Source organism: Agrobacterium sp. BT-220-3 (assembly GCF_025910175.1).
GTDB lineage: Bacteria > Pseudomonadota > Alphaproteobacteria > Rhizobiales > Rhizobiaceae > Agrobacterium > Agrobacterium oryzihabitans.
On the sequence record NZ_JAPAIX010000002.1, the window covers coordinates 689,989 to 747,217 of the forward strand.

Here is a 57,229-nt window from a genome sequence, read left to right on the forward strand (position 1 = left end):
CCTGATAGGTGCCATCAGCACGCATCTCGTTCAGCCCCTTGACGATGGCATCGGCGACCGCCTTGTTACGGAAGGCAAGCGTGGTGCGCGCTGCACCGAGCCCAGTCAGGGCCTCCTTGACCTTACCTTTGCCGACAAGGTCGCGGGCGACGCTGTCGACGAGGAAGGCATTGTCGACCTGTCCGGCCAGCAGGGCGCTGACGACATTGGTGGCTGTCGGGAAGGTGCGGATGTCCACCGCCTTACCGCCGGCGGCGGCCCGCTCCTCGCTGAACTTCTTCAACCAGTTCATCTGGTAGGAACTGACCTCAACCGCCGATACCTTACCCAGCAACTCTTCCGGCTTGGAATAGGTCGTGCCGCTATTGGGTGCAACGACGACGGAGACGGACTGGCGGCCGTAGGGAACGGTGTACATGAGCTTGGACCGCTCCTCGTTCCAGAACATGCCGGTGTTCAGCCCATCAATACGGCCGGCATTCATGGCCGGGATCATTCCCGGAAAATCCATGCGGACGAGCTCGATCGGCATGCAGATCCGCTTGCCAAGCTCGGCGGCCAGCTCGACGTTCAGCCCCCGCAGATTGCCGTCCTTGTCGACGAATTGCTGTGGTGGGTTGGTCGGGTTGATGGAGAGAAGCAGTTTGCCTTTCTCGACGAGATTGTCGTCGCTGATGGCCGGCATACATTGGGCGCTGGCGACGGCAGGTGATAGGAGAAGCGCCGCTACGGCGGTCGCCTTCAGGAATCGTGAAAACATGTTCTTACCTCTGAAGTTTTGTTGACCGGATTTCTCGTGGTCTTTTTTTATTTGGACGTCCGCCGGACCGGCTAATCGTCGGACGTCAGTATCATAGCGCGTCAGCAATATGGGCGCATATCTCAGCCAATCGAGCGGAGCTGGATGCGGGTGAAATTGCGGACGTGAAGTTCGAACGGGCCGAAGCCTTTTACCTTCTGGAATTCAGGTGTTTCAAAGGCCCATTGCCCAGCCACCTCGTACATGGCCGCGTATTTGGGGCCCTCGCCGAGGGAAATGAAGCGCCTGGCCGAAAGCCAGCCGGGACAAGCAAGGAGGTCGGGGAAATGCCGGTCAAGATACCAGGCGTTGAAGGCTTCCTCATGCTCGGGATCGATGTCAACCCGCACGATATGAATGAAAGGTTCGTCGTCCATCTCCGCCTCCTCAATCGACCCGGACATCGCCGGCACACCGGGCCGCATCCATCGCCCGGGCGATATCGGCCGCGATCCCGGGCAGCGTCGGCATCATCGGCGATCGGGGTGCATCGTTGCGGATCACGCCCAGCGACTTCAGGCCGGTTTTTATGCGCGTGTGCATGTCGATCAGCGGAGACGGCCCGTAGATCGCGCGGACGATCGGATAGAGCCGGTCGTTAACAGCTCGCATCGCCCTAAGGTCGGCCGCCACCGTCGCGGCCCACAGTTCTGCAAAGAGATGCGGCGCAAGGCTGCCAAGACCGGACAGGATGCCATCAGCACCGGCCGCCATCTGCGGCAGCATCCAATTGTAGTTCGAAGCCAGGATTGCGACGCTGGGCGCCGATTTCTTGATGGCGCGCCAGTTTTCGTCATAGGCAAACATGGTGTCGCTGCCTTCCTTGATTGCGATCACGCCGTCAATCGCGGCCAGTTCGCAAAGCGTCTCGGTCGAGTAACCGAAGCCTGATGTCACGGGGTACTGGAACAGCGACACCGGAATATCGATCGCTTCGACGATTGCCTTCACGTAGGCCACGGGTGCGCGCGGGGACGCCGATGCGCCGCCACCGAGTGGCCCCGGTGGAAACAGCACGGCGCAGTCGGCGCCGGCTTCCCGCGCCTGCCGCGCTTCCGCGATCGCCTCCGTCGTCGAAGTCGCGATCACGCCGGCGAGCAGCGGCTTGTTTCCGATATGCGCGCGGGTGCGTTCGATGACCTGGCGGCGCTCCTCGATGGTGAGAAGCCCGCCTTCGCCCGCATGGCCGTTGACCAGTGCCGCAGTGATACCGTCCGGGCCGACGCAATAGTCGAGCACCTTCGCATAGTCATCCCAGTCGATGGAGAAATCCTCCTTGTAGGGAAGCACGGTGGCGACGGTAATGCCGCCGAGATCAAGCTTTTTCATAGCGCTCCTCATGCCGCAGCCGGCTTCTTGCGCGGGAATTTGAGCGTGGCTTCCGCCTTCAGCACTTCAAGGCCGTCGGTGTTGCGCGCACTCGCCTGCCAGATGATGGTTCGGTTTTCCTCGCGCTTCTCGGCGATCCAGACATCGAAAGTGATGGTATCGCCATAGAAGACCGGTCCGGTGAACCAGAAGCGGTCCTCGATGGACACGCCGATCGTGCCAACGAGCTCGCTGGTGAGAACACTCGTGCAAAGCCCCGCCACCATGATGCCCGGCGCAAGCCGCTTGCCGAAACGGGTCGCACCGGCATAGACCTCGTCCACATGCACGGGGCCGAAATCCCCCGTTGCCGCGATATAGAGGGCGCCGTCGGCCTCGGTGATCGTCTTGGAGAGCGTGACCTTCTCTCCCACGCTGAGGTCATCGAAGGATTTTGGATCGTACATCGCATCACCCCTTGCTGGCGAAAGGCACGAGGCGCGCCGTGCCGGTCGCGACCTGTTCACCTGTGCCGGTATTGGTGCAGGCGATACGGCAGGTGGTCGCCTCGCCTTCAAGGGCGGTCACCTCGGCACTGGCCTCAACGGATTCGCCCACCATGACCGGGGCAGAAAAAGAGAGCGCAAGATCGGCGATGCGCCGCTCAGGCCCGCCTAGACGCGCAAGGCAGGTGGTGGTGAGCGCGCCGACGGCCAACTCGAAGGCAACCATGCCGGACGCACCGGCCTTGGCGGCGGCATAGGCATCCACGTAAAGCGGGCCGAGATTGCCGCTGATGCCGGTGAACATCGCCTGTTCGGCGACCGTCATCGTCTTGCGGAAGGAGAAGGTCGCGCCGACCGTAAGGGGAGTTTGCGTGCTCATGAAATGTCTTCCTTAGAGATTGAGGCCGTTCTTGATGGTGCTGCGGGCAATCAGCATTCGGTGGATTTCCGAGGTGCCGTCATAGATGCGTGTGACGCGCGCATCGCGATACATGCGCTCCAGCGGCATCTCCTTGGTGAAGCCCATGCCGCCGAAGACCTGGATCGCGCGGTCGACGACGCGGCCCTGCATTTCGGAGGCAGCGACCTTGATCATCGAGACCTTGTCGCGCGGCTCCAGACCCTGGTCGATCTCCCAGGCAGCATTGAGAACCATCATCTTGACAGCGAAGATCTCGATGGCGCTATCGGCAATGAGTTTCTGCACCATCTGGAAGTCGCCGATGGCCTGGCCGAATTGTCGGCGCTCACCCGCGTAGCGCCGCATCAGTTCCAGCGCGCGGCTGGCCATGCCGACGGCGCGGGCACCAATATGGGCAAGGCGGATTTCCAGCACGCTCTGCATGATCAGCTTGAAACCCGCACCGATCTCGCCGAGCACGGCGGAGGCCGGGATACGGCAATTGTCGAAGACAAGTTCCGCATGACCGTAACCGCGATGGCCCATCATCGGCTGGGTGCGGGCGACGCTGAACCCCGGCGTGCCCTTGTCGACGAGGAACAGCGTGATGCCGCCGCGGGCGCGTTTTTCTCTGTCCGTCAGGGCCATGACGATAACATAGTCTGCGATATCGCCATCGCTGATGAAGTGCTTGGTGCCCTTCAGCACCCATTCGTCACCGTCGCGTTCGGCCGTCGTGGTGATCGAGGCAGCATCGGAACCGGCGCCCGGCTCGGTTATGGCCATGGCGCAAATCTTCTCGCCTCGCACCGTCGGCAGCAGATACTTTTCCCTCTGCTCGTCCTTGCAGGCGAGCAACATGGGATAAACCTGTCCGAAAACTCGGCGAATGAGCGCGTCGGCGGTCTTGCCGAACTCCTCTTCGACGAGGCAGTGATCGACGCAGGAAAGGCCGCCGCCGCCGACTGATTCCGGCATGTTCATGGCATAGAGGCCCAGTTCCTGCGCCTTTGCCCTGACGCGCTTCAGCTCTTCCGGCGGAATGCGGGCGTCACGTTCCGTCGCCTCCTCCAGCGGTTGAACCTCCGCTTCAACGAACTTGCGGACAGTCTCAACCAGCAGCCGGCTGTCATCCGGCAGTGAAAAATCTATCATCTCTGTCTTCCAATCGGCCCGAAGGCGTTGTCTCAGATCATCGCCGGCCTGCCTGCGGCAGCCCGACCACACCCTTTTCGACGAGGTCCGCCTGCCTATCGGCGGACAAACCCATTTCCGTCATGATCTCACGGCTGTCGCTGCCCGGATAAAGTGGCATGCGCGCAAGCGCCGGCACTTCGCCATCGTAGCGCAGCGGATGGCTGATCAACGTTGCGGACTTGCCGTTGACGTCGATTTCGCTGAACACGCCCATATGGTTGGCCTGTGGATCAGCTCTCAGGTCCTCATAGGTCTGGACCCGCTCGAACCAGATGCCGTGGGCATCAAACCGGGCACTCAGCTCTGCAAAGCTGCGGCTCGCCAACACGCCGGCCATGACAGTCGCGTAGCGGTCGCGTTCGGCATATCGGTCGACCGCGCTGAGCGCGCGCAGGTCTTCACTGTCTAGCGCCTCCGCCAATTTCACCGCATCGTTCATCGACAGCACGATGTGGGTATCGGACAAGCGATAGAGCCCGTAGGGCGCGTCGTGATACCAGCTACCGACATTGCGTCCACGTTCGAGAAGTGCTTCCCGGTCGGGTGCCGCATAATATTTGGTCAGGGCCTCCACCTGGAGATCGATCGCCGCCGAGAAAAGACTGGATTCCACACGCGTCCCCTTACCCGTTTGCAGCCGGCGGACATAAGCGGCGAGAATGCCCATCGCCAGCAGCGATCCACCATGCTGATCAACGATGGCGGCACCGACCACGGCCGGTCCCTCCTCACCGCCGCCGGTAGCGGCGATGAGGCCGGAGCGCGCCTGCATCAGCAAATCCTGTCCGGGGCGGCCGGAGGCCGGGCCGGTCGCGCCGAGGCCCGAGGCGGAGGCATAGATGATCGCCGGATTGATCGCGCGCACGGCTTCGTAGCCGAGGCCGAGCCGGTCGAGCACGCCGGGACGGTAATTCTCCACCACGACATCGGCCTCGGCGATCAGTGAACGCACAAGGGTCAGTCCCTCCTCTGATTTGAGGTCGATGGAAATGGAGCGCTTGTTACGATTGACGGCCAGCGAGAAGGCACTGACATCCGTGACCCAGGAATTGCCGCCGGACCAATGGCGCTCGAAGGCTCCCTTGAGTGGTTCGATCTTGATGACATCCGCCCCCATATCCGCAAGGTACTGGCTGCATGCCGGCCCTTGCAGGTAGTGACAGAAGCTGATGACCTTCATGCGGATGTCGGGGGAGCCTGCCATCAGCGCGCTCCGAAAGCGCCGTTGGCGACGAGGGCGGCGATCTCGCCGTCCGCATAGCCGGCTTCTGCAAGAATGTCGCGCGTCTGCGCGCCGAGTTGCTGCGGCACAAGCCGCACATCGGGCGCCTTTCCATCGTAGCGCGCCGGGTGCATGACCATGGTCACCGGCTCACCGTAAGCACCCTCGACCGTCTTGAACGCACCCATATGGGCGAGTTGCGGATCGTTCCGGAGGTCTTCGTAATCCTGGACAGGCGCATGCCATATCTGGCCCGCCTCCAGAGGCGGGAGCCAGTCGGCGGTTTCCCTCTCCGCCAGCCGGTCCGCGACCAGCCGGGTGATTTCCTCGCGGCGTGCGAAACTATCCTCTTCGGTGAAATCGTTAAGGGCCGGGATATTAAGTGCCGACGCCAGCGCCTTCGGCGCGGCCATCGAAATCGCCAGATAACCATCCATCGTCGCATGGATGCCGTAAGGGCCAGGGCTGAACCAGGAGGCGATACCGGCCGGGCCGCGGGGAGTGGGCGAGGACGCACCGTTCAGCCAGGCCGTCAGCGGCTCGACCTGCAGGTCAATCGCTGCCTGAAACAGATTGACCTCGACCAGCCGCCCTTCGCCGGTGTTCGCTTTGGCAAAAAGCGCTGCGAGCACTGCCATGGCATAGAGGGATGCAGCATGCTGATCGATGATGACCGCACCGACCGCGGTCGGTGCACCGTCGGCGCTCCCGGTGCGCGCGGCAAGACCGGACATTGCCTGCAGGAGAAGGTCCTGACCGGGGCGGTTGCGATAAGGGCCATCGCCTCCGAAACCGGTCGCCACCGCATAGATCAGCCCGGGATTGATCGCCTTCAGGACCTCGTAACCGAGGCCGAGTTTTTCCATCGTGCCGGGACGGAAATTCTCCATCACGACATCTGCCCCCTCGACCAGCTTCTTCACGGCCGCGACGCCGTCCGGGTGCTTCAGATTGACAGCGATGCTGCGTTTGTTGCGGCCGGTCGCGAGGTGGTTGACACTGTCGCCGCCGACGAAGCGGTTGGCGACCGCCCAGTTCCGCTGGAAAGCACCCTCGATAGGCTCAACCGCAATGACATCCGCACCGAGATCGGCAAGCGTCTGGGCGGCCAGCGGTCCCGCCAGGAAATGGTTGAAACTGAGGATTTTCACGCCGTTCAACAGGGTCATTATTGCCGCTCTCGGGATATGTTTCGCATCTGCACAAATCTAATGCACACACGAAATCTGCTTTTCTTATGAGCAAGAATAGAAGTAATTTTGAAGACCGCAATATGCGTATCAATTATTTGATAAAGGTAGTTCATAACTGATAGATATGAACTGGACTGATTTCCAAGCGCAAAACCAACTCGTCTTCAGAGGCACCCCTTGAACCTTCGTCAGCTTGAAATCCTGCGTGCCGTGATACGTACCCGCTCCACAATTGCTGCGGCGCAAGATCTCGGCATGTCGCAGCCGGCCGTATCGAACGCGATCAAGAACACCGAGGCCTCGCTCGGCTTCCTGCTGTTCGAGCGCGTCAACAAGCGCCTAATTCCGACCCAGGAGGCACAGATTCTGCTCTTGGAGGCCGAACCCCTGTTCCTGATGCAGGAGAAGGTCAACCAGACTGCCGTACACCTGAAAAACGGCCGCAAGGGCCGTATGCGCATTGTCGCGACGTCGGAACTTTCGGAATCCCTCCTGCCGCAGGTGGTCGCGCATTTCCTGCAAGACCATGCCGGGGTCGAGGTTTCGCTGGAAACACAACGGCTCGACAACCTGCTGGAATATGTGGAAACCGGCATCGCCGACATCGGCTTTGCCATGGAGCCGCATCCACGCCGCACGCTGGAATATCTGCCGCTTGCCATGCTGGACATGGTTTGCGCCTGCCACACGCACAGTCCGCTCAACGCCCTCGACTTCGTCACGCCCACCGACCTGGTCGGCTATCCGCTGATCAATGCACGCACAAGCAGTCGCATCAGCAATCTCGTTGAAGAAGCCTTCCGGCGAAGCGATGCGCCTTACACCCCAAGTATCGACGTCCGGTTCATGAACGTGGCTGGTCACTTCGTGGAGGAGGGCCTCGGGGTGACGATCATGGACGAACTGACAGCCTCGTCCCGGCGCTACAGCGACTTGAAAAGCATTCGACTGCAACCGCGGCTGCAGGTAACGATGTCTGCCATCGTTTCGTCACAACGGCTTCCGCAAAGCCTGACGAAGGGAATAATCAAGCATGCCCGCGAGGAAGTGAAACGGCGACTAGGGGCATCGGACCGACCGGCTCCATGAACGCTCTGGCAACTGCGCGATCTTGTTGGGGCCTTCGCCTAGCGCGACCTGGAAGTGCTCGGACATAAGATCGATGCCGACGTTCCCAGCCGGCGGATGCCTGCGTCTACCCAACCTTCAAGGTGTCTGGCCGCACTTTGTGAACGGACGGCTTGCGGGCTCTGCTGAAGTCGAGCGAACAACAGGCTTTTGGACGCGAAGCGCGTCATTGCCGAGAGAGATACCGACGCTCAATACCCCGCCTCGTCAAATATGCAACGTATCCGGTGCGGCTTTTACGTGGAAAAACGGTATGTGGCGGAGAGGGTGGGACTCTCTACCATGTCATCTGCAAGCTATTGATTTTTAGTAGATCAAATCGTCCTTCGGGTACATGTGTGGGTATTCTCCGCCTTACCTTTTGTCAACAATTCGATTAGCGCAACCGGATCATATCGCGTCAATGTCTGCCTTGAGCGTACTGAACAGGTTCTGCAGGGCCGCGAGTGCATCGCCGTCGTCCATCAGCAACTTCCTGACAGCGCTCTCATATTGCGATCTCCCCTGGAAGCCGAGATTCGTTGCGATACGGTCCAACGCGGGCGTCTCTCGGACAGGATAGCGTGCGATCACGTCCTGGAGATTGGAAGCATCGCAGGCTTCTGTAAGGCGCGTGACCTCTGCGGCCACGACGCTAGGAACATCTATGGTGACGGTCAGTGCTTCCGCTTGAGCGATATCTGCGCGCTTCGGAAGCTTGCTCATGAGGTCTTGGCGAATCGAGGTTTCGACTACCCGTTCGCTGAGCCGCTGGATGTGGGGCCGGATCGCAGCTACAGCAGCAACTCTCGCCTGCTCTAAAGCCTGGCCGGCATCGACGCCAGTGAGCCCCTGCTGCTTTGTTGCGAGACGCTGCATCACCTCGGTGTGATAATAGATCGATTCGACGGCGTAGACCGGAACGGCATAGACACCTTTGTCTTTAAGTTCGGCTATGTTTGCTGCGGGTCGGCGATCATTATCTACGATACCGAAAGCATGGAGCCAGTGAAGGTTCTGGGCATCCCGGATGCTCGCCACCGAATGCTCGACGTCACGACAACTAGCTTTCGCAATTACCGATACCTGTGGGAACAACAAACTGTAGAGCGGCTTATCCAGGCTCTGTTCAGTGCCCTCGACGAAGAGAAGTTTGCGGCGACTGCCTAGAACATCTTGTTTCAACTGCTCATCTATTTCAGTTTCAGTTGTTACAAGATCGGCGTCCCAGTTGACTACTTGAGAGTGTTGATACGTGCAGCCCCTTACGAGCAAGGTACGGGCCTCACGATTGTCCAGCGGGAGCATAACGTCGTGAGTGGATACAACGAATGCACAGTCATCTCGTCGCGAAAAGAGGATGCTCAGAAGAGGCGAGATAATGGACCGGTGAAGATGTCTCTCGGGCTCATCAATAAACAGAATGGTCTCCGGCTTCGCTGTGAGAACATTGGCGGCGATGAGGAGGGCATTCCGCTCGCCATCGGACAACTCCGCGATGCTGTACTGTGGTCCCCCGTTCCTACTGGCCATGACCTGTTCGGCCTCTCGAACACTAATCTCGATAGGTATGTTCGATAACTTCAGGAGTTCATTGATGACTTTTATTGGAGCGTCATGCTTAGAGAGTTGACGAGCCAGTTGAAAATTGTCGGCATCTACCGCATCTGCGATGCCCCTGGCGCGCACATTCTCGGCGTCGATTAAATCATAGATGGCCACACTTGCTCGCTGGGCCGAATAGCTATCCATCCAGCGCGATTGAGGGTTGGTATCTTCACTGAAGATACTGCTCTCTGTGTTTTTCTTTTGATATGCCGACATGGTCATCGCGTTTGATTGGAACCATGTCTGTCGGTGCGCAGATATGCGCCGGGCCCTTCCATGGTGAGCTGCATAGAAACGTTGGAGGAGGCTGGACTTGCCGGTCCCATTTGCACCCAAGATGAAAACCACCTCTCCAAAAGCAACGGTGAAGTTTAGAGGCTCTCCACCGGAGAGGGGGACACTAAGCGCGAATGACATTGCAGGTCTCCAGGCCGAATCAGGCTTTCAATCTAAAGGCGATGGCCACTGATACCTCGACCCAGGCGAATTCGGAAGAAGTTGACCTAAGCGCGCCGACGATCGAGCATGGAAAAACCGCCATCAACGGGCTCGCTACCCTCCGGCGGTTTTCACAGGTGTTCTCAAATGTTGAACGTGACCGTTGAAAATGTAAAGCCGCCGTTGACGGCGAAGTGAGCCGGGGGGTCTTAAACGACCCCTGCGACGCCGAGCCGAACTATGTCCGTCCAAGCAAAAATGTTGACGAAGCCCTGCGTGGTCTGGGCGAACTGGCCAATGCGGCTCTCCAATCGCTGGAGGCGTCAGTCGCGTTCCCGTCAAAGAAGACCCACGACGACGTGCTGCGCGCGAACACCGGCTGGGCTATGGACCCGGTCTCGTGGTCGCAGCGTCAAGCGGCGTCGGCGGAACTTGAACGACAGACGGCGCACATCGCCGATGCCTTGGCCGGGGCCGGCGTGAACGTCGTCCTCGACGGCGACGTGACGTTTATCGGGGCGGTCACGGGCGTGGTCGAACAGCAGCGCGTCTACCGTGCCTGCCGGTTCCTCCCGACCGTTGCCGCTCGTGATAGGCGACCGACAGTGAACGGGCTGAAGCTCTTCATAAGCGGACACAAGCATTCTAAGTACTTCAGATACGCGGTCATGACTTGCTCGGAGCCGGTCCGGTTCAGCCCGAACCTTCAGGGCGACATGCGCGGTGCGATCCAGGAACTGAACCGGCGCATTTCGAGGTGGGCGCACAACGCCCAGAAGAAGTACGGGGTGGAAGTCCTCTATCGGGGCATTGAGTTCACACGCGCCACGGCTGCGGAGCGCGATGCTGAGGCTCATGCTCGCGGCCAGCCGTCGAACCTGTCGGAGCGATACGGTGCGGCCACGGTGCTCTACCACGTCCACGCCAACGTACTCTACTGGCCGACGCGGGTGCTGAAGGAGAAGGGCAAGACTTGGGAAGACTTCCTTCGTTTCACACATGAGGCGACCGGCGCGTGGTGGAAGGACAACGGCAAAGTCGAGGCCGTGGAGGAACTGGTGAAGTACTGTTCCAAGCCGAACGACACGCTGAAGTCGACCGCCGACGAACTGGTGTGGCTGTACCATGCAACCCAGCGGCTCAAGCTCTGCCAGCCACTCGGCGAGTTCAAGGTCTGGATGAAGGCGCTTGAAGCAGCCGGCGAGAAGGTCGTGCGCGTCCATGTCGGGCGTGGCGACGGCCGGCTGATGCGCGTGAAGAAGCGGCAGAAGGCCGACAAGGATTCGAAAGACGGCGAAGCCGAGACGGATACGGCGGCCAGCGAGGACGACGACAAATCCGACGCCGCGACCGATGTCGAGAAGAAGGCGCCGCCGTCGAACATGCTGCTCGGCATGACGCTGCCGCAGTGGAGGCATTCGCCGTGGGCGGAGCCTCTGATCATGGTGCAGCGATACGATCCTTCGAAGTCCTTCGGCGAAGCTGGCGGCGACATCGAAGCGTGGAAGCGGGCCGCGCGCGAGATGTGGGACGAGAACTTCGGCCCGGAACCGGAAGAGGCGCTCCGTGTGGCCCAGATGGCTCGCGAGGCCGTCATGTCGTCCGACGATATACGCGAAGCGGCGGAAGCCGCGGAAGCTTATATAGTCCACACATGTAGGCCAACTGTCCCGGCACCCGGAAACGCCGACGAGGAAGTGCCGCCGGAAGAGCTCGACGACGATCTCCGGGAGGTCGTTTCGCTCTTCGACGGTGCCACGGTTGTCCGTCTAGCCCCGCGACCGACAGACGAAGACGACGAAATTCCGTTCGAAGCGCCCGACGTCGTGGCGCGATGGGCGAAGATGCGAGCAGACCTCGCCGCGAGCGAAGCCTGCTGGGCTGAGCGGCGGGCGTCTGCCGCTCATGCTCCGGGCCAGTCCTCGGAGCATGGTTGCCGCATCGCGGCGTGACGGCGGTTGCCCGACGTCACCAGGACATAACGTGATTTCACGTTATGTCTCGCCGTCCTGGAGGACGACGACAAGGCCCCGGCCAGGCGCCGCGCGAGCGCCCTCGGAGAGCGGACGCTTTGAGCACCCCGAAGGGGAGCGGAAAAGCATTAGTCCGTCTCTACAGGTTTGTTTCCGGCTCCGCCGGCGGTCACGATTCTTCCACCAACACCGGAGGAACATCATGCTGAACGTCAAAAACATCATCACGTCCGTCATCGTCGCGGCGCTGCTCGCGAATGCGGCGTCCGCCAGCGAGCGGTCCGTCGTATGGAGGTCGGCGTCGTCGGGTGTGCTGACGACGGCGGCGGTAACCGCCGAACCTCCGGCAACGCCACCTGTTGAGGTGCCCGTCGTGACCTACGGCGGTAACAGATACGCGTGGAGTGTCGGCGAGTCCGTGCTGCTGCTTCCCGACGTCGCGGGCGGTTCTGGCCGGTACGAATACGCGCTGGCAACCGCGACGCCGCTTCCTGCCGGTCTCTCATTCGACAGTGCGACGGGCATCTTCTCCGGGCGGCCCCGGACTGCCGGGCAATATCAATGGTCGATCCTCATCCGCGACATGGCGACCGGGGCCAGGACAACCACCGTAGCCGTCGCCTTCTTCGTGGAGTGAGCAGGCATGGCCTATCAGTTCGTGCACATGGAGTGCTTCTCCCGCAAAGGCTCGAAGGGACGCTCCACGTCCTTCGTCTTCGGCGAAGCCCGTCGCGATCCCGCCGCCTCCCTTCATGTTGCGACGCCCGCGCCACCGCTCATCGTGTACGGCGTGAGTGTGGACGAGGTGGAACGGATGCACGACGCCGCAGCAGATGCCGCCCGCACGACGCCGAAAGGCGGCAAGGAACGGCATGTGCGGCAGGATCAGCACACACTGCTTACTGTCGTGGCTTCGCATCCCGCGACGATGGAAGCGGTTCGCGGCGACGCCGCGATGCGAGCGGAAGTCGAGCGCTGGGAGAGACTGACCGTTGCGTGGCTCCGGGAGCAGTACGGCGACCGTCTGTCCTCCGTCGTTCGCCACGAAGACGAAACCCGGTGGCATGTTCATGCCTACGTCCTACCCGACGATCCCGCGATGCGCGCGACCGCGCTCCACCCCGGCCAATCTGCGACGAGCGCCGTGATGCTGGCTGGTCCCGCCGAGGACGAGGATTCCAAGGCGCTGAACAAGCGCGGCGACCGAGAATACAAGCGGGCCATGCGCGAATGGCAGGATTCGTACCATGCCGCCGTCGCCCAGCCGTGCGGTCTCACCAGGCTCGGACCAGCCGGACGCCGCCTGTCGAGAACGGAATGGCAGCGAGAGAAGGTCCAGGCCCGCGCCCTTCGGGCGTCTCTCGATCGGGCTGCCGTCGTCAAGAGCAAAGTCGAATCCTTCGTCGCGACGAAGAAGTCCGAGACGGAATCCTTGGTCGCGACGGCGGCGTCGGAAGCCGCCGCGCTGCGCGCCGATGCCGACGCCGCGCAGGCCGATGCCGTGCGACGCCTCGCGGAGGCGAAGACGGCCACGGATGCGGCGAAGGCCGTACATGACGCCGCCGTGGCCGAGCAACAGAAGGCGCGCTCCATGATGAGCCGTGTCCGACAGGAAGCCGCGAAGGTCCGCGCGGCGTCGGCCAGACTTCAGAGATTGCCGTCGATGCTGCGGACGGCTCTCGACGGTCTTCGCCAGAGCCGTGTCGCCGACCGTATCCGCGCAACGGTCGCCGGGGAGATGGATCGGCTGCGCGACCAGGCGTCGTCTGCCGAGCGCCGCGCCGACGCCGCCGACAAGCGGGCCAGCGCCGCCGAGTCGCTTCGCTGGAAGGCCGAGGAACGCGCCCGGACTCTCGACGGCGCTCTCGCGGAGACAGCGGTGCAGCGCGACGCCGCGCGGCGCGAGGTGCAACGTCTCCGCCCGCCGGAACCAGAACCGTCTCTGGGGCCGGGGTTCGGGCCGCGACCGTCTCCGGGGCGGCGCTGAGCCTTCTCTGGCTCCGGGGTGCCCGGAGGCCGAAAATCTCCCGGAATCGCCGATTTCCAAAAATGAGGACGCGAGCGGAGGCCGTACAGCGCGTCCGGGCGAGGCCGCCGTATCCTAACCTGCCCGGAATCGGCGTCGAATCCTTCGTGCGGGCGTCGCGACGCCCGCGCAGGTTTGCCCGGAATCCGGCCGGCGCGCATGCTGTTGGGAGGTTGGAGGCGTCGGCATGAGCAAGGATTCGGCAGAGAAGAAGCGGCGGCGTCGAACGTGCGCCGACCACATGCGGCTCGAACTCGCTCGACGCCGGGAGCGCCGGGGCGATCCAGCGGGCAAGATCATGCTCCAGCTTCTGGCCCTGCTCTCCGTCGTGCTCGCCCTTGCGCCGCCGGTCCCGGCTCCGGCGTTCGACCTTCCACGGCTCCGCCCTCGACGATCGCCATGGGACCCGCCGGCCGGCTATCCCAACGGGCGCGAAGCATGGGCCAGAGAGCGTGGGCTCGATCCAGAGCCGGGGCGGGCGTCTCTCCCGACGTCGACGCCGCGCCTGCGGCCTGCGCCTCGTCCGTGGAAGCGTCTCGTGCGTGATCTCGACAGCCGCTCGGAGCAACGCCGCACGCAAGCGCGGGAACAGATGCTGCAACGCGTCCCGGAAGAGACTCGTCTCTGGCTCCGGGGACTGATCGCCTCCGACGATCGGACGGCGCTGCGGATGCTCGGCATCGGTGCCGACCGGACAACGCTGCGCGACCGGGCGATGGTTGCGGCGCGTGTGGTGCCAGCATTCGAACCAGAGGTGACGCCCGCCGTCGAGGCCGGCGCCGCGCCGGTCCCCGGCAGGAAGTGAGAGGAAAAAGGAATGGAAATGGAACTTCACGGAGACGCCGGGGCGATCCTGAGTCATCTTCTGCCTGACCAGCGGCGGCGTCTCGACGCGCTCGACGCCGCGTACACGGAACTCCTGTCGGGCGGCACCTCGGCGAAGGCAGACGTCGAGGCTCTGGCGGAGGCCGTTGTCGCCTTCTATGACGGACTAGCGAAAGCAGGCGTCGGACACGAAAACGGGGCCTGATGGCCCCGCGTGGGTAAAAAGGAGGGCCAGAGAAGGCCGTACAGTGCTTCTAGCGGGGCGTCCCGTATCTGTACTCACCCGGATTCGTTGCCGCGCCGTGGTGTCATCCGAGCGAGTTCCGCCGCTACAAACGCCGCCGCACTGGCTGCCGCCTCGTCAAGCCAGTCTTCCGCTCGCTGGATTCGACGTCCGGCGATCCGCTCGGCAGCATGCCACGCCGACGCCTCGGCGGCTTTCTTCGCGTCCGTCAGCGTCGACGCCTCGCCTTCCGCCATCGTCTTGTCCGTGTCGCCGTCGAGGACTTCCCATGCGTACGCGCAGCCGTCGCCGCGCCGAACGATGAGCAATTCGAAGCGGGCTTCGTTCTCGTCCTCGTCGGCGATCTGGCCGTCCCGGACGGCAACAAGCTCCGTCGTCATTCCGAGGGCCGACCTCTCGCTGCCCGGAAAGACGCCCTCGTCCGGCTCCCACGGAAATGTCGTCTCGTAGATGTATTGCAACTGCATGTCCGTCGCCTCCCTCATGCTGCGAGCTTGTCGAGTGCGCGGACACCCAGTCGTTGGACATCGCGAGCGAGGGTCTTCCCTGTGCCCGGAATGCGGGAGCGGCGGGCGACCTTCTCGACGCCTGTCTTGCGACTGCGGACGGTGATCACGGCCAGATAGAAGAGGACGCCGCGCGCGTCCCGGTGCGTCGTTTCCGTCACCAGCACGTCGAACGCGATGCCTCGGATTGTTGTCGTCGTGGTTTCCATGGAAATCTCCATAAATCCTTGTTTTACAAGGGTTTTATAGCAGATTCAGAGGATGGAGCCCAGGATTGCCCAGGCAGAGGACCAACAAAGATCTAACGCGACGTCTTGATGTGCCACACTCGAAGCGGAAGGGCGGTCAATGGAAATCGATGCGCAGTGGTGCGGGAGCGTAGCGACCCGGTGCGTGTCTATTTCGATTGACGGGCCGGAGCGACCATATCCTACCGCACCCCGGTGCAGGCCTTAGAAAGGCCTCTTGGCCGCATCTGAGCCCTGCACCGGACTAGGCCCCCGCCAATGAGGGTGGGGGAGGCCAAGCAAAGCGCGGCAGGGGGCTGAAGCCCCCGCGAGGTGACGGCACCGGTTCACGATGAGGGCGCGTCCTCTTTCATGTAAGGGGTGAGGTCAAGACCTTCGGGGAGTGGCAGGCTGCGCAGCACTTCAAGCTCCTGCTGTCCGAGATGCTTCAGGCCGTAGCGCTTCGAGACAGTGTCGAGTGTATGCCCCGTTTGAAGATCATGGGTTCGCTCACCTACGCGAGCCATCCGCATGATGTCCTTTGCGGTGTGGCGGGTGGAGTGAAACACCTGCACCTGCCTCTCATGAATACCGACGTCCTTGAGCATTCGGTTCATCCGCTTGCTGGCCGCGTCGGCAGGGTCGGAGACGCGCCGTTTTCCGTAGTAGAAAGCGGCAGGAAACAGCCATTCGTCGTCTTGACGGGACTGGGTATACCTGATGAAGCCCAGCGTCTCGAACGTCTCGTGGAGGGCGATTAGGCGCCGCGAGGACTTGTTCTTGGTCTTGCGCTTCTGGGTCCCGCCGCCTTCGGCTATGAGGTCCGTTCGCAGGTCGAGGACCCAGCACTCCAAGCCATCGTCGCCTCGTACGCGATAGATGTCCTTTCCCTGAAGGAAGATCAGTTCGGCTATGCGGGCGCTTGTGATGGTGCCGAGCAACGGCAGCCACTTCATGTCGGCCCGCTCTTCCCTCGCCGCGTGCGCGAACCAGCGGTTGAGTTCCGGGACCGCGAACGGGAGGCGTTCGACCGATGGTGTCGCGTCCGAGGAGATACGAATATCGACGTCGGTGAGCGGCGACCGAAAGCTGTGCTCCGCCGCGATGTCGCGGAAGAGAACCCGCAGGGGCGAGAGGTAGTTGTCCTCGATCGACTTCACGGAGAGCGTCGGCAATCGGTCCTCAGGGGCCAGCCGGTCGTTATAGTCCGCCGCATCTTGCCGGGGCTTACCCTTGAGATGCGGAATCTTCGAATAGTTCCCCGGCACCCGGACGAGCAGGTTCGCGAACCGCTGGACGTCGTAATACGTATATTTGTTGGCTGGCCTGTCCCCGGCGAACGCGATGAAATCCAGAACGCGATTGCGGTCTGTATCGATCTTCTTCGCGGCGATACCGAAGCCACTGCGGACTTCAACCCAGTCTTCGAGCACTTCGGATAGGAGTGGCCGGGGCGGACCTCCTTCGAGCGACATGTGGACGGCCTGCGACAGCGACGTCATCTGATCTTGCAGGAGGGCCAGGGCATCCTCGACGCCGCCCTGCTGCGTGCGGGGGAGACTACGCACCTTAGCCTCAAGTGCTTCCATGCCGTCCGCAACGGCGCCCAGATATTCGCCGATCGGCACGACTTTCGCCAGCGTCTGGTTCTCGCCGACAAGTCGGGCGTTCTCAACCTCGACGGCGAGCAGCCGCTCCGAGTTCGTCCTGTATTCCTCGAACTGGTCGGCCATCTCGGCGAGCTGGCCCTGTAGCTCGGCTATGAGGGCGTCGCGAAGGTCCGGTTTCGACATGGCATTCATCTCCTGTGATCTCGCGGCGATGAATAGGCGCTCGGCGTGACCGGAGAGTAAACGGGCGATCCGTCTCGCGGAGGTGGCTGAGATCATCCCCAGCGGGATTCGGATCGGGGTTCGCCCGAGTCGGGAGTGGAGATCAGCAGGAACGGCGATCTGGAAGCGGACGCCGGATTTCCGATAGGTGAGATACATGATTCGCCGGGTATTTCCGTGGGTAGAAACATCCCGAAAACGGCGAATTTCACTTTAAAATCAAGTAGTTACCAGTGGCGGAGAGGGTGGGATTCGAACCCACGATACCCTTGCAGGTATGCCGCATTTCGAGTGCGGTGCATTCGACCACTCTGCCACCTCTCCGCATGCGCGAACGCTTGCGTTGCGCGCTCCTCTTAAACATCAATGGCGAGACTGACAAGGGAAATTTCTTGTTTGTGTCACAAATTATTCGTCATGGGCGAGGCGGCGGAAAAGCTTTGGCATACGGCCGTTTTCGCGGATATTTTTGACGTGACAAGCCTCAAGCTTCAGCCGTGCGCGTCGTATTCGAACCACCTGCTTCACAGCCGTTGGCAACGCCGTAAGATTTCCACAATCCGGTTACCTTGCTCCCGATCCGGCAGAAGGTGGGCCGCCGGCTGGCGCCGCGGCCGGTGTCTGGCTGAATTGAAGGAGAGACTGGCGATCAGGCAGAGCACGGTGACGGTGACGGTGACGGCGGAAATAGCATCGTGCCGGGGGTGATCATCAGCGTGTTGCATGTGGCGGCAATGATGCACGAAATAGACAGATGCGCCGCCTCAAGCCGCATCCATCAGATGGCGGCGCCACGGTGAGAAGACGGCGAGCAGCTTTCGTCGCTACACGAACCGGAACGGCAGGCCAGAGATCAGCGCTTTGACAAATCGCTTTTTCTGAAAATGCCCGTTCAGCGATACGCGGGGCAGCAGTGTCGGCTTTTCGAGACTGTGAGGTCCGAGAACACCGGCCTGCGTGGTAACCGCAACGGGAAACCCCGCGTCAAACACCGCCTTCGCCTCACGCTCTCCGGCGGCTTTCGACCAGCCATAGGGATAGGAAAAAGACCGGGGCGGATGGCCCACATAGGTCTCCACCCGACGCGTCGATTCCTCGATCTCGTAAGCCAGACGCGCCGCATCGATCCTGCGCATGTTCACATGCGTCATGGTATGGGCACCGAGATGAGCGAGCGGATCTGCCGACAGCACCTTGAGTTCCCGCGCATCCATGACGAGTTCGTCCACGATCGCGATAGGATCGATACCGTGTTGCCTCGCGGCGCGATCGATCCTCTCCACCGCCTCGTCTTCCGCCAGGGTCTGGACGAAGGCTTCAAGGCGCGTGAATGCCTCCGCTTTTTGAGAAAGACTGGCGGATTTCACGTATTCCGGCCCGGACCCGAAATCGAACTCGAAGGACGCAGCTTTCTGCGTCAGCGCAGCAGCGGTTTCCCACCACACGCTGCGTCTCCGCTCGACAAAACCCGGCGTGATGAAAATCGTGTAGGGAACGCCGTATCTGCGGAAAATCGGGGCCGCATATTCGGCATTGTTGCGATAACCGTCGTCAAGCGTGAAGGCGCAGAACGACCGCGTGTCGGAATCATCAGCAAGCAGGCTTGGCAGATCATGCAGATGAACGGGAACGAGACCACATTCGAGTGCGGCCTCTATCGCCTCTTCCAGAAATTGCGGCGTGATGGACAAATGCGCATTCGGCGCAAATGCCGGCCCCCCCATGTCCGGGCGCACATGGTGTAGCGTGAAGATAACGCCGCGTCCGGCAAAGGATGGAAAGGCCGAACGAACCGCCGGGAGAGAGCTCACCTCCAGCCCCGCCCTTATCGCCCCGTATTTCAGGGAGCGTTTGACCGATTGCAGCAGCATTCCTGTCGATTGCCGTGAATTCAGACCGGGCAAAACCCGTTTTTTGATGACTCTCCCGACCGTGAGCGGCAGATCGATCAGGCCTGGCAGGGGATCGTTGGGCGCAAAAGCGGCCCAGCTGCGGATTTTGCGCAAAGAGGCCAGATACTCGCCGATGCCCGCCTGGCCGCGCCGGTTCAACGTGAACGCCGCAACGGCATCACGGACAAGATAGTACCACGACACGCCTTGGCGCGCGGGAGGGACCTTGCCGGTCGGCACATCATTGGCCACCTGCCACAGCAGGGCGCCAAGATCGACGCCGGCAGCCGAACAGAGGCCAAACCACGACCACGGGCGCGGATTGACATCAAGGAGTTTAAGCGACCCATCCCTGCCATCCCGCTTGAACTCCACCTCGACAAGCCCGCTGTGACCGGCCGACCTCAATATTTTCCGGGCCGCATCGATCGCTTCAACATTATCGACAACCTCGACGCAGGTACTGGTATAACCGAAATCGACGGGATATTGGCGCGTGCGCCGAGCGGTGAATTCGGCAACCGGTTCGCCGTTCCGCCACAGCGCCGCATAGGAAAACTGGCTTTCTCCCCCGCCGGGAATGAGTTCCTGCACCACGACATTGGCAGCACCGATCTCGCTGCTTGCCTCGGCAAAGGCAGCTTTCAGCGCCTGCCGGTCATCGGCGCGGATAACCTTCGCCCGCGAAATCACGGTGTCGCCGCCGCCCATATTCGGCTTCAGGATAACGGGGAATGTGACGTCGAGCGCATCGGCGTCATCGGCGGATGTCAGCGCATAGGTCCGGGGAAAACTGACACCGAGTTCCGCAGCACGTCTGTAGAGCAGCGGCTTCTCACACAACCATTGAAGGGATGCCCAATCGGGCAGAACGATCCTGTAAAGGGCGGAAAGCTCTTCGCGATGTTCCGAAACAAGCTGCACCTCGCCATCTCCCGAAGGCACCAGAAGGCAACCCTTCAGATGATGCTTCGTGGCCATTTCGCGCAGGAACGATATCGCCCCGGCATCGCGCGGACCTGACCAGCGGATCGTTTCCCGCACGAAACGCGACCAGCCCGGCAAAGGTGAATCATGTGTGAGATAGTGCACGGGCACGTTCAGGGCGCCAAGGCTGCGGGCAAGGGCAAGCGTGCCGTGAGCGCCCCCAACAATAACAACACCTGGAATGGTCAAAGTCTGATCCCCGTCCTACTCCATACCTTGATCGCAAAAATTGTTAAATAAATTGGATATTTCTAAAGTATCTAACGGACGGGTATCGGATTGCGGGATCCGAAGCGTTTTCTGCTCTTTCAGCTTATTACGAACGCTTCGGTATCTGCTTTGAATGTGACTGCAGATCCCGCCTCAGGCCTCTTTACGCACGGCGCGCGGCTCGCCATTGTCATCCACCGCAACCATGATGAAGACGGCCTCCGTGACCTTATCCCGGGAGTCCTGATAGTGCCTGCGGGTCCAAGCCTCGATCTTCAGCGTGACGGAGGTGCGGCCGACCTTTTCGATCCTGGTGTAGACGCACAAGGTATCGCCGATCTTGACCGGTTTCTTGAAGACGATTTCATGGACCGCCACGGTGACGGTGCGTCCGCCCGCCACATCATTGGCGCGCACGAAAGCGGCAAGGTCCATCTGCGACATCACCCAGCCGCCAAATATATCTCCGGCCGGATTGGCGTCCGCCGGCATGGCAAGCGTTCTGAGCGTGAGTTCCATATCTGCGGGCGGTTGCTGGTCCATCTCTCAAAATCCTTTCACAAACCTCCCGCCGCCGGACTTAAACAACCGCGCGCCCTCAGCCAATAGCCGATTTTTCGCGGCAGCCCTTCCAAAACAGCAAGGAATCACAGAGTCATCGTAAGCTTCGGTTAACCATGATGGGGCACGATTCCAAAAAACGCGAGGGCGTGCGAATGGCCTATGACTGGAGTGGAAATAACACGATACAGCAGCGCTACGACCGCATCATCCTGGCGGTCGCCGGCGTCGTCGCCATCAGCCTTGCGACCGGCACGCTTGCCCTGCGCTCGCAGGACGGGCCGGACGGCACCATAAGCCTTGCCAAACAGCAGCAGCTTGATTCGGAAAAATGGCACCTGCGGCTCTGATCCATTAATGCGAAACACTATCCGGCTTCTCCGGATTTTCCTTGGCAGGCGTATGATCCAGATGGGCCACAGCCGGCGAAAGAACTGACAGAAATGTCTCGGACCTTCCGATATAGACAATCGCCACGCCTTCAATAGCGTGCAGAACCTCGGCCAGCGTATCCTGCGTCTGTTTTTCCAGCCCTTCCAGCAGGTCGTCGATGACGATGAATTTCGGTTTTAGCAACAGGGCATTGGCGATCCTGATGCTCGCCTGCTCATCCGAATCCAGCCTCTTGTCCCAGCGGATGTTTTCATCGAGACGGGAGGCCATGTCGCCAAGCCCGCATGCGGTGAGCGCCGCGAGATAATCTTCCTCCGCAAATCGCTGGGGCGCGCGCGGATAGGCGAGAATTTCGCGCAGCGTGCCCGTTGGCAGATAGCCGTGCTGGGCGATGAAAAGCGTATCGGATTGTTCGGGCATTTCTATCCTGCCCTGCCCCCATGGCCACAGGCCCGCCATCGCAGCAAAGAGCAGCCGCCGGTTCACGCCCTGCTCGCCATTGATCATGAGACGATCACCGGGCCCGATTGCAATGTCGGCCTCGCGCAGCCGGAAACTCCGCTCCAGATCCTGCCCGCCCGCATCGCGGCAGATAATAACCGACTGCAGCCGGATCTTTTCATTGTCAGCGCTTCGTTGCAGATCGATCGCCAGCCCATGCTGTTCAACGCTGTCCATCTGGATCAGGGCGTTGCGAAACACCGAAACGCGCTGCAGCGTTGCCTTCCAGCTGGCGATCGGCCCGAAATTGTCGATATACCAGCGAAGTGCAGTATTGACCTGGTTGAAAGCCCCCACAGCCATCATCAGCCCGCCGAAGGTGAGGTTTCCGGAAAAATAGACCGGTGCGGCGATCAGAATGGGCGCGACAACCGCCAGCCAGCCGTAACCGGAAGACACCCAGGTCAGATGGGTCAGCGCCATGGCCAATCCGCGGATCACACCGAGTACGGCGTCGATATCGACGCCGATCCGCCGCCGCTCGTTTTTTTCACCGCGCGCAAGTGCGATCGCCGCCAGGTTTTCGCTGGCGCGCATCAGTGAAAAGCGCAGTTCAGCCTCTTTTGAATACCGTTCCGCGTTCAGCCCGACCAGACGGTAACCGACGAGGTTGCTGAGCAGCGATGCCGAACCCGCGTAAAGGATTGCCGCCCAAACCATATATCCGGGAATTGCGACCGGATCGCCATTGATGGTGATGGAGAAACCCGCCGAGAGTGACCAGAGGACGCCGATGAAGCTGATGAGCAGGATCGTTGCGTTTACAAGGCCGATGGAAAGCGCTGTGCTGCTTTCCGCAAGGTTGCGGACATCATCATGGAGACGCTGGTCAGGGTTGATCGCGATCGTACCGAAACCGGCAAGACGCGCGGCGCGCCCGGGCTTCAGCCACTGATCCACCATATCCTTGGCAAGGCCCTCGCGCATGTTCAGCGCCGTCATCTGGTTGAGCCAGGTCTGGATGACGTTGAGAAGCAGTAGCAGCCCGGCAATGATGGCGAAGACTTCCAGCTGGTGGAGGAAGGCGTCGAGATCGCGCCGTTCCAGCGCGTTGTAAAAGGGTGCGTTCCATTCGTTGAGCCTGATCTGCCCATAGGCAGTGAGCAATATCACCGCCAGAAGTGCGATCGACAGCATTATCAACCGGGTGCGCACCGGCGACGTCCAGAAGGCACGACCCATCATGCGCAGCTGCGCAGGAAAATCGAGGTCGAAGCCCGAAAGGTTGGCCGCGCTCTTGCGCTGATCGTCGGTCACCGTGGTTGCCATTCATTCCATTCCGAAACGTCAGTCGGCAAAGAAAGCGGGCCGCGACCCTGCGCCTTGCGATGCCAAGCAATAACACGCCGTTCGACCTTGTCTACAATCCCGTCGAAATCACTGTGGCGGCGGTTGAAAAGCCCGGGCAATTCTCTGCGCAGGCAAACATCGCGGCCTTTACCAACAATGCGATGGCCCCCGGAAATGATCCTTGCTTTCTTTTCCTGCATTGCACAAAATCCGAATAATTTCAGAGGGGCGGACAAACCGCATAAACCGGAAAAACCGGGCAAGGCAGATTAATGGCGATCAAAGCGAGCATCTATCATCTGACGCATTATAAATATGACAATCCGGTTCGCCTTGGACCACAGATCATAAGATTGAAGCCCGCCTCCCATTCCAGAACCCGCGTCATCAGCCACTCGCTCAAGGTTTCGCCCTCCAACCACTTCGTGAACCTGCAGCAGGACCCATACGGCAACTACCTCGCCCGGTTCGTTTTTCCCGAGCCGACAACGGAGTTCAAGATCGAGGTCGATCTTGTCGCCGATATGACGGTTTACAACCCGTTCGATTTCTTTGTCGAGGAAGAGGCGACCAAGTGGCCGTTCGACTATCCGCAGGAACTGCGGGACGATCTCTCGATCTACATGAAACCGGAACCGACCGGCCCTCTGCTTTCCGCCTTCATGGCCACCGTGGACCACACACCCGGACAGCCGACGGTGGATATGGTCGTTGGTCTCAATGCCCGTCTGCAACAGGAAATCGGTTACGTCATCCGCATGGAGCCGGGTGTTCAGACCCCGGAAGAAACGCTGGCCTCCGGCAAGGGTTCATGCCGCGACACCAGCTGGCTGTTCGTCCAGATATTGAGACATCTCGGCCTTGCTGCGCGTTTCGTGTCGGGATACCTCATTCAGCTCACCCCCGATCTCAAGGCACTGGACGGTCCATCCGGCACCGAAGTGGATTTCACCGATCTGCACGCCTGGGCCGAGGTTTATATGCCGGGCGCCGGCTGGATTGGCCTTGATCCCACGTCCGGGCTTCTCACAGGCGAAAGCCATATTCCCTTGGCGGCCACACCGCATTATCGCAATGCCGCGCCGATTTCCGGCGGTTATTTCGGCGAGGCGAACACGGAATTCGCTTTCGACATGCAGGTCCGGCGCGTTGCCGAAACCCCGCGCATCACCAAGCCCTTTTCAGACGAAAGCTGGGAGAGCCTCAACGCGCTCGGCGAAAAGGTCGATCAGGTTCTGAACGCCCACGACGTCAGGCTGACCATGGGCGGCGAGCCGACCTTCGTCTCCATCGACGACTTCGAATCCGAGGAGTGGAACACCGGGGCGGTGGGGCCGACGAAACGCGAAAAGGCGGACGCCTTGATCCGCCGCCTGCGTGAACGTTTCGCCCCCGGCGGTTTTCTGCATTACGGACAGGGAAAATGGTATCCGGGCGAAAGCCTGCCGCGCTGGACCTTTTCTCTCTATTGGCGAAAGGATGGAATGCCGATCTGGCAGGACTCGACGCTGATCGCCGAAGAAGGCGCGGATGCCGGCGTCGAGGCCGAGGATGCGCAGAAGCTACTCAGCGGCATCGCCACCCATCTCGGCATTGAGCCGGAGCTGGTGCTGCCGGCTTACGAGGACCCGGCCGAATGGATCATCAAGGAAGGCAGCCTTCCCGACAATGTCGATCCGTCCAATTCCAAACTGAAGGACCCTGAAGAGCGAAACCGTATCGCCCGCGTGTTCGAGCGCGGCCTGACGACGCCAACGGGTTATATTCTTCCGGTTCAGGCGTGGAACGCCAAGGCGGACGGCAAGCGCTGGGTCAGCGAGAAATGGAAGACACGGCGCGGCAAGATTTTCCTCGTTCCTGGCGACAGCCCCGTGGGTTATCGCCTGCCGCTCGGCACCCTGCCCCACGTGCCGCCATCCGCCTATCCCTATATCCACGAGGCTGATCCCTCGATCCCGCGAGGGCCGCTTCCCGACATATTCAAACCTTCCGGGCGCGCCATGCCGGAAGCCTCCTTCCAGGCCGATGAAGCCTCCAGCCAGGAGCGCATCGAACAGACACTCGGAGAAATCGGCGGCGCGGTGCGCACCGCTATGTCGGTGGAACCACGCGACGGCCGGCTCTGCGTCTTCATGCCGCCTGTCGAACGTATCGAGGACTATCTCGAACTGATCGCGGCTGCGGAAGCGGCTGCGGCCGATCTCGGATTGCCCGTTCACATCGAAGGTTATGCGCCCCCGCATGATGAGCGCATCAATGTCATTCGCGTCGCGCCCGATCCCGGCGTCATCGAGGTCAATATCCACCCCGCCTCCAGCTGGAAGGATTGCGTCGACATCACGACCGCAGTCTATGATGAAGCGCGCCAGACGCGTCTCGGCGCAGACAAGTTCATGATCGATGGCCGCCATACCGGCACCGGTGGCGGCAACCATGTAGTGGTGGGCGGCGCCAACCCCAATGACAGCCCCTTCCTGCGCCGGCCCGATCTTCTGAAAAGCCTCGTTTTGCACTGGCAGCGGCATCCGTCCCTTTCCTATCTGTTCTCCGGCCTGTTCATCGGCCCGACAAGTCAGGCGCCACGCATCGACGAAGCCCGTCACGACAGTCTCTACGAGCTGGAAATCGCGCTTTCGCAGGTTCCTGCCCCCGGCGAGGGCGTGCCGCCGCTGCCCTGGCTGGTCGACCGCCTGTTCCGCAACCTCCTGACGGATGTGACGGGCAACACCCACCGGGCCGAAATCTGCATCGACAAGCTGTTTTCGCCGGACGGGCCAACCGGCCGCCTCGGCCTTGTGGAATTCCGCGGTTTCGAAATGCCACCGAATGCCCGCATGTCGCTCGCCCAGCAATTGCTGGTGCGCGCTCTCATTGCCCGCTTCTGGCAGAACCCAACCGGTGGTAAATTCGTGCGCTGGGGCACGGCGCTCGCCGATCGCTTCATGCTGCCGCATTACATCTGGGCGGATTTTCTGGATGTACTCGCCGACCTCAGGGAAAACGGCTTCGACCTGAAGCCCGAATGGTTCACCGCCCAGCAGGAATTCCGTTTTCCCTTCTTCGGCGAGGTGGAATATGAGGGCGCGAAACTGGAATTGCGCCAGGCTCTGGAACCCTGGCATGTGATGGGCGAACAGGGCGCCATCGGGGGAACCGTGCGTTTTGTCGACTCTTCCGTCGAACGCCTGCAGGTGCGCCTCGAAACATCCAACCCGTCCCGTTACACCGTCGCCTGCAACGGACGCGCGGTTCCGCTCGTCGCAACGGAGAACCACAGCGTTGCGATTGCCGGTGTCCGCTTCAAGGCATGGCAGCCCTCCTCGGGCCTGCATCCCGTGCTGCCCGTCAATTCACCCTTGACCTTTGACATTTATGATACATGGTCGAGGCGATCGATCGGCGGATGCATCTACCATGTTGCTCATCCGGGCGGGCGCAATTACGAGACGTTTCCCGTCAACGGCAACGAGGCCGAGGCACGACGCCTTGCCCGTTTCGAACCATGGGGACATACGGCAGGGCAATATCCGCTTCATGCGGAAACCTTGTCGCCAGAATTTCCGCTGACGCTCGATCTGCGCCGGCCATACGGAGTTTAAATTGTCCAAAGCCCCGGCAACGGAACGCAAGACGGAAACGAGCGCGCCACCGCGCGGGCTTGACTACTCCACCTTGCCGGGTGTGGCCGATGAAATGCTCGACACCAACGGCAAGGTCAGGCCGGTCTGGAAGAACCTGCTCGGTGCCCTCTCGCGCATGTCTGAGCGCGAACTGCATGAACGCTTTGCCCGCACCGACCGCTATCTGCGCGATGCGGGCGTGTTCTACCGCGACTACGGCAAGGGCAGCAGCGAAAGAAACTGGCCGATCTCCCATATTCCGGTGCTGATCGATGACAGGGAATGGGCAGTTCTTTCCGAAGGGCTGAAACAGCGCGCCAATCTTCTCGAAGCCATGGTCGCCGATTTTTACGGCGAAAACCGGCTGGTGAAGGAAGGTTACGTTCCGCCGGCGCTGATCGCCTCCAATCCGGAATATCTGCGGCCGATGGTCGGCGTAAAACCGGCAAGCGGCCATTATCTGCATTTCTGCTCCTTCGAAATCGGGCGCGGACCTGATGGAAACTGGTGGGTGCTGGCCGATAGGACTCAGGCGCCTTCCGGTGCGGGCTTTGCGCTGGAAAACCGGGTGGCGACCACGCGCGCACTGTCCGACATCTATGCGGAAACCCATGTTCACCGGCTCGCCTCGTTTTTTGGCGCTTTTCGCGACACGTTGCAGTCGCACAGAAAACACCCCGATGACCGTATCGCGGTGTTGACGCCCGGACCCGCCAACGAAACCTATTTCGAACACGCCTATATAGCCCGTTATCTCGGCTTCATGCTGCTGGAGGGTGAGGATCTGACCGTGGTCAACGGCCGGGTCATGGTCAGAACCGTGGCAGGGCTGAAACCGATCGGTGTGCTCTGGCGGCGTCTCGACGCTTCCTATTCCGATCCGCTGGAACTCAACCAGCAGTCCCATATCGGCACGCCCGGCATGGTGCAGGCGCTGCGCAACGAGGCGCTCACCATCGTCAATGCGCTTGGCAGCGGTATTCTCGAAACGCGGGCCTTGCTTTCCTTCATGCCGCGTGTCTGCCGCCACCTGCTTGGCGAAGACCTGAAACTGCCGTCGATCGCGACCTGGTGGTGCGGGCAGGAATCCGAACGGCGCCACGTTGCAGGCAATATCGAAGGCATGGTCATCGGCCCTGCCTATTCCCGGCTTCCCTTCTTTGATGACAACGGCCAATCGGTGCTGGGCTCTTCCCTGCGTGAAACGGCCAAGGAATCGATCAGCGACTGGCTCGCCTCGGACGGCCACAGGCTGGTCGGCCAGGAGGTGGTGACACTCTCCACCACGCCGGCCTATGTCGACAACAAGCTCGTGCCACGCCCGATGAGCCTTCGCGTTTTTGCCGCCCGCACGCAGGATGGCTGGCAGATCATGCCCGGCGGTTTTGCGCGGATCGGCAGCAGCAACGACGTGTCCGCCATCGCCATGCAATCGGGCGGCAGTGCGGCGGATGTCTGGATCGTCAGCGACAAGCCGGTGGAACGCACCACGCTTTTGCCTGCGGAAGAGAGCTTCACCCGCAACATGCCGGGCAGCCTGCCAAGCAGGGCCGCCGACAATCTCTTCTGGCTCGGCCGCTATATCGAGCGCTCGGAAGGCGCGCTGCGCATCCTGCGTGCCTGGCACGGGCGTTATGCCGAATCGGCCGACCCGCGCCAGCCCCTGCTTGCCCATGTGACGCGCTATCTGGAAGCGCTCGACGTGGAGATGAACGATGCCGTGCCGGAAAGCCTGCTGAACAACATCAACAGCGCGGTTTATTCCGCCAGCAATATCCGCGACCGCTTTTCACCGGACGGATGGCTGGCGCTGAACGACCTTGCCAAGACCGCCCGCCGGTTCCACGCAAAGGTGTCGCCTGGCGACGACGCCACCCACGCCATGACGATCCTGTTGCGCAAGCTTGCGGGCTTTGCCGGTCTGGTGCACGAAAACATGTATCGCTTCACCGGTTGGCGTTTCCTGTCGATCGGCCGTTATCTCGAACGTGGCCTGCATATGACACGTCTTCTCGGCCATATGACCGGACCCGATGCGCCTGATGGATCCTATGACATGCTGCTGGAAATCGGCGACAGCGTCATGACCCATCGCCGCCGCTACAATGTCAGCACGGCAGGCCTGACGGTCACCGATCTTCTGGCGCTCGATCCGCTCAACCCACGGTCCATCCTGTTTCAGCTGAACGAAATCCGCACCGAGGTGGAACAGCTTCCGAACGCCTTTGTAAACGGCCAGATGTCGCCTTTTTACCGCGAGGCGATGCGGCTGCATTCCGGCCTTGCGGTCATGACGCCGGAAAACATGAATGGCGCGATCTATCGCCAGCTCGAAACGGACATGGAGCATCTGTCCGATGTTCTTGCCCAGACCTATCTCGGATAACCCGATGCTTTACGATCTCTCCCTGCATATGGGTTACACCTACGACACACCGGCCCACGGCGCGCGCCACATTATCCGCGTCCTGCCCCTGTCGATCCCGGGTCGGCAGCGGCTCGTTGCCGGTTCCCTCGATGTTTTGCCCGTGCCGGAAGAGCGCGCCACCTTCGAGGACTTCTTCCATCAATCGGCGACCTCCGTGCATCTGCGCGCGCCGCATGAAAAGCTGGATATCCGCATGCAGGCGCGCGTGATGGTGGAAGCGCCGGCGCTGACGGCCGATTTTTCACCCGAACTTTCACGGCTGCCACAGGACCTTGCCGATGTCTGGTCGCTCGATTTCCAGTCGCCGCACCACTTTATCGGCGCCAGCCCGAGAATAGGGATGGATGCGGCAATCGCAGCCTATGCGCGGGAGCTGCTGAAACCAGGAATGACCATTCGCGAAATCGCGCTCGCCATGTGCAAACGCATCCACAGGGACTTTACCTATGATGGCGAGGCAACGACCGTGGATACGACGCCATCGGAAGCCTTCAAGCTGAAACGCGGCGTGTGTCAGGATTTCTCGCATATCATGATCATGGCGCTGCGCAGCCTCGGCATTCCCGCCGGTTACGTCAGCGGCTTCCTGCGCACCATTCCCCCGCCGGGCAAGGAACGTCTGGAAGGGGCCGATGCAATGCATGCCTGGGTTCGCGTCTGGTGCGGCGAGGCGGCGGGCTATCTGGAACTCGACCCCACCAATGATATCGTCGCCGGCAGCGACCATATCGTCGTCGGCTATGGCCGGGACTATTCCGACGTCGCACCGGTGATCGGGGTATTGAAGAGCTATGGCAACCAGCAGATAAAACAGGCTGTGGACGTCATCCCCGTCCAGTAATGATGCAAGGTGTATTGTTTCGAACTTTGCTGGAATTAATTCTTAAAAATACTTCAAAAACTGCGCCAATTTGAGCGCCGCATAAAATTGAACCCATCACGTTAGCGGATTTTACATCGTTTGCGGGTTTCCTGCGCTCAGTCGTATATTCTAATCCGTGAGCCCCCATCATGACCGCCTCCGCCTATCAAAAACTGAAGCGCCGTTTCCTTACCGATACCAACGGCAATTTCGGCATCATGACGGCAATATTGCTACCGGTGTTGCTTGGCTTTGCCGGCGCTGGAATAGAGCTGGCGAACGTGATGCAGATAAAAGCAAACTTGCAAAATACGGCGGATTCTGCCGCTCTTGCGGCCGCGACCGAGGCTCGTTTGAAAGAAGGCGAACTGACCGACGAAAAAATCAAGGAAATCGCCAGGGCCTTCATCACCACCCAACTGGAAAAGGACCTGACCGAAGAAGAGAAAAAAGAACTTGAGAAGAATTCTCCGGTCAGCATCGGTACGACGGAAGATGCGCGCGGCAAGACCTTCACCATACAGACCACTATCAACTATAAGGTGAAGCTCAATCCGCTGCTCGGATTCATAGGCGCGAAGACACTCGACATCGCGGCGACCGGTACCGCAAAAAGCACCGTCAACAAGGGTGCGCCAATTTCCATGTATCTGGTGCTCGACCGCTCGGGATCAATGTCTTTCAAGACGGATACTATCAATACCGCGAAAAAATCATGCCCGAACTACACTGCCAGCAACTGGGGCAAGAGTGAATCGCAGGTCACGTCCAGCCCATGCTACGTCAACAAGGCGACATCACTAAAAACCGCCGTTGGCTTTCTCGTGACAACCTTAAACAAGGCAGATCCAACATATACCAGCGGTGGTTCAGAACTCGTTCGAACAGGTGCCTCGGTTTATACTCATGAGGCCTATGCGGCTCAGCCCATCGGCTGGGGCACGAGCGGCGTTTTGAATTATGTCGATAAACAGATCCCGGAATTTCCATCAGGTGGCACTGACGCGACGAGCGGCCTGAACGCCGCTTACAACGCTCTTAAAAAATCCAATACAGCTGAAACAACCGCGCATAAGACTAAGAAAAACGAATCCTTCGAGCGCTACATCGTTCTCATGACGGACGGCGAAATGACGGGGTACAGCGCAAATTGGGATTCCGCCATAGATCAGAAGGTGCGCAATACCTGCGAAACGGCCAAGAAAGATGGCATCAAAATTTTCAGCGTGGCCTTCATGGCGCCTGACAAGGGCAAATCGCTCCTGCAATATTGCGCATCCAACCTCGACAATTATTACGCGCCCGAAAACATGCAGCAGATCGTCACCGCCTTCGGTGAAATCGCTCGCAAAGCCGCTGGCAGCGTAGCCACGCTGACAAATTGACGAAGAGTTCAGCGAGCGCGACCTGAAGACGGCCTCGCTCGCGAGGAGCAATGCTTCCGGGTGATGCTACCCGGCTGCATGGCTGGCAAGTCGTGAGCGGCAGGTGACAGCGGCGGCGGCCCGTGGCATAGGAGGGCGCTCCCATTCACAGGCCCCGTCATGATCCGCATCGAAAATATCAGCAAGTCGAACAGTCACCGCATTCTTTACATCGAGGCCTCCGCCGCACTCAATCGCGGCGAGAAGATTGGCCTTGTCGGCCCGAACGGCGCTGGCAAGACCACGCTGTTCCGGATGATCACCGGAGAGGAACAGCCCGATGAGGGACAGGTCGTCGCCGAAAAGGGCATGACGATCGGCTACTTCAATCAGGATGTCGGCGAAATGTCCGGCCGCTCAGCCGTGGCCGAAGTCATGGAAGGCGCCGGCCCGGTCAGCGAAGTGGCGGCCGAGCTCAGGCAACTGGAAGCCGCCATGTCCGATCCCGACCGGATGGACGAGATGGACGCCATCATCGAACGTTACGGCGAAGTGCAGGCGCGGTATGAGGAGCTGGACGGATATGCGCTCGAAGGCCGTGCCCGCGAGGTTCTGGACGGTCTGAGCTTCAGCCAGGAGATGATGGACGGCGATGTCGGCAAACTTTCCGGCGGCTGGAAAATGCGCGTGGCGCTCGCCCGCATTCTTCTGATGCGACCGGACGTGATGCTGCTCGACGAACCCTCGAACCATCTCGATCTCGAAAGCCTGATCTGGCTCGAGGATTTTCTGAAGAACTACGACGGCGCGCTTTTGATGACCTCGCACGACCGCGAATTCATGAACCGCATCGTGACCAAGATCATCGAGATCGACGGCGGCAGCCTCACCACCTATTCCGGCGATTACGGCTTTTACGAACAGCAACGGGCGCAGAACGAAAAACAGCAGCAGGCGCAGTTCGAACGCCAGCAGGCCATGCTTGCCAAGGAAATCAAATTCATCGAGCGCTTCAAGGCGCGCGCCTCGCACGCCGCGCAGGTGCAGAGCCGCGTGAAGAAACTCGACAAGATCGACCGCGTCGAACCCCCACGCCGGCGTCAGACGGTCGCTTTCGAATTCGCACCTGCGCCCAGATCGGGCGAGGATGTCGTCGCGCTGAAGAAAGTGAATAAGGCCTATGGCAGCCGCACGATCTACGGCGAACTGGACTTCATGGTACGGCGCAAGGAACGCTGGTGCATCATGGGCGTCAACGGTGCCGGAAAATCGACATTGCTGAAACTGGTGACCGGCACAACGGAGCCGGATTCCGGCAATGTCACGCTCGGCGCCAGCGTCAAGCTCGGTTATTTCGCCCAGCACGCCATGGATGTTCTGGATGGTGACAGCACCATTCTCGAGTGGTTGGAGGAACGCTTTCCGAAAGCCGGGCAAGCGCCGCTGCGCGCCCTTGCCGGCTGTTTCGGCTTTTCCGGCGACGACGTGGAAAAACGCTGCCGCGTTCTCTCCGGCGGTGAAAAAGCCCGTCTCGTCATGGCCGCCATGCTGTTCGACCCACCGAATTTCCTCGTGCTGGACGAGCCGACGAACCATCTCGACCTCGACACCAAGGAAATGCTGATCAAGGCCCTGTCGCAATATGAAGGCACGATGCTGTTCGTTTCCCACGACCGTCATTTCCTGGCCGCGCTTTCAAACCGGGTGCTGGAACTGACACCGGACGGTATCCACCAATATGGCGGCGGATACACGGAATATGTGGAAAGCACCGGACAGGAAGCGCCGGGCCTGCGCAGCTAACCGGAAGCCGGACGCATAGGCCCGCTACGGCAACTTTCGTACTCGATACCGGAGAAGCAGATGCGGATCGTCGTCTATAGCGCCAAACCCTATGACAGGCAGTTCCTTGACGCGGCCGCGGGGTCCGGCATGCGGATGCAATATTGCGAAGCACGGCTGTCTCTTGAAACGGTGGCACTGGCCAAGGGGTGTGTCGCGATCTGCGCCTTCGTCAACGATGATCTGTCGCGGCTCGTACTGGAAAAACTGGTGGAGATGGGCGTGCGGCTCGTTGCGCTGCGCTGCGCCGGCTTCAATCAGGTCGATATCGCGGCTGCCGAAAAGCTGGGCCTGACCATTGCGCGCGTACCTGCCTATTCGCCCCATGCGGTCGCCGAACACACGATGGCGCTCATCCTGGCGCTCAACCGCAAGATTCACCGCGCCTATAACCGGGTGCGCGAAGGCAACTTCGCCCTGGATGGCCTGCTCGGTTTCGATCTTCACGGCAAGACGGTGGGCATCGTTGGTACCGGAAAGATCGGCGCGATTTTCGCACGCATTGCTGCCGGCTTCGGCTGCCGTATCATCGGCCATGATCCTTACCCAAATCCAGATTGCGAAGCCCTTGGCATGGTCTATGTCACCCGGGAGGAATTGTTCCGTACATCGGACGTTCTCGCGCTGATGTGCCCGCTCACGCCTGAGACCCGTCACCTGATCCGCCGGGATACGTTGCCGCTCCTGAAGAAGGGCGTCATGCTCGTCAACACCAGCCGCGGGGCTATCATCGATACACGCGCCGCGATTGCGGGCCTGAAGGACGGCACGATCGGCAGTCTCGGCATCGATGTCTACGAGGAGGAGGCAGACCTCTTTTTCGAAGATCTTTCCAACGATGTGCTGCGCGATGACGTCTTTGCGCGATTGCTGACTTTCCCGAATGTTCTGGTCACCGGCCATCAGGGGTTTTTCACGCACGAAGCGCTCAAGAACATTGCAGACACCACGATCGGCAATGTGCAGAGCTTTTTCGACACCGGCAAAGCCCTGCACGTCGTTTCCACCCGGCAGCTGGCAGGCCCTGCCTGATCTCCGCTGCGGCCGGCAAAAAGCCTTTCAATAGGGTACTGAAATCGTCCGCAATGCAATTGCCCGTCCCGGATCTCCGGTATAGGTTTCGGGCGATCTTTTGATACGTTTTCACACCGGACCGGTCGGATAACAGATGCAACTCAAGGACTGCTATAATTTCCACGATTTTCGCCGCATGGCGAAACAGCGTCTTCCCGGACCGATCTTCAACTACATTGATGGCGCTGCCGATGACGAGGTGACGTATCGACGAAACACGGCCGCTTTCGAGAATTGCGATCTCGTTCCCGACGTGTTGCGAGGCGTGGCGGATGTAGACATGTCTGTCACCGTCATGGGGCAGAAGCTGGCAATGCCGGTATATTGCTCCCCGACGGCGTTGCAGCGCCTCTTCCACCACCAGGGCGAGCGGGCGGTTGCGGCAGCGGCGGGAAAATACGGCACCATGTTCGGCGTCTCCTCGCTCGGCACCACCAGCCTCGAGGAAGCACGCCGCATCAGCGGCGGGCCGCAGGTCTATCAGTTCTATTTCCACAAGGACCGTGGCCTCAACCGCGATATGATGGCGCGCGCCAAGACTGCCGGCGTGCAGACGATGATGCTGACGGTAGACAGCATCACGGGTGGAAACCGCGAGCGGGACAAGCGCACCGGCTTTGCCATTCCCTTCAAGCTCAATCTTTCCGGCATCGCACAATTCGCCATGAAACCGGCATGGGGGATCAATTACCTCACGCATGAGCGCTTCAGCCTGCCGCAGCTTGACGGCCACATCAAAATGGATGGTGGCGCGCTTTCCATCAGCCGCTATTTCACCGAGATGCTCGATCCTTCCATGAACTGGGACGATGTGGCGCAGATGGTGCGCGAATGGGGCGGGCCCTTCTGCCTGAAGGGGATCATGTCCGTAGATGACGCAAGACGCGCGGTCGAGATCGGCTGCAGCGGCATCGTGCTCTCCAATCATGGCGGCCGCCAGCTCGATGGTTCGCGCAGCGCCTTCGATCAGCTTGCCGAGATTGTCGATGCGGTCGGTGACCGGATCGATGTCATGATGGATGGCGGCGTGCAGCGCGGAACCCATGTGCTCAAAGCACTGTCACTGGGCGCGAAAGCGGTTGGGCTCGGCCGCTATTACCTTTTTCCGCTCGCTGCCGCCGGACAGCCCGGTGTGGAGCGGGCTCTCGAACTGATGCGCATCGAAATCGAGCGCGATATGAAGCTTATGGGCTGCACCACCGTCGACCAGCTGACACGCCGGAACCTTCGTTTTCGCGACTAAGGCGACTGGAAAAACTGAACGGAGCTTTCAACCGAAATCCCGCGTCTCTATCGGCGAGCCGGAAGACAATCACAGCCGGCCACTGGCATCACATGCCATTTCAATCGTGTTTCGCCGATGCTCCAGAAGCGCAGCCCCGATACTCCAGACAAGCGCCAGACAGATCAGCCCACAGACACCACCCGCCATCAATGAACGATGGCGCTTGGTGCCGGAAACAAACAACCATCCGACAGTGGCATAGGCCGCGAGCGCCGGCACGGCGGCTATCAGAACGGAGATTGGCCCGTCGCAATCAACGGCATCGATGCCGATGGCGCGATATTCGTTCGGTGTTCCCAGTACCCCAAGGGCGGCGGCGGGAAACATCGCAGCTAAAACGGCATAGCGGAAAAATCGCGGTGTATCGGGCATGGCTTCTCCATAGCCGGATAATCAATTATGCGAACCTGCAAGAAACCCGGTGAATGGGTTCCACCGACGGCAGCGGTTTCAACACGCCACTTGCGAATTGCTGGATTGAAGATTGCCCGCTTTCGCAGGGAAATCCAGCATTTTGAACCGCCTTCATCTTGGCAGGCCACGCAAATTATGATTACAGTTGCATGATGCAACCATAATGGATTTAACGTGTCACAACAATCCTTCCCCATAAACGACATCCGCTCCACCTCGCGTCGGCTTGTCCGCGAGCTCGGTTTTATGGGCGGAAACTTCGCTGGCACCGACTTGCCGCCCTCTGCGGTGCATGCCCTGATCGAAATCGACGCATGCCCGGGCATCACGGCGCGTGATCTCGGCAAGCTGCTTCGGCTTGAGAAATCCAGCGTCAGCCGCATGCTTCGCAAACTCGTTCTGTCCGGCGACGTCCGGGAAGAGACGGACGATGAAGATAGTCGTATCAAGCGGCTGCATCTCTCCGGACAAGGGCAGGAACGGGCCGGCGCCATTCACAGCTTTGCAAACAGGCAGGTGTCGAGCGCGCTGACGCGGCTCACGCCGGCGGACGGCCATACGATCCTCGAAGGACTTCGCCTTTACGCCGATGCGCTGGGAGGCCGGAGCGACAACGCGGCTCCCACCATCGATATCGTCGAAGGCTATAGACCAGGCCTCATTGCCCGCATCACCCAGATGCACGCGCTTTATTATGCCCGGACATCGGGCTTCGGCCAACGCTTCGAATCCGTTGTGGCTGAAGGCCTCGCCTCCTTTTGCAACCGTCTGGAAAACCCGAAAAATGCAATCTGGGTCGCAATGCGGGGACAGGAGATCATCGGCTCCGTCGCAATCGATGGCGAGGATCTGGGGCCGGGTGTGGCGCATCTGCGCTGGTTCATCGTCGATGACGGCGTGCGCGGCGGCGGTGTCGGGCGCAGGCTGCTGGCAACCGCACTCGCCTTCGCGGATGAAAATGCCTTTCATGAGACCCATCTATGGACGTTCAACGGCCTTTTGGCCGCACGGCATCTTTACGAGGCCCATGGTTTCGCATGTGTCGAAGAACATCCGGGCAGCCAATGGGGAAGCGAGGTTCTGGAGCAGCGTTTTGTCAGGCAACTCAACGGCGTGCCCGCCCCGCGCGGCTGAGCTCAAACGCTGCTGAGCAAAAGGCTGGTTTCGCTATTTGAGACGCCGTCTATCATGCGGACCTCGCGCAGCACGCGATCGAAATCCGAGAGGCTTCCGGCGCGGATGTTTGCCACAAGGTCCCAATTGCCGTTGGTGGTGTGCAGCGAGGAAATCTCTGCGATGCCACGCAGCTTGCGGATGACCTGCGTGGTGGATTTGCCCATCACCTCGATCATCATGACCGCATGTACCGCCCGGTCATCATAATCCTCGCGCACCCGCACGGTGAAACCAAGCAGCGTGCCGGTTTCCGTCAAGCGGTCCAGCCTGTTTTGAACCGTTCCGCGCGCCACACCCAGCACATCCGAGAGCTTGGCCAGCGAAGCGCGGCCGTCGACCCGCAGATGGGCAATGATTTGCCGGTCGAGCTCATCAGGTATGTATTTTGCGATGCTCATTTGAATATCTGACAGAATTGACAACTGGACTGAACATATTGTTCAAAATAGTTTCAGAAACAACAAGCTTCTGCGATTTCGGTTGAACAGGCACAATGGATATCCTCGCTCCAGCAAGTGAGGAGTTGCCCAGATGCCCCTGTCCCCGTCCGCAAAAGCCCTGATCCCTTTCGTCAGTGTCGAGAACATGATGCGCCTCGTGCATCATATCGGCATCGAGCAGATGCTCGTCGAGCTTACCGATGCCATAGAGGCTGATTTTCGCCGTTGGCAGTGCTTCGACAAGACCCCGCGCGTCGCCTCCCATTCGCGAGAAGGCGTCATCGAGCTGATGCCGACGTCCGACGGCGAAATCTACGGCTTCAAATATGTAAACGGCCATCCGAAAAACATGGCCGATGGGCTTCAGACAGTCACCGCCTTTGGCCTGCTTGCATCCGTCTCCACCGGTTATCCGGTGCTTTTGACGGAGATGACCCTGCTGACGGCGCTGCGCACTGCCGCCACCTCGGCAATGGCCGCCCGGCATCTGGCACCGAAGGGCACCCGGGTCATGGCGATGATCGGCAACGGAGCGCAGGCGGAATTCCAGGCGCTGGCAATGAAGGCGGTGATCGGCATCGAGGAAGTACGCCTTTACGATATCGATCCCCGCGCCACTGAAAAGACGGCCGCGAACCTGAGTGGGAGCGGCCTGACCGTAGCCCCGTGCAAATCGGCCCAGACCGCGATCGAGGGCGCCGGCATCATCACCACCTGCACCGCAGACAAGCAATATGCGACGATCCTGACCGACAATATGGTCGGCGCTGGTGTACACATTAACGCCATCGGTGGCGATTGCCCCGGCAAGACGGAACTGCACAGGGATATTCTGCTGCGCGCCGATACCTTCGTCGAATACCCGCCGCAGACGCGCATCGAGGGCGAAATCCAGCAGATGGACCCGGATTATCCCGTAACCGAGCTTTGGAAAGTGATCCTTGGCGAAGCCGAAGGCCGGCGAGACGCGCGCCAGATCACCCTGTTCGACAGCGTCGGTTTCGCCATCGAAGATTTCTCCGCGCTACGTTACGTGCGCGGAAAACTCGAGGGCTCCAGCTTCTATCAGGAGATCGACATCATCGCCGATCCCGATGACCCACGCGACCTCTTCGGCATGCTGCAACGCGCCCGGAACTGAGGATTAAAACGATGAAAAAAAACTATTCCATTCAGGCTCCGGCCGCCGTCGTCATGGTGCGGCCGCACCATTTCACGGTTAATACCGAGACAGCAGCTGACAACCGCTTTCAGGCGACACCGGCCAGCGGCGAAGACCTCAGCGCGATTGCCTACAATGAAATCACCCGCGCGGCGCGCATGCTGGAAAGCCATGGCGTAACAGTTCATCTCTTCGAGGACGAAAGCACGCGGACGCCCGACTCGGTCTTTCCCAACAACTGGTTTTCCACCCATGCGGGCGGCCATGTCGCCATCTATCCGATGAAGGCGGAAAGCCGCAGGCTTGAGCGCCGCCAGGACGTCATCGAGATGCTGAAGAGCCGCTACCGCGTTCAGGACATCATCGACTATTCCGGCCTTGAGCCCGACGGGCTTTTTCTTGAAGGCACAGGCGCCATGGTGCTCGATCACATCGACCGTGTCGCTTACGCCGTGCGCTCCGACCGCACAGATCCGATTGCGCTCGAACGCTTCTCGACCCATTTCAACTTCGAACCGATGGTATTCGATGCCCGTGACGAGGCGGGCGTGCCGGTCTATCACACCAATGTCCTGATGTGCATCGGCACGGATTACGCGATGATCGGTCTCGACATGATCGCCGATGAGAACCGTCGCACGGAAATCGTTACCCGGCTTGAACGTTCGGGGCGGCGGGTCATCGGTCTGAGCAACGCTCAGATCCGCAGCTTCGCCGGCAATGCGCTCGAGTTGCAGGGCCGCGATGGCCGCATCCTTGCGCTCTCAACCACCGCATACGCCTCGCTGACGGCAGATCAGATAGCCGCAATCCGCGAAAGCGCGGTTCCACTGGCGCTGGATATACCAACCATTGAAAAGGCCGGCGGTTCGGTGCGCTGCACGCTTGCCGGTATTCATCTGACACCACGATGAGAAATCGGAATGCAAGCGCAGGAATCTCTGCGCTTGCATTTTTATACAGCCATGTTGCCCAGCTTTGATCAGAAGGCCAGCTGGACCTTCATCGATTTGCTTCTGTCGCCGGCGGCCTCGAAAGCCGCGACCGCCTCTTCCAACGGGAAGGTTCCGGTCAGCAGCGGCTTCAGGTCGACCCGACGCTGGTTGATGAAATCGACGGCAAGTCCGAATTCCTCGTGGAAACGGAAAGTGCCTTTCATCTCGATTTCCTTGGCGACCACCATATTCTGCGGAATGGAAACATCGCCGCCGAGACCGAGTTGAACCACGGTAGAGCGCGGTTTCAGCGCTTCGAGACCCGAACGCACAGCCCTTTCGTTTCCGGAAGCTTCGAACTGGACGTCGAAATAGCCCTTGTTTGCCGAATAGGCGGAAAGCGCGTCGGGGTCGCTGACGACATTGATGACCCGGTCGGCACCAACGGCGAGCGCCTTTTGCAGTACCGCATCCATGACGTCGGTCGCAACGATTTCCCGAGCGCCATGGGCGCGGGCAGCGATGATCGCCAGCGCGCCGATCGGCCCGCATCCGGTGACCAGAACCCGCTTGTCGGTCAATGCACCGGCGCGGCTGACACCGTGCAGCGTGACCGCGAAGGGCTCGGCCATGGCCGCTTCATGGATGGAGATGCCATCGCGCACCTTGTGGCACTGGTATGCCTCGGCGACGAGGCGCTGGCGAAACGCGCCCTGAATATGCGGCATGGGCATGGCGGAGCCATAAAAACGCATGTTCAGGCACTGGTTCTGCTGGCCCTTCAGGCAGAATTCGCAATGGTTACAGGGCCGGCTTGGCGATACGGCGACGCGGTCGCCGACGGCCAGATGAGAAACGCCCTCCCCCAGAGCCTTGATGGTGCCGGCCACCTCATGGCCGAGGATCATCGGTTCGCGCACCCGCACGGTGCCGAAACCGCCGTGATTGTAATAATGCAGGTCGGAGCCGCAGATGCCACCTGCCTCGATCGCCACATCGACCTGTCCCGGGCCGGGCTGTTCCGCCTGCCGTTCCTCGATCCGCAGGTCCTTGGCTGCGTGGATGACAACCGCTTTCATATTCGCTCCTCCCATAAAGGCGGGCTTGGCGGCAATTGCCGCCGAAGCCTATTGTCTTTGGATCTGTCTCAGATATCGACCACGAGGCCCTTGGCTTTCAGCACCGCCTCGAGCTTGCTGACCTCGATCACAGATTTGCCCTGCTTGTAGGCTTCGATGTAACCAGCCTCGGCATCTTCGCGGGCCTGCGAAAGCTTTGCGGCTTCCTGTGCTTCCTCGCGTCTCACGACAACCAGCCCATCGGCATCGCCGACGATGATATCGCCCGGATTGATGATCTCGCCGCCGACGATGACCTGATCGTTGACCGCGGCAATGGTTTCCTTGACAGTGCCCTTGATGCAGACACTGAGCGAGAAGACAGGGAAGCCGAGATCCCGCAGCTGCAGCGTGTCGCGCACGCCGGTGTCGGTCACCAGGCCGCCGATGCCTTTTGCGAGGCAGGCATTGGCGAGAACGTCGCCGAACGAACCGGCTTCTTCATATTCACCGGCGGAAACGACGATGATGTCGCCCGGCTTGGCGTAGTTGATGGCAAGCTGCAGCATGATGTTGTCGCGCGGCGCGCATTTGACCGTGAAAGCCGGGCCGCACAGCTTCATGCGATAATCGACGGGCTTCAGCCGCGAGGACAATGCGCCGCGACGTCCCTGCGCCTCATGGATCGTGGCGGGAGAGAATTTGGCAAGGGCGTCAACATCCGCTTTGGTCGGACGCTGCGCGATATCTTTAATGTGGATCATGAAAACCTCCCACGTTGAAGCTGTCGGCGAGAGCGTCTCGCCGACCGATAGTGTTGAAGAGTTGGAAATTGGCCGAGGCTGAGCCGAAGCTCAGGGGATCGGGTCGAACTTCAGTTCGGAAAGAGGCACGACCTTGTCGGTGCGCGTCATCTTGTATTCGGTGTTCGGGCCAAGCCACTTGTCCCAGATGCGGTTGATTTCGCCATCCGCATCGAGCTTGCGAAGGATTTCGTTAATCTTTGCGGTCAGCGCCGGATTGTCCTTGGCCATGCCGATGCCGATGGGCTGGAAGAGCATCGGCTCTTCGATCATCCGCATCTGCTTGCCCTTGGTCTTGGATTCGTTGACGAACTTGGTCATCGTCATGGTGTTGCCAACGATGCCGCGCGCCTTGCCCTGCTGGACGGCGAGGTAAGCGGATGCCGTATCCTGGAATGTCAGCGGCTCGGACTTGTTGAGCTTGACGGACATTTCCGAAGTGGAACCCTTGCTGGACGCGATACGCTGGCCGACGAAGTCGGACTTCTTGGTGCCGGGGTCGTCAACCGGAACAATCAGCATTTCCTTTGCCAGATAGTAGGGGTCGCTGAACTGGATCTGTTCAGCGCGGCTCTGGGTGTAAGCGAGGTTGGCAACCGAGAGATCGACGCGGCCAAGCTTGACTTCGGGAACGCGCGCTTCAACGGAAACGGGCTTGATCTCGGCCTTGACGCCGAGTTCCCTGGCGATGGCGCCGCACAGATCGACGTCGAAGCCGGCCATTTCGCGCGTCTTCGGATCCGGCGAGGCAAAGGGCGGCACGTCTGCGAATGTCGCGCAACGCAGCGTCTTGTTCGCAATGATCGTGTCGAGCTGGTCGGCCTTGGCCGGAATGACCGCGGCGGAGGTCGCCAATGCGGCGGTAAGAGTGATGGACTTCCAGTTCATTTCAGTTCTCCCTGTTATTATAAAGGATAGGTCCTAGTGTCTCAGATCGGCGAGGAACCGCTGGGCACGGGGATGTTGCGGATTTTTGAAAAATTCTTCGGGTTTCGCCGTTTCGAGGATGCGGCCGGCATCGATGAACCAGATGCGGTCGGCCACTTCACGGGCAAAGCCCATTTCATGTGTCACGCAGAGCATGGTCATGCCTTCGGCAGCAAGGCTCTTCATGACGGCGAGCACCTCTCCGACCATTTCCGGGTCGAGAGCGGAGGTCGGTTCATCGAACAGCATGACCGGCGGCTCCATGGCAAGCGCTCGCGCAATGGCAACGCGCTGCTGCTGGCCGCCGGAAAGCTGGGCGGGATAGGAGCTGGCCTTGTCGGCAAGTCCGACACGATCGAGAAGCTTCAACGCCTTTTCATGTGCGACCGCCGGGGAAACACCCTTCACCCGGATCGGCGACATCGAGACATTCTCCACCACCGAAAGGTGCGGGAAGAGGTTGAAACTCTGGAAGACGAAACCCACCCGGCTGCGCAGCGCGTTCAGTTCCCTGGCGCGCATCTGGGCATGGATGTTCTTGCCATCCAGCATGATCGAACCACTGCTGATCTCTTCCAGCCGGTTGATCGTGCGGATGAGGGTGGACTTGCCGGAACCCGATGGCCCGCAGATGACCACGACTTCGCCACGGGTGACGTTTTCGTTGACATCCTTGAGCACCTGATAATCGCCATAGCTTTTGCAGACCTGCGAAAGCGTGATGGTGTAGGCGTCCTGAGTGGCGGAAACTGACGCGGTCATAGCTGCTCCGTAACAATATTGGCGGGGGCCGGTGCCGTGTCGGCGGCGAGCTTGCCGCGCGGGCCGGCCCGCCGGCGGGCGATACGCCGCTCGAGACGATTGGCGACATGGGTCAGCGACCAGCAGATGATGTAATAAACAAGCGCCAGAATGAGGAAGACCTGGAAGGGCTGGGTCAGGAGCTGGTTGTTCACCTGGTTTGCCGCAAATGTCAGGTCCGGCACATTGATGACGTAGCCAAGGGTCGTGTCCTTGATGGTGGACACGAAGGTCGAGATCAGGCTCGGGATCATATTATAAAGCGCCTGCGGCAGGATGATATAGCGCATCGCGCTGAAATATCCGTGCCCCAGTGCACGCGCCGCATCCATCTGCCCCGCCCCCAGCGATACGATGCCGGCTCGGACGACCTCACTCATGAAGGCGCCCTGATAGACGACGAGCGTTGCCAGCATGGTGACGAAGCTCGGCACATCGGCCCCGGTCCAGAGCGGAACGAGAAAGTAGCTCCAGAGAATGAGCATCAGCAGCGGCACGCCGCGCGTGAAATAAACCACGGCAGTGACCGGCCAGCGCAGCAGCCGCCATTTGGACAGCCGCGCAAGCGCCATCAGAATGCTGACGGGAAAGGCAAGCGCGATGCTGAGCGCCGAAAGGATGAGCGTGTTGGCAAGGCCGCCGAGCGGCCCGTTGGGATATTGGCCGATCAAGAGGAGCAGCCAGTAGTCCTGGATGATTGCGATCATGTCGTGGATCATGCCCGGGCCCTCCGCAGAGGGTCGGCACGCATGGAGATATAGGCTCCGAGACCCATGATCAGCAGCGAGAAGAACAAATAAAGCACGGTGGCGACCAGATAGACCTCAAACGTCCGGAAACTCAGATTTTCGACTTCCTTGACGGCATGGGTAAGCTCGGGCGCACCAATCAGAACGCCGAGACTGCTGTTCTTGAAAAGCGAGGTGCTGTGATTGATCAGCGGTGGCAGCGCGTTGCGAACGCCCTGCGGCATGATGACGAAACGCATCGCCGAAACATAGCTGTGACCAAGCGCGCGCGCCGCTTCCATCTGGCCGGGATTGATGGAACGCACGCCCGAGCGCAGATCCTCGCTGAAATAGGCCGCCTGACAGAGGCCAAGGCCGATGATGGCGAAGATCGATTCCGCGTTGTGGCTGGACAACCAGTTCCCCAGTCCGCTTGGCAGCAGCGTGAAGATACCGAAATACCAGAGCATGAGCTGCACGAGTGTCGGAACGTTGCGGTGATAGGAAACATAGGCCGCCACAAGCGGATCGCCGAACCGGAAGGGTGACAGGCGAATGGCAAGCAGAACCACCGCCAGTGACATGGCGAGCAGCCAGGAGCCGGCATAGATGATGAACGTCATCTGGATGCCATGCAAAAGCATCGAGACGTAGTCCGCATTGCTCAGAATTGCCCAGAGGTCGAAACCGCTCACGCGACTTTACCTCCAGATCCGCCCGTCGCTGCCGGATATCCCACAGTCTGGGGCTTGGCTGTCTGCAGCCCGCCCATGACCTGCAGCGTCGGGGTAATTTCCATATGGCCGATATTCATGGAAACGGGTGCGGCGATGGCGAATGCGATCGCATCGGCGATATCGGACGCCTGCGGCAGTTCGAAACCATCGATGAAACGCTCGCGAATGCTCGGATCGTCGCCATGAACATGATTGAAGATGTCGGTTGCAACACGGCCGGGGCAGATTTCCGTCACCCGCACGCGCCTGCCGAAAGCATCGAGACGCAACTGGTTGGACAACATCGCCACGCCCGCCTTGCTGGCGTGATAGGTCGAGTTGCCTCCGAAATTATAATTGCCGGCGATGGATGAGATATTGATGACATGGCCGCGATCGCGCGCCACCATGCCAGGCACCACCATGCGGCACAGATGAAGGACGGCGCGGAGGTTGACGTCGATCAGAAGATCGATATCGCCTTCATCCGCTTCCAGAAACTTTTTCGGGCGGTCGACGCCGGCATTGTTCACGAGGACATCGAATGCGACTTCGCTGGTGAGTTTTGCAAGCGCCGGCCGATCCGTCACATCTATGGTATGGACGAAGCAGCCCGTGCGCTTCGCCAGCTGGTTGAGAGCGTCAGCGCTTCTGGCAACCGCATGAACTTCCAGCCCCTCGCGGCAAAGCCGCTCAACAACGGCTGCGCCAATTCCGGAAGATGCGCCGGTAACGAGTGCGGTCTTGTAGTCTGAGAATGGCATGTTTGTCCCCTATCGTTGACCAAACATTAGTGAAGCTTTCACCGCTTGCCTAAGACCGATTTTTTTTGGAGTAATAAGCAACTTGTATGGATGAGTGAGACAACATCGCTTTCGCCGATGCGACAGCCCAGCCTCTGGAGATAGGCGCCTCACGCGAACCCCAAGGGCTAGGAGAACCTTCTAGACAACCGGCGTCGGCAAGTCATTCCCCGCGAAATGCGCATCCAGATTGGCAAGAACCAAAGCACCCATTTGAAGCCGCGTCTCATGGGTCGCGGCACCGATATGGGGAGCCAACACGACATTGCGCATACCGATCAGTTCCTCGGGAACATGGGGTTCGTTCTCAAACACATCGAGTGCCGCGCCCTTCAGCCCCCCGGATGACAGAATATCCACCAGCGCCTTTTCATCCACGAGGGAGCCTCTGGCAATATTGATGAGAACACCGTCGGGGCCAAGAGCTTCCAGCACCTCGCGGTTGATCGCGTGTTTCGTCTCTGGCGTTGCCGCCGCCGCAACGATCAGGACATCGCAGGCACTGGCGAGCGAAACCGGTGTCGGATGATAGTCATAGGCCACGTCCTGTTTTTGCCGGCTGAAATAGGAGATTTCCGCATTGAAGGCTTCCAGCCGTGTAGCAATGGCACGGCCTATGCGGCCAAGGCCATAAATGCCGTAGCGCCGCCGCGACGCCTTGTTGCCGAGCGGCAGCTCCCCTTTTTTCCACTCTCCGGAGCGGACATGGTGATCGGCGCGCACAAGCTGCCGCAGCAGCATGATGGAGAGGCCGATAGCGAGATCCGCCACGTCTTCGGTCAGCACATCCGGCGTGTTCGTTACCCGGAAGCCGCGTGCACGGGCCTGATCGAGATCGACCTTGTCAAAACCGACACCGTTGATCGCAACGATTTCAAGGGCGGGAAGACAGGCGGCAAGCTCGGGGTCCACGCCGATATGGCCGCCGGTGACGACAGCCTTTATCGAAGCCGCCTCTGCCTGCAGAAACGTTTGCTTGTCGGATATTTCATGCCAGCGGTGGACCCGGAAGCGTTTTTGCAGCTCGGCCTCGATCTGCGGCTGAAGAGGGTAGGTTTGCAGAAGATCGGGCTTCATGCGCGCTCCTCACCCGCGGCCGACGAATGGCATGCCGCTCGCCATCACGGTCATGGTCAGCACGTTTGCTTCAAGCGGCAGCGAGGCCATGTGCAGCACAGCCTTGGCAACGATGCTCGCATCAATGGTCGGCTCGACGGCGGTGCTGCCATCGGCCTGCAGCACACCGGTTGCCATGGCGCGCGTCATTTCCGTGCTGGCATTGCCGATATCGATCTGACCGCAGGCGATGTTGAACGCCCGGCCATCGAGCGCGGCGGACTTGGTCAGTCCGGTGATCGCGTGTTTGGTCGCCGTGTAAGGCGCTGAACGCGGCCGCGGGGTGGTGGCGGAAATCGAACCGTTGTTGATGATGCGCCCGCCCTGCGGAACCTGCGCCTTCATCTGTCGAAACGCCGCCTGGGTGCAGAGAAAGGCGCCGGTGAGATTTGCCCCCACCACGGCGTTCCAGGTTTCAAATGGTACATCCTCGATATGGACCGCCGGCGCCGACATGCCGGCATTGTTGACCAGAAGGTCCAGACGGCCAAAACGCTCATTGACTTCCGTAAACAGCCGTTCCACGTCGGCGGGAACGGAAATATCGGCCGCCACGACCAGAAGGCGGTCGCTGTAGTCGTTCCATTCGGCAGAGGCGGCTTCGAGAACCTCCCGCCGCCGTCCTGTTATCGCAACGCTGTAACCATCCTCCAGCAGAGTTGCGGCAATCGCCTTGCCGACGCCTGTTCCTCCGCCCGTGACGAGCGCGATCTTTCCTTTACTCATGCCGTTTCCCCTTCCAGCTCGTCTTCGACATGCGCCTGAATGATTTCGGCAAAGGATGTTTCCGCGCGAAAGCCGAGTGAAAGTGCCAGTTGCGGATCGTAATCCTCGGCCCAGCCGTCGACGATCCGGATAATCCGTTCGTCGGGAACATGCTTGATAAGAGAAACCGCCTTTTCCCCGGCAAAGGCGCGCAGCGCCTCGATCTCGTCTGCAACCGTGGCCGAAAGCCCCGGCATGATGAGATTGCGGCGAACGCCAAGCCCCGAAAGATCGATGGTTGCCGCGCGCAGCAGGAAGGAGACGGCAGAACGCGGGCTGGCGAACCAGTGTCGCACGGTATCGGCAACGGGCAGCACCGCTTCCTGCCCGACCAGCGGTTCGCGCAGAATATTGGAGAAGAAACCGGAAGCGGCCGCATTCGGCTTACCGGGACGAATGCAGATGGTTGGCAGGCGGATGCTGACGCCATCGAAGAAACCGCGACGGCTATAGTCCGAAAGCAGCAGTTCGACGATCGCCTTCTGCGTGCCGTAACTTGTCAGCGGCGCCGTCAGGAATTCGTCGCCGATCACCTTGGGGAAAGGCGATCCGAAGACGGCCAGCGACGAGCAGAAGACCACCCGGGGCCGGTATCCATCCTTCTGGTGTTCGAGCCTGATAGCTTCGAACAGTGAACGCCCGCCATCGAGATTGATGCGATAGCCTTTCTCGAAATCGGCCTCCGCCTCGCCCGAAACCACGGCGGCGAGGTTGAAGATCACATCCGGCCGTTTTGCGACCAGCTTTTCGGCCACGCCGGCATTCGACAGATCGCTGCGCTCGATCGTCACCTTGCCGCCGAACCCCTTCGGCACTGCCGGCTCGAAAACATCCGTCAGCGTCATTTCGGTGATCTTCACACCGCCAAGCGCGCCATCCGAAGCAAGGTGCTGCGTCAATTTTCGGCCGATCATTCCGGCCGCGCCGATTATCAGGATATGCATGATTTCACCTTTGATTGACCGGCGGGGCCGGCTCGATTGAGTTTTCAGTCATCGTCACCCTGAAAAACGACCTCGCGGCGACGCATGATCGCCGGCATCGCCATCATGATCACGACGATGGCGGACAAAGCGAGCAAGGTGGCGCTGATCGGATGGGTGACGAATGTCGAGAAGCTACCCTGCGAGATCAACAGTCCAAGGCGCATATTCTGCTCCAGAAGCGGACCGAGCACGAAGCCAAGCACCAGAGGCGCCGGCTCGCAGCCGATCTTGCGCAGAAAGAAGCCGACAATGCCGAACACCGCACAGAACAGAACATCGACGACGCTGTAGGACAGGCCATAGGCGCCGATTGCGCAGAACATCAGAATGGCCGGGCACAAGAAGCGGTAGGGAATACCGAGAAGGCGAACCCAGATGCCGATCAACGGCAGGTTCAGCACCAGGAGCAGCAGATTGCCGACCCACATGCTGGCGATCAGCCCCCAGAAGAGATCGGGCCGCGACTGCATGACTTCGGGTCCCGGCGTGATGCCCTGGATCATCATCGCACCGACCATCAGCGCCATCAGGCCGTTGGCGGGAATGCCAAGGGTCAAAAGCGGGATGAAGGAGGTTTGAGCACCGGCATTATTGGCGCTTTCCGGCCCTGCCAGCCCTTCGATCGCGCCCTTGCCGAAACGGGACGGATCCTTGGCGATCTTGCGTTCCAATGCGTAACTCGCGAAAGAACTCATGATGGCGCCGCCGCCGGGCAAAACGCCAAGGAAAGAGCCGAGCGCCGTGCCGCGCAGGACGGCCGGAAAGGCCTGCCTGAAATCCTCTCTCGTCGGCATCAGCGATCCGGTCTTTACCGCCCCCGAATCCCGCTCCACGCCTTGCTGCAGGTTGAAGAGGATTTCACTCACGCCGAGGAGACCGATGGCAAGGACGACGAAATCGATACCGTCGAACAGTTCGGCCATGCCGAAGGTGAAACGCTGCTCACCCGATGTCGGGTCGATGCCGACCAGACTTAAACCGATACCGAAGGCAACCATGCCGACCGCCTTGACCGGCGATCCGCTGGACAGGAAGACGGCAAACAGAAGGCCGAAGATCACCAGACTGAAATAATCGGCCGGTCCAAAGGCGAGCGCGACCGCGGAAAGCGGCTTTGCGACGACGACGATCAGAACGGTCGCCACCGTACCGGCAAAGAATGATCCAAGCGCCGCCGTGGCCAGCGCCACGCCCGCCCTGCCCTGCCGGGCCATGGCATATCCATCGATGCAGGTGACGACGGACGAGGATTCGCCCGGCAGATTGACGAGGATCGCCGTCGTCGAGCCGCCATATTGCGCTCCGTAGAAAATGCCCGCGAGCATGATCAGGGCTGCCGTGTCCGGCATCGTGTAGGTGATGGGCAAAAGCAGCGCGACGGTCGCGGAGGGACCTATGCCCGGCAGGATGCCGATCATCGTGCCGAGCGTAACGCCCAGCAGGCAGTAGAAAAGGTTGACCGGTGTGACAGCGACACCGAAACCGAGAACGATATTGGCAAGAAGATCGGTCATGGCAGCAGGGCAATCCTCTGTCCGAGGCCCACAACAAAAATGAGGATGCAGGCAATGATGAGCACCGCGGAAAGCAGAAGGACCTCAACCGGGCGAATTCTTCCGTAAGCGATGCAGGCGAGCACGATCAGCACGAAGGCGGCGGCAACGAAGCCTAATGGCTCGATAAGCAGCGCAAAGCCGACAATTCCGGCGACAGCCAGGAACGGGCGAAGTTTCGGCGCCTCCCACACCTCGGACCGGGTCTTGCCCAGCAGATCCTGCAAAATCAGCGCAATGCCGAGCGCGAACATCAATGCCGCGATGACCGTCGGCATATAGCCAGGTCCGGGCTGGAAATTGGTGCCCATGCTCAGCGGCCGCGCGCCGTAATAGAGCCCGGCGGCAACGACCAGGAAAAAGGCTCCGGACAGAATATTCGCCGTCAGTTTCGAGCCGGTCTTATGTTCGGCCATGATTTTTTCCTCCCCTCATTGAGGAATACGCCGTGCCTTGCGACACGGCGTATTCAAACGTCAGCCAGTCGGATCAATCCGCCCAGACGCATCCCTTCGAACGCATCATTTCATAACGATCCTCGATATCCATCTTGCCTTGGCGGTGCAGTTCCATCATGTGGTTCTCGTGGTCGTCGCGCTCCCGGCACGATTTGACGAGCTTGGCGATATCCTTTTCACGAACGACGACGACGCCGTCGTCATCGCCGCAGACGATATCGCCGGGGCTGATCAGTTCACCGCCGACCACAACCGGATGGTTGATGGTGCCGAGCGTATCCTTCGAGGTTCCCTTCATGCAAAGACCGAGGGAAAATACCGGGAAGCCGATTTCGCGCAGCCCTTTGCCGTCACGCACGGCGGCGCTGACGACAAAGCCGACGATGCCCTTGCCGATGCAGGCAGCGGCCAGCACATCGCCGAAGCCGCCCTGATTGGGATTATCGCCGCCATCGATGACCAGCACGTCGCCGGGCTTTGCGAGATTGATGGCTTCGAAAATCATCAGATTGTCGCCAATATGGCATTTCGCAGTAATGGCCGGCCCGCAGATTTTCAGGCCGGGCTTGATCGGCTTGATGCGATAATCGAGCGCACCAAGCTTGCCCTGCGCCTCATGAATGGTGGCGGGGCTGAATTTGCTGATCGCTTCGATATCGGACTTGGAGGGGCGCTGGAAATTGCGGATCACATGGGCCATTGGCCGGGTTCCTTTCACTATTCGGTCATGCCTGGACCACAGGCCGGCCCAAGCGTCATTTCGATTGAGAGTGGGAAAGCTGCCGATCCCGGCCGCTTATTTTGTCCAGGGCTTGCTCTTCCAAAGCTCGGCCAGATTGGCGTTGCCCTGCTTGAGCGCGTCTGCGAATTCGACCTGGGTCAGCGGCAGCATGGTCAGTTCACGCTTCTTGGCGTCGGCAAGATAGTCCGGGTCCTTCAGCGCCTTCTGGAAGGCATCGACCAGCTTGGCCTCGACATCCGCGGGCAGGCCTTTCGGTGCGCCGAAGCCCGCCAGCAGGCTAAACTGAACATTGTAGCCGGCCTCCTTGAATGTCGGCACATCAGGAGAAAGCGGCGAACGCTCGGCACCGGAAGTCGCAAGCACGCGAAGTGCACCGGAGCGATTGTCGGCGAAGACCTCGTTGAGGTTCATGAAACCGAGCGTGACGTGATTGCCGAGCATGGCAAGCCTTGCGGGACCGCCGCCGTTAAAAGGAACGAAATTGAGCTTGACGCCCGCCGCATCCTCAAACAGCAGCGCCGTGATCTGGCTCGGATGTCCGATGCCCGTTACGCCGACGACGACCGGATTTGCCTTGGCCGCATCCACAAATTCCTGGGCGGTCTTGATCGGCGACACCTTGTTGACCGTCAGCGCCAGATCGCCGCCGATCTGGTTGGCGAGCGGCGTGAAGGCATCCGCCTTGTAGCTGGCATTGCCCTGCACGATCGGTGAATACATGGACGGAAAATTCAGTGCCCCGATCGTGTAGCCGTCGGGCTTGGCATTGGCGATATAGGTCGCCCCGATGAGACCACCCGCGCCTTCGCGGTTTTCCACCACGACGGATGTGCCGAGGTATTTTTCGAGATAGGGCACGAGCGCCCGCGACTGGATATCGGTGCCTCCACCGGCTGGATAACCGATGACGAGCGTCACCGGCCGCTCCGGATATTCCGCAGCCGCCCCTCCCGCAGCCAGGATTCCCGCAGCCGCCAGCACGCTCAACAGAGATGTCTTCAAACGCATATCTTTTCCTCCCCGATACGCTTTCACCAGGGAGGCTAGAAACAAGCCATCAATAACACAAATACCGAGTTTTCAATTTACCCATATAGATTGTTTATGGGTTGAATGACGGCTCGCGTCTTGCCACCGCCCGCAACAGGTCCCGGAACAGCCTGAACGTCCGCTCATCCACCTCCTTGCTCTTCAGGAGATGAATGGAGCGATAGATGACGGGATCGGTGATATGGGCGGCCTGAAGCTGACCGGCCGCCTGCTCCTGCTGCACGGAATTCCATGACAGGATCGTCGCACCAATACCGGCATTCACGGCGCGTTTGATCGTATCCTGCCCGTCGATTTCCATCGTCACATTCAGGTTAATGCCGGCGCGGGCGGCAGCCTCGTCTATCGATACGCGAAGCGGGTTGTCCTTCGGCGGCAGGATCAGGTTAAGCCTTGCCGCTGCCTCAAGCGGCATGGAGCGGCCTATGGGTCTTGAGGACACCGCAAATAGGCTCTCCTTGACGATGAGATCGTCGGCCTTCTCCTCCATGCCGACCAGTGCGACGGCCATATCCACTTTGCCGAGGCGAATGAGGCGCAGCGATTCGTCATTGCGTGCCTCTATCAGCCGCAGCGACACCTTGGGCATTGACCCGGCAACCTCGCTGATGATGTTCGGCGCAAAGGCGGTGGCCCAGGAGGGGATGAGGCTCAGCCGTATCACCCGCTCATCCAGATAGGCCATGGCCCGCATTTCCGCCTCCGCCTGCCGGACTTTCTCCGTAATCTCCCGCGCATGGACAAGAAGGATTTCGCCCTTCTCCGTCGCCTTCACACCGCGCGCCAGCCGGTGAAGCACCGGAAACCCCACCAGCCGCTCCAGTTCCGTGATGTGATGGCTGAGCGCGGGTTGCGCAATCCCCAATTGCCGCGCCGCCGCCGACATCGAGCCGCAATCGACAATCGCGACCAGATATCGCAACCTGCGCAAATCCAACATGCCCGCTTCACCTCCCAGGTTCGAAACGCGATCATGACATCAAACCGCCGCCGGGGCCTAGGGCAAAAAGACCTTTGTCGGGCGGTTCGGCTCTCCCGCCACCTTTCCGGGCGCTTGGTAGAGCGGCGATGGGGTAAGACAAGATTCTTATGGTAGCCGGCTATGGCTTTTCTCCGTCCTTCCACCATGACACGGTCATGGCTGCGATGGGGAGCGCGATGGATCCTAAAAGAGGTATTTTGCTCAAGCTGACGGCCATGCTGGCATTCACTGTCATGTCCGCCTGCGTGAAGGGGCTGGACGGAGCGATCCCGGTTGGCGAAGTCGTCTTCTGCCGGGGCTTTTTTGCCCTCATTCCACTCTGTCTCTGGTTCATCGCCTCGTCCGAGCGAATAACCATCCCGGCCGCGAAAAATATCGGCAGACTGCTTGCGGGCAGCTCGGCCGGGCTCGGCGGCATGTTCTTCGGCTTTCTGGCGCTTGCCTATCTGCCGCTGGTGAATGTAACGGTGCTGAGCTACACGACCCCGCTTTTCACCATCATGCTGGCGGCGCTGCTACTGCGCGAAAAAGTGCGGATATACCGCTGGTCCGCAGTGCTGACCGGCTTCATCGGCGTCTTCATCACCCTGTCGCCGAACCTCGTCCTAGATGCCGCCTCAGGCCCCGCCCAGATCGACAGCATCGCCATGATCGGAACGGCGCTGGCGCTGACCGGCGCACTTTGCGCCGCCTTTTCCTCCATCGCCGTCCGCCACCTGAACAGTATCGAAAAGCCATCACGCATCGTGCTGATCTATACGCTGGCGGGTGTCGTTGCCGGCTTCGCCACGATCGGATTTGGCTGGAAGATGCCGGATTTTCACCAGTTCCTGTTGCTCGCCGGCGGCGGGCTTGCCGGCGGCATCGGCCAGATCACCATGACGCTCAGCCTGCGCCACGCCCAGGCTTCGCTGCTCGCGCCCTTCGACTACACGACGATGATATGGGCAATCGCGCTGGGTTATCTCTTCATGGCCGAGGTGCCGACGGGCGCGACGATCATAGGCGCGCTCACCGTCATCGCCGCCGGGCTGTTCGCCATGTGGCGCGAAAACCGACTGGCGAAACAGGCTGTTAGGGAGCCGACAGCGTAAGCTGTTCGGTGACACGCTTTTTGTGCTGCCGCCTTTCCCGCCACAGCGTGAACAGGCCAGCGGCAACCACGATCGAGGCTCCGAGAAGGGTCGTCAGCGCGGGCACCTGATCCATGAAGGTGTAACCGATCAACAGCGCCCAGATCATCGTCGTATAATCGAAGGGCGCCAGCAGCGAAGCCTCCGCATAACGCAGGCTGAGCGTCACCAATATCTGTGCGATACCGCCGATGAGACCGGTTCCGATCAGCAGGGTCCATTGCCAGACAGTCGGCATTTTCCAGCCCATGCCGATGCTTGCAAAGCCGATGACCGTCGTGAGGAGCGTGAAATAGAAGATGATCGCGCCGGTATTTTCGCTCTGCGTCAGATGCCTGATCTGGATCATCGATATGGCGGAGAAAAAAGCGGCGGCCAGACCGAAAAGACCGCCGAGCATGGCAACGCCCGTGCCGGAAGAGATATCGGAAACATCGAAGGAAAAATGGGGCGACAGGATAAGCACAATGCCGCACAACCCGAAAACCACCGCCGTCCAGCGATAAACCCTGACGACCTCCTTCAAAAGAAAGACCGCCAGAATGACGGTGAAGAGCGGCGTGGCATAGCTGATGGCCGTCGCATCGGCGAGCGGAATGTAAGAAAGCGCCAGATAGCTGAAAACCATGCCGCCGGTTCCGGAAAAACTCCTAACCAGATGCCCGCCAATGTGACTGGTGGCGACCTGTTGGCGAAATCCGCCTTGAACGGCCATCCACAGACAAAGCGGCAGCATGGCCACCGCCGATCTGAAGAAGACGACCTGCCCGATCGGTATCTCGCCCTTGAGACCGCTGATACAGGCACCCATCAGCACCAGAGCGAGAGCTGCGGAGATTTTAAGGAAAATGCCTTTGCGGGAATCCATGGTTCGTTCCTCTGGACGTCTTTGAACCGTTTCACCACGCGAGGCCGGGATATCAAACCTCAAACCCGTGTCCATAGAAACTTCGTCTGACCCCATCAATGCAGCCCACATGGTAGCTATTGCTGATGAATAGGGTGCGGACTCCGATCCGTTTGCCTGCCGCCTTGGGGACGAAAAAGACGTTGGAAACCAATATGGATCTGGAAAAGATCAAGAAACTGATCGAGTTTGTCGGCTCTTCGCGAGTGTCCGAATTGACCGTGAGCCAGGAGGGAACCACGGTCCGGATCATTCGCGACAACAGCGCCGTTTCACCGCAATCGCCATCGCCGCAGCCCAAGGCTTTTCCGGTGACCGAAGCGGCACCCGAGACACCGCGCGCCGAAGAACAGGCACCGGCATCCGCCGCAGCGGCTCCGGCACCATCCGGCATCGTCACGGCACCCTCATTCGGTCTTTTCCATCGCGCCCCAAGCCCCGGCACGCCGCCTTTCGTCGAAGCCGGCGATGAGGTTGCGGAAGGGCAGGAACTCTTCATCATCGAGGCCATGAAAGTCTTCAGCACGGTCAGGGCGGAACGCGGCGGCAAGATCGCCCGGTTCCTTGCCAATGACGGCGAGGATGTGGAACTCGGACAGCCGGTGCTGGAGTTCGAATGATGGACGCGTCACTTCCAAAGGCGGCAGCCGAACAAAGAGCATTCGACAGCGTCCTCATCGCCAATCGCGGCGAAATCGCACTCCGCGTGCAGCGCGCCTGCCGTGAACTCGGCCTGAAAACCATCATGGTCTATTCGGAAGCCGACAAGGATGCGGATTACCTGAAAGCGGCCGATACCGCCATCTGCATCGGCCCGGCCTCTCCCGGCCAGAGCTATCTGAATGTGCCGGCAATCCTGCTCGCCATGAAGCTGACGGGTGCAGGTGCGGTTCACCCCGGTTATGGTTTTCTATCCGAAAGGGCATCGTTTTCGCAAGCGGTGGAGGAAGCGGGTGCAGTCTTCATCGGTCCACGCGCCGACGCCATCCGCACCATGGGTGACAAGATCGCGGCCAAGCGGGCGATGATGGAGGCCGGCGTGCCCTGCGTTCCCGGCCCCGATTCCGCCCTGCCGGATGACATGGCGGAGGTTTCGAAAATCGCTGCCGAAATCGGTTATCCCGTCATCGTCAAGGCGGCCGGCGGCGGCGGCGGGCGCGGCATGCGTGTCGTGCACGAGGCCTCTGCTCTTCAGGATGCCGTTCTCGTCACGCGTGAAGAAGCGAGCCGGGCATTCGGAACGCCGGAACTCTATATCGAGAAATTCCTCGAACATCCGCGCCATGTCGAAATTCAGGTTCTCTGCGATGGCCAGGGCGGCGGCGTATGGGTGGGTCTGCGCGATTGCTCCATGCAGCGGCGACACCAGAAGGTCGTCGAAGAAGGTCCGGCCATCGGCATCCCGCCTGATGTTGCCGCCTTTGTCGGCAATCGCTGCGTCGAAGCCTGCCGCCAGATCGGTTATCGCGGCGTCGGCACCTTTGAGTTTCTCTATGAAAACGGCGAATTCTACTTCATCGAGATGAATACCCGCCTGCAGGTCGAACATCCGGTCACGGAAATGACCTCGGGTGTGGATCTGGTACGCCAGCAACTTCTCGTCGCTCTCGGCCATCCACTTGAAATCTCGCAGGAAGACATCGTCTGCGAGGGGCATTCGATCGAGTGCCGCATCAATGCCGAAGACCCCTACAACTTCGTTCCCTGCCCCGGTCTGATCACCCAGCTTCACCTGCCGGGCGGACCCGGCGTGCGGGTCGATACGCATGTGACGGCGGGTTATCGCGTCTCGGCGCATTACGATTCCCTGATCGCCAAGCTCATTGTCCATGCGCCGACGCGCGAACAGGCGAT

At 60.3% G+C, this 57,229-nt stretch carries 55 protein-coding genes and 1 tRNA gene (2 of these 56 running past the window's edge); 21 read left to right on the forward strand and 35 right to left on the reverse strand.

Annotated features, from left to right (window positions below; all coding sequences use genetic code 11):
* From OK142_RS09720 to OK142_RS09755, 8 genes are all read right to left on the reverse strand, one after another.
* Positions 1-760 carry the 5' portion of an ABC transporter substrate-binding protein gene (locus OK142_RS09720; protein ID WP_313611181.1) on the reverse strand. 77 nt of this gene lie to the left of the window's left edge, so 760 of the gene's 837 nt are visible here — the first part of the coding sequence; its start codon is at positions 758-760; its stop codon lies beyond the left edge, outside the window.
* 122 nt (positions 761-882) lie between these two features.
* On the reverse strand, positions 883-1,176 hold the full coding sequence (locus tag OK142_RS09725; protein WP_035243260.1) for a DUF4286 family protein: 294 nt from the start codon (positions 1,174-1,176) through the stop codon (positions 883-885).
* A 10-nt stretch (positions 1,177-1,186) separates the two neighbouring features.
* Positions 1,187-2,128, reverse strand: a complete 942-nt coding sequence (locus OK142_RS09730) for a dihydrodipicolinate synthase family protein (RefSeq protein WP_082185307.1) — start codon at positions 2,126-2,128, stop codon at positions 1,187-1,189.
* Positions 2,129-2,136: 8 nt separating this feature from the next.
* Positions 2,137-2,574 carry a MaoC family dehydratase gene (locus tag OK142_RS09735; protein WP_003497786.1) on the reverse strand — a complete coding sequence of 146 codons (438 nt, stop codon included), beginning with the start codon at positions 2,572-2,574 and terminating at the stop codon, positions 2,137-2,139.
* A 4-nt stretch (positions 2,575-2,578) separates the two neighbouring features.
* The gene (locus OK142_RS09740) at positions 2,579-2,992 is read right to left on the reverse strand and encodes a MaoC/PaaZ C-terminal domain-containing protein (RefSeq protein ID WP_498682398.1); all 414 of its coding nucleotides are present in this window, start codon (positions 2,990-2,992) and stop codon (positions 2,579-2,581) included.
* 12 nt (positions 2,993-3,004) lie between these two features.
* On the reverse strand, positions 3,005-4,168 hold the full coding sequence (locus OK142_RS09745; protein WP_082185306.1) for an acyl-CoA dehydrogenase family protein: 1,164 nt from the start codon (positions 4,166-4,168) through the stop codon (positions 3,005-3,007).
* Positions 4,169-4,205: 37 nt separating this feature from the next.
* On the reverse strand, positions 4,206-5,414 hold the full coding sequence (locus tag OK142_RS09750) for a CaiB/BaiF CoA transferase family protein (protein WP_498682400.1): 1,209 nt from the start codon (positions 5,412-5,414) through the stop codon (positions 4,206-4,208).
* Entirely contained in the window at positions 5,414-6,601 is a 1,188-nt protein-coding gene (locus OK142_RS09755; protein ID WP_498682401.1) for a CaiB/BaiF CoA transferase family protein, read from the reverse strand. The genes OK142_RS09750 and OK142_RS09755 overlap by 1 nt, the downstream gene beginning before the upstream one ends.
* A gap of 201 nt (positions 6,602-6,802) precedes the next feature.
* On the opposite strand from OK142_RS09755, the gene OK142_RS09760 reads away from it, so the two are divergent.
* A complete protein-coding gene (locus OK142_RS09760) occupies positions 6,803-7,714 on the forward strand; it encodes a LysR family transcriptional regulator (RefSeq protein ID WP_498682403.1) in 912 nt (303 codons plus the stop codon).
* Between the two features lie 429 nt (positions 7,715-8,143).
* On the opposite strand, the gene OK142_RS09765 is transcribed toward OK142_RS09760, so the two are convergent.
* Complete coding sequence (locus tag OK142_RS09765) at positions 8,144-9,757, reverse strand: AAA family ATPase (protein WP_498682405.1); 1,614 nt, start codon at positions 9,755-9,757, stop codon at positions 8,144-8,146.
* Between OK142_RS09765 and OK142_RS09770 the strand changes: the two genes are divergently transcribed.
* From OK142_RS09770 to OK142_RS09795, 6 genes are all read left to right on the forward strand, one after another.
* Entirely contained in the window at positions 9,751-9,945 is a 195-nt protein-coding gene (locus OK142_RS09770; protein WP_137394981.1) for a hypothetical protein, read from the forward strand. The genes OK142_RS09765 and OK142_RS09770 overlap by 7 nt on opposite strands.
* A 27-nt stretch (positions 9,946-9,972) precedes the next feature.
* On the forward strand, positions 9,973-11,730 hold the full coding sequence (locus OK142_RS09775; protein ID WP_498682407.1) for a hypothetical protein: 1,758 nt from the start codon (positions 9,973-9,975) through the stop codon (positions 11,728-11,730).
* A 223-nt stretch (positions 11,731-11,953) separates the two neighbouring features.
* Positions 11,954-12,388 (forward strand): Ig domain-containing protein, encoded by a 435-nt coding sequence (locus tag OK142_RS09780; protein WP_498682408.1) that lies wholly within the window; start codon positions 11,954-11,956, stop codon positions 12,386-12,388.
* 6 nt (positions 12,389-12,394) lie between these two features.
* On the forward strand, positions 12,395-13,738 hold the full coding sequence (locus OK142_RS09785; protein WP_498682411.1) for a plasmid recombination protein: 1,344 nt from the start codon (positions 12,395-12,397) through the stop codon (positions 13,736-13,738).
* Between the two features lie 226 nt (positions 13,739-13,964).
* The gene (locus OK142_RS09790) at positions 13,965-14,582 is read left to right on the forward strand and encodes a hypothetical protein (protein WP_498682413.1); all 618 of its coding nucleotides are present in this window, start codon (positions 13,965-13,967) and stop codon (positions 14,580-14,582) included.
* An 18-nt stretch (positions 14,583-14,600) separates the two neighbouring features.
* On the forward strand, positions 14,601-14,807 hold the full coding sequence (locus OK142_RS09795) for a hypothetical protein (protein WP_498682415.1): 207 nt from the start codon (positions 14,601-14,603) through the stop codon (positions 14,805-14,807).
* 74 nt (positions 14,808-14,881) lie between these two features.
* On the opposite strand, the gene OK142_RS09800 is transcribed toward OK142_RS09795, so the two are convergent.
* From OK142_RS09800 to OK142_RS09825, 6 genes are all read right to left on the reverse strand, one after another.
* Positions 14,882-15,313 (reverse strand): hypothetical protein, encoded by a 432-nt coding sequence (locus OK142_RS09800; protein ID WP_498682416.1) that lies wholly within the window; start codon positions 15,311-15,313, stop codon positions 14,882-14,884.
* Positions 15,314-15,327: 14 nt separating this feature from the next.
* Complete coding sequence (locus tag OK142_RS09805; protein ID WP_498682418.1) at positions 15,328-15,561, reverse strand: hypothetical protein; 234 nt, start codon at positions 15,559-15,561, stop codon at positions 15,328-15,330.
* A gap of 365 nt (positions 15,562-15,926) precedes the next feature.
* Positions 15,927-17,570, reverse strand: coding sequence for a hypothetical protein (locus tag OK142_RS09810; protein WP_498682420.1), 1,644 nt, complete (start codon positions 17,568-17,570; stop codon positions 15,927-15,929).
* A gap of 75 nt (positions 17,571-17,645) precedes the next feature.
* Positions 17,646-17,735, reverse strand: a tRNA-Ser gene (locus OK142_RS09815).
* Positions 17,736-18,235: 500 nt separating this feature from the next.
* The gene (locus OK142_RS09820; protein ID WP_498682422.1) at positions 18,236-20,479 is read right to left on the reverse strand and encodes a polysaccharide deacetylase family protein; all 2,244 of its coding nucleotides are present in this window, start codon (positions 20,477-20,479) and stop codon (positions 18,236-18,238) included.
* Between the two features lie 174 nt (positions 20,480-20,653).
* Positions 20,654-21,043 carry an acyl-CoA thioesterase gene (locus tag OK142_RS09825; RefSeq protein WP_035242922.1) on the reverse strand — a complete coding sequence of 130 codons (390 nt, stop codon included), beginning with the start codon at positions 21,041-21,043 and terminating at the stop codon, positions 20,654-20,656.
* A gap of 173 nt (positions 21,044-21,216) precedes the next feature.
* Here OK142_RS09825 and OK142_RS09830 point away from each other — a divergent pair, with 173 nt between their 5' ends.
* Positions 21,217-21,411, forward strand: a complete 195-nt coding sequence (locus tag OK142_RS09830) for a hypothetical protein (protein ID WP_035243262.1) — start codon at positions 21,217-21,219, stop codon at positions 21,409-21,411.
* Between the two features lie 4 nt (positions 21,412-21,415).
* On the opposite strand, the gene OK142_RS09835 is transcribed toward OK142_RS09830, so the two are convergent.
* Both OK142_RS09835 and OK142_RS09840 read right to left on the reverse strand, forming a co-directional pair.
* Positions 21,416-23,224, reverse strand: coding sequence for an ABC transporter ATP-binding protein/permease (locus OK142_RS09835; protein WP_498682425.1), 1,809 nt, complete (start codon positions 23,222-23,224; stop codon positions 21,416-21,418).
* Positions 23,209-23,445, reverse strand: coding sequence for a hypothetical protein (locus tag OK142_RS09840; RefSeq protein ID WP_137067609.1), 237 nt, complete (start codon positions 23,443-23,445; stop codon positions 23,209-23,211). The genes OK142_RS09835 and OK142_RS09840 overlap by 16 nt, the downstream gene beginning before the upstream one ends.
* A gap of 72 nt (positions 23,446-23,517) precedes the next feature.
* Here OK142_RS09840 and OK142_RS09845 point away from each other — a divergent pair, with 72 nt between their 5' ends.
* From OK142_RS09845 to OK142_RS09875, 7 genes are all read left to right on the forward strand, one after another.
* Positions 23,518-26,844 (forward strand): transglutaminase family protein, encoded by a 3,327-nt coding sequence (locus tag OK142_RS09845; RefSeq protein ID WP_498682430.1) that lies wholly within the window; start codon positions 23,518-23,520, stop codon positions 26,842-26,844.
* A gap of 1 nt (position 26,845) precedes the next feature.
* Positions 26,846-29,251, forward strand: coding sequence for a circularly permuted type 2 ATP-grasp protein (locus OK142_RS09850; RefSeq protein WP_498682431.1), 2,406 nt, complete (start codon positions 26,846-26,848; stop codon positions 29,249-29,251).
* A gap of 4 nt (positions 29,252-29,255) precedes the next feature.
* Positions 29,256-30,134: a transglutaminase family protein gene (locus OK142_RS09855; protein WP_498682433.1), complete on the forward strand. Its 879-nt coding sequence runs from the start codon at positions 29,256-29,258 to the stop codon at positions 30,132-30,134.
* A gap of 170 nt (positions 30,135-30,304) precedes the next feature.
* Positions 30,305-31,540 (forward strand): vWA domain-containing protein, encoded by a 1,236-nt coding sequence (locus OK142_RS09860; protein WP_498682436.1) that lies wholly within the window; start codon positions 30,305-30,307, stop codon positions 31,538-31,540.
* 159 nt (positions 31,541-31,699) lie between these two features.
* Positions 31,700-33,322 carry a ribosomal protection-like ABC-F family protein gene (gene abc-f / locus OK142_RS09865; protein ID WP_216333265.1) on the forward strand — a complete coding sequence of 541 codons (1,623 nt, stop codon included), beginning with the start codon at positions 31,700-31,702 and terminating at the stop codon, positions 33,320-33,322.
* 60 nt (positions 33,323-33,382) lie between these two features.
* Positions 33,383-34,393, forward strand: coding sequence for a 2-hydroxyacid dehydrogenase (locus OK142_RS09870; RefSeq protein WP_313609560.1), 1,011 nt, complete (start codon positions 33,383-33,385; stop codon positions 34,391-34,393).
* 136 nt (positions 34,394-34,529) lie between these two features.
* A complete protein-coding gene (locus OK142_RS09875; RefSeq protein ID WP_082185276.1) occupies positions 34,530-35,678 on the forward strand; it encodes an alpha-hydroxy acid oxidase in 1,149 nt (382 codons plus the stop codon).
* Positions 35,679-35,747: 69 nt separating this feature from the next.
* Here the strand turns inward: OK142_RS09875 and OK142_RS09880 are convergent, their stop codons facing one another.
* A complete protein-coding gene (locus OK142_RS09880; RefSeq protein ID WP_498682438.1) occupies positions 35,748-36,092 on the reverse strand; it encodes a hypothetical protein in 345 nt (114 codons plus the stop codon).
* Positions 36,093-36,308: 216 nt separating this feature from the next.
* Between OK142_RS09880 and OK142_RS09885 the strand changes: the two genes are divergently transcribed.
* Positions 36,309-37,268 carry a GNAT family N-acetyltransferase gene (locus tag OK142_RS09885; RefSeq protein ID WP_498682440.1) on the forward strand — a complete coding sequence of 320 codons (960 nt, stop codon included), beginning with the start codon at positions 36,309-36,311 and terminating at the stop codon, positions 37,266-37,268.
* 2 nt (positions 37,269-37,270) lie between these two features.
* Here the strand turns inward: OK142_RS09885 and OK142_RS09890 are convergent, their stop codons facing one another.
* Complete coding sequence (locus OK142_RS09890; protein WP_003497825.1) at positions 37,271-37,708, reverse strand: Lrp/AsnC family transcriptional regulator; 438 nt, start codon at positions 37,706-37,708, stop codon at positions 37,271-37,273.
* 133 nt (positions 37,709-37,841) lie between these two features.
* Here OK142_RS09890 and ocd point away from each other — a divergent pair, with 133 nt between their 5' ends.
* Together ocd and ctlX are read left to right on the forward strand one after the other, a co-directional pair.
* Positions 37,842-38,891, forward strand: a complete 1,050-nt coding sequence (ocd, locus tag OK142_RS09895) for an ornithine cyclodeaminase (protein WP_498682442.1) — start codon at positions 37,842-37,844, stop codon at positions 38,889-38,891.
* Positions 38,892-38,902: 11 nt separating this feature from the next.
* Positions 38,903-39,826 carry a citrulline utilization hydrolase CtlX gene (gene ctlX, locus OK142_RS09900; RefSeq protein WP_498682444.1) on the forward strand — a complete coding sequence of 308 codons (924 nt, stop codon included), beginning with the start codon at positions 38,903-38,905 and terminating at the stop codon, positions 39,824-39,826.
* 68 nt (positions 39,827-39,894) lie between these two features.
* On the opposite strand, the gene OK142_RS09905 is transcribed toward ctlX, so the two are convergent.
* From OK142_RS09905 to OK142_RS09975, 15 genes are all read right to left on the reverse strand, one after another.
* Complete coding sequence (locus OK142_RS09905; RefSeq protein ID WP_498682446.1) at positions 39,895-40,926, reverse strand: L-idonate 5-dehydrogenase; 1,032 nt, start codon at positions 40,924-40,926, stop codon at positions 39,895-39,897.
* Between the two features lie 68 nt (positions 40,927-40,994).
* Positions 40,995-41,669 (reverse strand): 4-carboxy-4-hydroxy-2-oxoadipate aldolase/oxaloacetate decarboxylase, encoded by a 675-nt coding sequence (locus tag OK142_RS09910; protein WP_498682448.1) that lies wholly within the window; start codon positions 41,667-41,669, stop codon positions 40,995-40,997.
* A 90-nt stretch (positions 41,670-41,759) separates the two neighbouring features.
* Positions 41,760-42,596 carry an ABC transporter substrate-binding protein gene (locus OK142_RS09915; protein ID WP_498682450.1) on the reverse strand — a complete coding sequence of 279 codons (837 nt, stop codon included), beginning with the start codon at positions 42,594-42,596 and terminating at the stop codon, positions 41,760-41,762.
* A gap of 33 nt (positions 42,597-42,629) precedes the next feature.
* Positions 42,630-43,397, reverse strand: coding sequence for an amino acid ABC transporter ATP-binding protein (locus OK142_RS09920; protein WP_003497836.1), 768 nt, complete (start codon positions 43,395-43,397; stop codon positions 42,630-42,632).
* Positions 43,394-44,155, reverse strand: coding sequence for an amino acid ABC transporter permease (locus OK142_RS09925; protein ID WP_003497838.1), 762 nt, complete (start codon positions 44,153-44,155; stop codon positions 43,394-43,396). The genes OK142_RS09920 and OK142_RS09925 overlap by 4 nt, the downstream gene beginning before the upstream one ends.
* Complete coding sequence (locus OK142_RS09930; protein ID WP_003497839.1) at positions 44,152-44,859, reverse strand: amino acid ABC transporter permease; 708 nt, start codon at positions 44,857-44,859, stop codon at positions 44,152-44,154. The genes OK142_RS09925 and OK142_RS09930 overlap by 4 nt, the downstream gene beginning before the upstream one ends.
* A complete protein-coding gene (locus tag OK142_RS09935; protein ID WP_082185270.1) occupies positions 44,856-45,644 on the reverse strand; it encodes an SDR family oxidoreductase in 789 nt (262 codons plus the stop codon). The genes OK142_RS09930 and OK142_RS09935 overlap by 4 nt, the downstream gene beginning before the upstream one ends.
* Before the next feature lie 180 nt (positions 45,645-45,824).
* Positions 45,825-46,760: a 2-hydroxyacid dehydrogenase gene (locus tag OK142_RS09940; RefSeq protein ID WP_498682454.1), complete on the reverse strand. Its 936-nt coding sequence runs from the start codon at positions 46,758-46,760 to the stop codon at positions 45,825-45,827.
* Between the two features lie 9 nt (positions 46,761-46,769).
* On the reverse strand, positions 46,770-47,525 hold the full coding sequence (locus tag OK142_RS09945) for an SDR family oxidoreductase (RefSeq protein WP_498682456.1): 756 nt from the start codon (positions 47,523-47,525) through the stop codon (positions 46,770-46,772).
* A complete protein-coding gene (denD, locus tag OK142_RS09950; protein ID WP_498682457.1) occupies positions 47,522-48,508 on the reverse strand; it encodes a D-erythronate dehydrogenase in 987 nt (328 codons plus the stop codon). Before denD ends, OK142_RS09945 begins: the two co-directional genes overlap by 4 nt.
* Positions 48,509-48,552: 44 nt before the next feature.
* A complete protein-coding gene (locus OK142_RS09955; protein WP_498682458.1) occupies positions 48,553-50,064 on the reverse strand; it encodes a tripartite tricarboxylate transporter permease in 1,512 nt (503 codons plus the stop codon).
* On the reverse strand, positions 50,061-50,519 hold the full coding sequence (locus OK142_RS09960; protein ID WP_003497849.1) for a tripartite tricarboxylate transporter TctB family protein: 459 nt from the start codon (positions 50,517-50,519) through the stop codon (positions 50,061-50,063). The genes OK142_RS09955 and OK142_RS09960 overlap by 4 nt, the downstream gene beginning before the upstream one ends.
* A 73-nt stretch (positions 50,520-50,592) precedes the next feature.
* Entirely contained in the window at positions 50,593-51,261 is a 669-nt protein-coding gene (locus OK142_RS09965; protein ID WP_003497850.1) for a 4-carboxy-4-hydroxy-2-oxoadipate aldolase/oxaloacetate decarboxylase, read from the reverse strand.
* A gap of 96 nt (positions 51,262-51,357) precedes the next feature.
* Positions 51,358-52,311 carry a tripartite tricarboxylate transporter substrate binding protein gene (locus OK142_RS09970; protein ID WP_313611266.1) on the reverse strand — a complete coding sequence of 318 codons (954 nt, stop codon included), beginning with the start codon at positions 52,309-52,311 and terminating at the stop codon, positions 51,358-51,360.
* Between the two features lie 94 nt (positions 52,312-52,405).
* Positions 52,406-53,293 carry a LysR family transcriptional regulator gene (locus tag OK142_RS09975; RefSeq protein ID WP_498682462.1) on the reverse strand — a complete coding sequence of 296 codons (888 nt, stop codon included), beginning with the start codon at positions 53,291-53,293 and terminating at the stop codon, positions 52,406-52,408.
* A gap of 218 nt (positions 53,294-53,511) precedes the next feature.
* Here OK142_RS09975 and OK142_RS09980 point away from each other — a divergent pair, with 218 nt between their 5' ends.
* On the forward strand, positions 53,512-54,429 hold the full coding sequence (locus OK142_RS09980; protein WP_498682464.1) for a DMT family transporter: 918 nt from the start codon (positions 53,512-53,514) through the stop codon (positions 54,427-54,429).
* Here the strand turns inward: OK142_RS09980 and OK142_RS09985 are convergent.
* Complete coding sequence (locus tag OK142_RS09985) at positions 54,410-55,336, reverse strand: DMT family transporter (RefSeq protein WP_498682465.1); 927 nt, start codon at positions 55,334-55,336, stop codon at positions 54,410-54,412. The genes OK142_RS09980 and OK142_RS09985 overlap by 20 nt on opposite strands.
* Before the next feature lie 194 nt (positions 55,337-55,530).
* Between OK142_RS09985 and OK142_RS09990 the strand changes: the two genes are divergently transcribed.
* Complete coding sequence (locus OK142_RS09990) at positions 55,531-55,995, forward strand: acetyl-CoA carboxylase biotin carboxyl carrier protein (protein WP_216333296.1); 465 nt, start codon at positions 55,531-55,533, stop codon at positions 55,993-55,995.
* On the forward strand, positions 55,992-57,229 hold the 5' portion of the coding sequence (gene accC / locus OK142_RS09995) for an acetyl-CoA carboxylase biotin carboxylase subunit (protein WP_498682466.1). Its footprint extends 157 nt past the window's final position; only the first 1,238 of its 1,395 coding nucleotides appear in the window; it begins with the start codon at positions 55,992-55,994; its stop codon lies off the right edge, out of view. The genes OK142_RS09990 and accC overlap by 4 nt, the downstream gene beginning before the upstream one ends.

Coding starts and splice junctions, on each gene's coding strand:
- OK142_RS09725 (WP_035243260.1), bottom strand. CDS start 1,176: ATGGACGACGAACCTTTCATTCATATCGTGCGGGTTGACATCGATCCC.
- OK142_RS09730 (WP_082185307.1), bottom strand. CDS start 2,128: ATGAAAAAGCTTGATCTCGGCGGCATTACCGTCGCCACCGTGCTTCCC.
- OK142_RS09735 (WP_003497786.1), bottom strand. CDS start 2,574: ATGTACGATCCAAAATCCTTCGATGACCTCAGCGTGGGAGAGAAGGTC.
- OK142_RS09740 (WP_498682398.1), bottom strand. CDS start 2,992: ATGAGCACGCAAACTCCCCTTACGGTCGGCGCGACCTTCTCCTTCCGC.
- OK142_RS09745 (WP_082185306.1), bottom strand. CDS start 4,168: ATGATAGATTTTTCACTGCCGGATGACAGCCGGCTGCTGGTTGAGACT.
- OK142_RS09750 (WP_498682400.1), bottom strand. CDS start 5,414: ATGGCAGGCTCCCCCGACATCCGCATGAAGGTCATCAGCTTCTGTCAC.
- OK142_RS09755 (WP_498682401.1), bottom strand. CDS start 6,601: ATGACCCTGTTGAACGGCGTGAAAATCCTCAGTTTCAACCATTTCCTG.
- OK142_RS09770 (WP_137394981.1), top strand. CDS start 9,751: ATGACATTGCAGGTCTCCAGGCCGAATCAGGCTTTCAATCTAAAGGCG.
- OK142_RS09765 (WP_498682405.1), bottom strand. CDS start 9,757: ATGTCATTCGCGCTTAGTGTCCCCCTCTCCGGTGGAGAGCCTCTAAAC.
- OK142_RS09780 (WP_498682408.1), top strand. CDS start 11,954: ATGCTGAACGTCAAAAACATCATCACGTCCGTCATCGTCGCGGCGCTG.
- OK142_RS09785 (WP_498682411.1), top strand. CDS start 12,395: ATGGCCTATCAGTTCGTGCACATGGAGTGCTTCTCCCGCAAAGGCTCG.
- OK142_RS09790 (WP_498682413.1), top strand. CDS start 13,965: ATGAGCAAGGATTCGGCAGAGAAGAAGCGGCGGCGTCGAACGTGCGCC.
- OK142_RS09795 (WP_498682415.1), top strand. CDS start 14,601: ATGGAACTTCACGGAGACGCCGGGGCGATCCTGAGTCATCTTCTGCCT.
- OK142_RS09800 (WP_498682416.1), bottom strand. CDS start 15,313: ATGCAGTTGCAATACATCTACGAGACGACATTTCCGTGGGAGCCGGAC.
- OK142_RS09805 (WP_498682418.1), bottom strand. CDS start 15,561: ATGGAAACCACGACGACAACAATCCGAGGCATCGCGTTCGACGTGCTG.
- OK142_RS09810 (WP_498682420.1), bottom strand. CDS start 17,570: ATGTATCTCACCTATCGGAAATCCGGCGTCCGCTTCCAGATCGCCGTT.
- OK142_RS09825 (WP_035242922.1), bottom strand. CDS start 21,043: ATGGACCAGCAACCGCCCGCAGATATGGAACTCACGCTCAGAACGCTT.
- OK142_RS09830 (WP_035243262.1), top strand. CDS start 21,217: ATGGCCTATGACTGGAGTGGAAATAACACGATACAGCAGCGCTACGAC.
- OK142_RS09835 (WP_498682425.1), bottom strand. CDS start 23,224: ATGGCAACCACGGTGACCGACGATCAGCGCAAGAGCGCGGCCAACCTT.
- OK142_RS09840 (WP_137067609.1), bottom strand. CDS start 23,445: ATGCAGGAAAAGAAAGCAAGGATCATTTCCGGGGGCCATCGCATTGTT.
- OK142_RS09845 (WP_498682430.1), top strand. CDS start 23,518: ATGGCGATCAAAGCGAGCATCTATCATCTGACGCATTATAAATATGAC.
- OK142_RS09855 (WP_498682433.1), top strand. CDS start 29,256: ATGCTTTACGATCTCTCCCTGCATATGGGTTACACCTACGACACACCG.
- OK142_RS09860 (WP_498682436.1), top strand. CDS start 30,305: ATGACCGCCTCCGCCTATCAAAAACTGAAGCGCCGTTTCCTTACCGAT.
- abc-f (WP_216333265.1), top strand. CDS start 31,700: ATGATCCGCATCGAAAATATCAGCAAGTCGAACAGTCACCGCATTCTT.
- OK142_RS09870 (WP_313609560.1), top strand. CDS start 33,383: ATGCGGATCGTCGTCTATAGCGCCAAACCCTATGACAGGCAGTTCCTT.
- OK142_RS09875 (WP_082185276.1), top strand. CDS start 34,530: ATGCAACTCAAGGACTGCTATAATTTCCACGATTTTCGCCGCATGGCG.
- OK142_RS09880 (WP_498682438.1), bottom strand. CDS start 36,092: ATGCCCGATACACCGCGATTTTTCCGCTATGCCGTTTTAGCTGCGATG.
- OK142_RS09890 (WP_003497825.1), bottom strand. CDS start 37,708: ATGAGCATCGCAAAATACATACCTGATGAGCTCGACCGGCAAATCATT.
- ocd (WP_498682442.1), top strand. CDS start 37,842: ATGCCCCTGTCCCCGTCCGCAAAAGCCCTGATCCCTTTCGTCAGTGTC.
- ctlX (WP_498682444.1), top strand. CDS start 38,903: ATGAAAAAAAACTATTCCATTCAGGCTCCGGCCGCCGTCGTCATGGTG.
- OK142_RS09905 (WP_498682446.1), bottom strand. CDS start 40,926: ATGAAAGCGGTTGTCATCCACGCAGCCAAGGACCTGCGGATCGAGGAA.
- OK142_RS09910 (WP_498682448.1), bottom strand. CDS start 41,669: ATGATCCACATTAAAGATATCGCGCAGCGTCCGACCAAAGCGGATGTT.
- OK142_RS09915 (WP_498682450.1), bottom strand. CDS start 42,596: ATGAACTGGAAGTCCATCACTCTTACCGCCGCATTGGCGACCTCCGCC.
- OK142_RS09920 (WP_003497836.1), bottom strand. CDS start 43,397: ATGACCGCGTCAGTTTCCGCCACTCAGGACGCCTACACCATCACGCTT.
- OK142_RS09925 (WP_003497838.1), bottom strand. CDS start 44,155: ATGATCCACGACATGATCGCAATCATCCAGGACTACTGGCTGCTCCTC.
- OK142_RS09935 (WP_082185270.1), bottom strand. CDS start 45,644: ATGCCATTCTCAGACTACAAGACCGCACTCGTTACCGGCGCATCTTCC.
- OK142_RS09940 (WP_498682454.1), bottom strand. CDS start 46,760: ATGAAGCCCGATCTTCTGCAAACCTACCCTCTTCAGCCGCAGATCGAG.
- OK142_RS09945 (WP_498682456.1), bottom strand. CDS start 47,525: ATGAGTAAAGGAAAGATCGCGCTCGTCACGGGCGGAGGAACAGGCGTC.
- denD (WP_498682457.1), bottom strand. CDS start 48,508: ATGCATATCCTGATAATCGGCGCGGCCGGAATGATCGGCCGAAAATTG.
- OK142_RS09955 (WP_498682458.1), bottom strand. CDS start 50,064: ATGACCGATCTTCTTGCCAATATCGTTCTCGGTTTCGGTGTCGCTGTC.
- OK142_RS09960 (WP_003497849.1), bottom strand. CDS start 50,519: ATGGCCGAACATAAGACCGGCTCGAAACTGACGGCGAATATTCTGTCC.
- OK142_RS09965 (WP_003497850.1), bottom strand. CDS start 51,261: ATGGCCCATGTGATCCGCAATTTCCAGCGCCCCTCCAAGTCCGATATC.
- OK142_RS09970 (WP_313611266.1), bottom strand. CDS start 52,311: ATGCGTTTGAAGACATCTCTGTTGAGCGTGCTGGCGGCTGCGGGAATC.
- OK142_RS09975 (WP_498682462.1), bottom strand. CDS start 53,293: ATGTTGGATTTGCGCAGGTTGCGATATCTGGTCGCGATTGTCGATTGC.
- OK142_RS09980 (WP_498682464.1), top strand. CDS start 53,512: ATGGATCCTAAAAGAGGTATTTTGCTCAAGCTGACGGCCATGCTGGCA.
- OK142_RS09985 (WP_498682465.1), bottom strand. CDS start 55,336: ATGGATTCCCGCAAAGGCATTTTCCTTAAAATCTCCGCAGCTCTCGCT.
- OK142_RS09990 (WP_216333296.1), top strand. CDS start 55,531: ATGGATCTGGAAAAGATCAAGAAACTGATCGAGTTTGTCGGCTCTTCG.